Consider the following 57,671-nt stretch of genomic DNA (forward strand, 5'->3'; position numbering starts at 1 on the left):
CTGAAGTTTTCCAATCCATTGCTGAAGGAGGATCCCATGGGCCGGTAGGCCTCTTCGGGTTCCTGGTAATGTGAACGTTTTTTGGGGTCCATATAAAAAATCCAGTTGTCTGTTATGAACGGGTTGGGGCGACCGGAAGCCATCCTGAGAGGCGTTCCGGGTGGTTTACTAAAATATTTTCAATGTATTTTCCAAGCAGATCAAATTCAAGATTTACCCTTGAACCTGCCTGATACGATGGAAAAATCGTCATATCCATGGTATGCGGAATGATGGCTACCGTAAAGACATTGCCCTCAAGGTTGGCAACGGTCAGACTGGTCCCATCAACGGCAATCGATCCGATTTTGATGATATATGGCCTGAAGGACTCGGGAAACCGGATGTCAAACATCCAGCTGGTGCTCAGATCGGTCCGGCTGACCACTGTCCCGACGGTATCCACATGTCCCATGACGAAGTGACCGCCTATCCGTGTATCGGGCAGCAGCGGCCGTTCAAGATTCACCCGTGATCCGGTCACCAGGTCTCCCAGGGTGGTTTTGGAGAGGGTTTCTTCAATGGAAATACAGGAAAAAGTTTGTCCGGACCGCTCAATCACGGTCTGACAGCAACCATTTATTGCAATGGAATCATTCACATTCAGATCGGAAATCGTTTTAGAGGCTGATACGGTCAGTCTCCGTCCGTTGCCGATGAACTCCACTTTTTCGATGGTTCCGACTTCTTCAATCAAACCTGTAAACATCATGATCTCCTGAACCGGTAAGTTAATTTCAGATCGTGCCCTGCTGCGCTGCTCGAAACCGGTTCAAGTACCAACGCATCGGCAAGGCGATCCATTCCGGAATCCGCCCGGAAAAAAGCGGGACCGTTTCCGGTCAGTTTTGGCGCCATATAAATAATCAGTTCATCAGCAAAACCAGTCCTGATAAGCGAAGACACCAGCGTAGGTCCTGCTTCGGCCAACACCAGATGAATACCTCTGCCAAAGAGATCCTTCATCACCTGTGCCAGGTCGGCCTTTCCATTCTCCTCGTTAACCGGGATTCTTTCGCGCCCGTCATCGGGTGAAGCAGACGTGTACCACAAAGTCCTTGAAGACCAGCTATCCGAAAAAACCTGCGAGGTGAGAGGAAGCGCCGCCTTTGTATCGAGGATAATCCTCCAGGGTTGCTTCGAAATCCCTTTGAGCCGGACGGTCAGAGATGGGTTGTCTGTCCGAACCGTACCGGCACCTGTCAGGATTCCATCGTGAGCAAACCGGAGCCATTGCACATCTTCCCTGGCCAGTTCACCGGTGATCCATTTCGAGTCGCCGGTCCGGGTGGCCATGCGGCCATCGAGGGTGGTGGCCACTTTTATGGTTACCCACGGACGCCGATGCGTCTGAGCATGAAAGAATGCCCGGTTTAATTCCGCACCTTCCCGCTCCATCACCCCTGTCACCACCTCAATTCCAGCTTCTCTGAGCTGCCTGATCCCCTCTCCGTTAACCTGAGGAAACGGATCGGTATTGGCGATATACACTTTCCTAATGCCCGATTCTATGATCAACCGGGTGCAGGGTGGTGTCTTTCCCCAATGGGAGCAGGGTTCGAGATTGACGAAGAGTTCGGAGCCCCGCAGATCGGAGGGTGATTCCACCGATCCGATGGCATTCACTTCGGCGTGGGGTCCCCCAAACTGCTGATGGTACCCCTCACCGATCCTGATCCCGTCTTTAAACAGCACAGCCCCGACCAATGGGTTGGGGCTGACCATTCCGGTACCTCGTTTTGCCAGGCCAATCACCCGGCGCATAATCCGCTCTTCCCGGGTGAAAGACCCCATTACTCAGATCAGATAGGATGGATCAAACGGATAGGAAGTCTCAATCCGGTTTTTCTCTTTCTCATAACCGGGACGTCCCATCAGTGCAAAGGTTGCTTTCTTCCCTGCTTCGACGCCAGGCTGATCATACGGATCAATCTGATATAATTTACCAGACATGGCCGTTTGCAGTTCATACAGCATGATAAACTGACCAACCGTGTAGGCGTTTACTTCGGGAAGGATCAGTTTCACCACCGGACGTTCGGCATCGGCCAGCGCAATGGACGTACCGTGCAACTCAGCCCGGATCAGCTCATTCATGGTCCGGCCATCGAGGTAATCGGTTCCCGGATTGTTTTTAAACGGATTGTTGAAACGGATATCCCGCTTGTTTTTCTCAACTTCAATCAGGGTAAAGACCTTGTCATCGGGACCTTCGCAGTACAACTGCACCTGACTGTGCTGATCGGTCGGACCAACAGCTTTGATCGGAGTCTGACCAGCAAAAACCTCGTGTCCATCCAGACGGAATCGTTTTCCCAGGCTTTCTCCCCACAGCTGGGCATACCAGTCGGCCATGTAACGAAGTGTGGAAGAATAAGGCATCATGACGGAAATGGACTTGTTCATCACGTCATCATAAAGAAAATGAATCAGTGAATTCAGGTAGGCCGGATTTTGGAACAGGTCGGCCTGGGAACAGCGTTTTTCCATATCGCCCGCACCACGAAGCAATTCATCGATATCGATCCCGATCAGGGCGGAAGACAGCAATCCTACATCGGAAAGAACGGAGAAACGACCGCCGACTCCTTCTGGAACCACAAATTTTTTCAGATTCAGTTCATTGGCGATATCGAGCAGGTAGCCTGCCTTTGCATCGGTGGTAGCCACCATGTGATCGGCCGCTTTGTCACCCAACTTCTGCTTCAGCACTTCCCAGACATACAGAAATTGCGACATGGTCTCGGCGGTACCACCCGATTTTGAGATCACGTTAAACAACGTCTTGTTGATGTCGATTACATCAAACAGATCGAGAAACCAGTCCGGATCAACGTTATCGGTTACAAACAACCGCAATCCACCCGGATTTTTAATCTGCTGATAGGAATGGGTCAGCGCAGAAGCCAGCGCAATGTTACCCAGAGCCGAGCCTCCGATACCCAGGACAACCAGCGTATCGAATTTTCCCTGAACTGATGATTTGAATGATTTGATATGTTCGGTGGATTGATAAGGCAATTCCTGAAACCGGATTTTGCGGGCCTTCTTCTCGGCGGTGATTTCGTCGTGGTATTTTGAAATCAGGGGCTGAAATTCCTGCAGTTTTGAGATATGGAGCAGGTGTTTGACTTCAGGATCGTGAGAAACAGCCAGATTCACATCCAGCCGGATGGCATTTGAACTCATGTATTGGGATTCCTTTGAAAGAATAATCCCAAATTTAAAAAAAAGAGATCAGAATCGCTAAGTAATCAGATGGAATTCCGGCCGGATCAGGTCACCTGAATCAATTCAATCGGTGAACCGTCGGTTAAGGCCTTAATCCGGTCAATTTTGTAGGGTTTGCGGTAATAGACCCGCTGGATTCCGCAATTGATCAGGGTTTTAAGACAGTGATAACAGGGTGAAGCAGTGATGAAAATATCGGCACCGTCGATGGAGGTCCCGTTCTTGGCTGCCTGGGTAATGGCATTGATCTCGGCATGAATTGTCCGGAAACAATTCTCCTCAGCAGCCCCTCCCGGATCGGTTGTGGTGTAAATGAGACAGCCGACATCGGTACAATGGGGGTGACCTTTCGGACTTCCGTTGTAACCCGTAGCCAGAATGGACCGGTCCCGGACAATCACCGCCCCGATTTTGGCCCGGTTACAAGTCGATCGTTCCGATACCATTTCTGCAATACGAAGGAAGTATTCCTCCCACGATAAACGATTGTCTGACATTAAGATAGAACTCCCTGTTTCATGTACCAGTCCAGAGAATCTTTCACTGAAATCCGGATTGGTCTGTAGGTAAACTGAAAGGTACGGGCGGTCTCTGATCCATCGAACCAGAAATAATACCCGGAGAGCCGTCCCTTTTCAATGGTCAGCGGCAGGCGTAAGCCCGTTACCGAACTGATCAGTTCGGCTCCATATCCCAACGCAAGATTCAGCCAACGGGGTAAGATCACTCGTCCCCGCCTTCCGCCAATCAGGTCAAGGTAGCCCGCATAGGTCGTTGTTTCCGCAGACAGCACATATCTGGATCCGGGAACGCCTCCGGTCAGTGCCATGACCGATACATCGGCCACATCTCGCACATCCACCACCGATACACCACCGGCAGGTGAAACGGGCAAAGGGGCCCTTCCCGCTTTGAAATGCGACAGATTCGACCGGTGAATATCACCGGGACCAATGACATTGCCCGGACTCAGAATGATGGTTTCCAATCCTTCGTAGAAACCCCGCATCACTTCCTGGTCAGCCAGATACTTGGTGATGGAATAGTTTACCCGAAGAGATTTCAGGTTGTAAGGATAGGTGGGTTTGTAAAAACCGTGGACCGGACTTGCTCCCAGCGCCGCCACGGTTCCCACATGAATCAAACGTTTTACGCCGGACAGCTTACAGGCAAGAACAACCGACCGGGTTCCCATGGTATTTGTTTCGAACAGACGGGCCTTGTCACGCTTTCTGAAAGAAATCAGTCCGGCAGAATGAATCACGGCCTCATGACCAGCCATGAGGTGTGTCAATTCCTCCGGATCGGTCAGATGGCCTCTGACTTCCCTGAAAGTAAAACCGGGAATGGGTTCCACAGCCCGGGAATGCACCAGCACGGTAACCTCATGCCCGTCTGCCAGCAACCGGCGTAGAATCTGGTTTCCGATAAATCCGGATGCACCTGTAAGAAAGACTTTCATCAGTGAATCACCAGTAAAGTGGTTCCCCGTTCAACAGTCGCTCCTTCAGCAACGTGAACCGTTTGAATGGTTCCGCTTGCCGGCGACCGGATGTCATTTTCCATTTTCATGGCTTCAAGTACCAGCAACGGATCTCCCTTGGTCACCCGCACACCGGCCGATACATGAAGTTTAGTGACATGTCCCGGCATGGGGGCGGTTACCGTCACGGCCCCGTGTGTGTCTGAGCTGACTTTTTTCATCCGGTTGACCAGCTGATCCCGCTCGTTCGCAACGTTTAACCGGAACTGGTGATTTCTGTAAACCAGATACAACTGGTCCAACCGCTGATACAATTCAAAAACGTAGCTGCGGGTACCGATGATGGCCGAATACCGGTTGGCATCCAGCGGAACCAGATCGATGGATTGGAGGTCACCCGGTTCGCTCGTTTTAAGAAACCCGGTTACAGTGAAGGAATAGACTTTATCCCTGATGGTTACCAGATAGTTCATGGATACCTCCGGCGTGTTTTCCAGAGTGAAACCGATCCATCAGAAGAAAGGGGCTGACTGTTAGACAGCACCGGCGGTTCCTTTCGGGCAAACCAATGGCAGGCATTCAAGCCAGCAACTGCAAGAGCTTTCAGTATGCCTTCTTCATTGATTTCGATGGAATCCGGGTTAAAATAGGTTTGAATAAAATGGGTGGTGGCCTCACCGCGCTGATAGACTTCATGCTGCATTACGAACTGACAGAAGGGTATCGTGGTCTGGACTCCCGAAACTGAATATTCTTCCAAGGCACGGCTCATCCGCCGGATGGCTCCATCCCGGGTCTGATCCCAGACAGACAGTTTGGAAATCATCGGGTCATAAAAGACCGTAACCTCCATACCATCCACAATTCCTGAATCGACCCGTATCCCGGGCCCGGATGGAATCCGGTGAAGATGCACACGACCTGTATCGGGTAGAAACTGGTTCATGGGATCTTCGGCATAAATCCGGCACTCGATGGCATGTCCGCGAATGGTCAGGTCCTCCTGACGGAAGGCCAGCGGTTCTCGGTTGGCGATTCGAATCTGCTCACGAACCAGATCAAGCCCGGTGATCCACTCGGTAACCGGATGTTCGACCTGCAGACGGGTATTCATTTCAAGAAAGTAAAACTGCTGGTTTGAATCGAGCAGAAACTCGACTGTTCCTGCCCCGGTGTAATTGCAGCGACGGGCCACTTCCACAGCGGCTGCTCCCATCCGTTGTCTCAGGTCAGGCGTCAGAACAGGACTGGGTGCTTCCTCGACCACTTTCTGATGCCGCCGCTGAATAGAGCAGTCCCTTTCGAACAGGTGGACAATGTTTCCGTGTGAATCGGCCAGAATCTGAAATTCGATATGCCGGGGCGAGGTCAGGTATTTCTCGATGTAAACCCTGTCATCTCCGAAGGCATTTCGTGCCTCATTTTTAGAAGCAAGAAATCCCTTTTCCAATTCCGATTCTGATTGAATGATCCGCATTCCCTTTCCGCCACCCCCGGCCGAGGCTTTCACAAGAACCGGATAGCCGATTGAGGCAGCGATTTTTACCGCTTCTTCCAACGATGGGATGGCCTCCCGGGTACCCGGTGCCAACGGAACCGACGTTCCGGTCAGAGCTTGTCTGGCGGAAGTTTTATCTCCCATCATCCGGATGGATTCAGGTGAAGGCCCGATGAAGATCAGTCCTGCTTTGCCCACAGCCTCGGCAAAGGCAGCATTTTCGCTTAAAAACCCGTAGCCGGGGTGAATGGCATCTGCGCCGGTCCGCCGGGCAGCATCAAGCAGTTTTTCCACCACCAGATAGCTGTCAGCAGACTTCTCACCTCCCAACGGAATGGCCTCATCGGCCATTCGGACGTGAAGAGCGGTCCGGTCTGGTTCCGAAAAAACAGCGACGGTTTCCAGACCCATCTCGTGGCACGTCCTGATGATGCGGACCGCAATCTCCCCGCGGTTGGCAATCAGGACTTTTCTGATGGGAGGCATGTTAAAGCACCTTTCCAAGGAAAAAGACGATCAGGGCCAGCAAAAATCCCGATCCCAGACTCAGACCCATGAGAAAACCATCCAGGTCGGCCAGCCCGCGACCGAATCCGACAAATACATCCAGGATCAGAATCAGACCAAATATGATGAAATAGACTCTCATGGAACGCGAAAAGACGGTTGCGGCCGGTACCCGGTTGAACCGGATTTTCCACAACAGAAAAATGAAGATACCCGCCCCAAATGCAGCCATGGACATGTGAAAGCTGATCAGAACTGAAAAACGAATGGTTCTGGTAACGACATCATCAAAACTGAAAGCATCCATACTGTGCTTAACAACCAGCGTCAGAATGGTCAGCACGCCCATAAGAATCAGGGCGGAATAGAGTTTTTCCCACAAATCGACATCAAAAGCAGGTTTTTGTTTCGCTGGTTTCATTCGGTTAATCCTTTCGGGGGTTCAGGGTCTCCGGTTTCGAGCACCCAGGATTCGGTCAGGTTCGCTGGCAAGGAATCAATAAACCGGGATGGCCGGCTGAAATAATCATTGAATTGACGGTGGTACTGTACGGCTGGATAAACCAGATACAGTTCTTCCCTTGCCCGGGTCACAGCCACATAAAACAGCCTCAGTTCTTCATCGAGTGATTCCTGATCATCCAGACTGAAGGTGGATGGAAGGACCCCATCGAGCACATCCATCAGAATCACTGTATGCCATTCCAGTCCCTTTGAGGAATGAATGGTGGAAAGAATCAGCGGGGGTTCATCGGGGGTGGTGGCCAGCGTATCAGTCTGGGAAAAATCGACCGGTTCCAGCGCCAGATGCATCAGAAAATCCTGGGTATCTCTGAAAGTGGAGGCAATGGCCTGAAAAGCATCCAGATCCTTCTGGCGTTTCGGATAGTCTTCAGAATAACGTTTCTCGAACAATGGCTGATAAAAGCCCGTGAGTCGTTCAATTTTATCTGAAAGTGGCTCTTCTGCAGCAAGACCCGCCACCAACCCCAGCATGCTTTTGACCTGAATGGCATACCGAGGCGAGAGTTGCAACCGGGCCGGATCGGTTTCGTTTTCGAGCTGCTGCAGAATGGTTTCGGCATTCTTTGGACCGATTCCATCGACCATGGTGAGAATGCGGTTCCAGGACACAATGTCTTTCGGATTCACCGACAGGCGCAAAAAGGCAATCAGATCTCGGATGTGGGCCGATTCGGAAAACTTATTTCCTCCCCGCTTTTCATAGGGGATCTGATGGGCATTCAGTTCCAGTTCGAGCGAATAGGAGTTTCTGGCATTGCGGAAAAGGACCGCTATCTGATTAAGTCCCACGCCCGATTCACGCAGATCGAGGATTTTGGATACGATAAACTGATTCTGGAAACTGTCATCGGGTGCCTGAATAATGGCCGGCAGCGTTCCTGAAGGTTTACGTGTAAATAAAACCTTGTCGAACTTCTCGGTAGCCTGCGCCATGACCGCATTCGCCACATCGAGAATGGATTGGGTGGACCGGTAATTTTCTTCGAGTTTGTAAACCGCTGCCTGTGTGAATCTGACAGGAAACTCCAGAAAATTCTTAAAATCGGCTCCGCGGAATTTATAGATGGACTGGGCATCATCGCCCACTACCATGAGATTCCCGGTTTTTCCGGCGATGGCTTCGACCAGATCGGCCTGTACCGGATTGGTATCCTGGTATTCATCCACCAGAATATGGCGATACCGGTTGTGAAGGGTTTCACGAACCGATGGTACCGTTTCAATGAGATCACGGGTCAGAAAAAGCAGATCGTCATAATCGGCCAGTGCAAACCGCCGTTTCATGGTCTGATAGTCCTGAAACAGTTTCACAATCAGTTCCAGAGTGGGAACGAACTGCGGATAATCGCGCGACACCAGTTCATCCAGCGGTGTGTGGGTATTCCGGTGTGTGGAAAACAGATCGAAAAGCGTGGCCTTTTTGGGAAACCGCGTTTTTGGGAAATTTTTCAGCAAGCCACTGCGGATCACATCGATCCGGTCTTGCGCATCGGGCTGATCCAGAATGGTAAATCCGGGCGGATAGCCGATGGAACCGCCAAACTCCCTCAGAATCAGGTTACAGGTGGCGTGAAAGGTTCCTCCTGCGACCGGACGGGGGGTCGTCACCAGTTGAGCCACCCGGTTCAGCATCTGATCGGCGGCCTTACGGGTAAAGGTCAGTAGCAGGATCTGGTCGGGCCGGTTTTCACGTGCAATCAGCCAGGCCACCCGGTGAACGAGGGTATTGGTCTTACCGGTACCTGCACCGGCAATAATCATGGCAGGACCGGTTCCATGACAAACAGCAGCCGCCTGTTGCGGATTCAGTCCGGCGAGCAACGTCTCGGTTTGCGGGGTCTGGCGTACATCCGACCGGATCCGGTATGTTTTCATTTGCATCCGGCGAAATTAAGACGGGAACGGTGAGAAAACGAACAGTCGAAAGGGGTATAAATGCAAAAGTCCGGCAGAACCGGACTTTTGCGGGGAACAAAGCGAGGCAATCAGTTCAGATAGAAAATCAGACCAACACCTGAGTTTTTTGTACCCAGAGAACTGGAATCACCACTGTCTCCAGAGAGAGAAGTGTAGGAGAAGGCAACTTCTCCATATACACCCAATTTAGCATTCAGGGCATATTGGAAGCCAAGTAATCCTTTGAAATCCATTTCTGAATCTGATGTTTCAGGTTTGTCAGTCGACTTGGCAACATAACTGAATCCGCCACCAACATACATGCCCATTCCATCGGCATTGCTCAGATAGTAAAGTACATCAGAACCTACCGTAAATCTTGTGGAAACAGTTGTACCATTGTCATTTGAGGTATATCCAAGACCCGGGCGAAGAGCAAGCATATCACTCAGGTGGTAAGTAACCGCGATATTGCTTCCACCGCCGCCATAAGCAACGTTGAAACCATATTTACCGGCCGATTGGGCAGTTGCAACAGATGCTACAGCTACCAGTGCGAGGACAAAGAGAACTTTTTTCATTACAAGACTCCGTTTTGTTTTGGTTTTTGGGTTATCCGTTTTTTAATCGGACATACCAATTTAGTAACAATACGGTAATAGTGCAAGAGGGTCAGACAGGAGGGAAAAAGAGGTCCGGAAGGAGGCATCCCCTTCCGGAAAACAATTACGAAGTCAGATCAGAGTTTATACTGAACACCGACTTTGATCAGTGCCAGACCGAAGCCGAGTTCAACATTGGCAGCCAGGTTAGGCATGAAATAGTAGTTCGCACCTGCAGCGATATCATATCCGAAGCCACCAATGGTAGGCTCGGTAGGAGCAGTACCGCTTCCCTGATAGTCCCATGAACCGATGATCATGGCAACGCCAGCTTTACCATAGGTATCCAGATTGGCCATTTTGAGGAAATCTTTGTGGTAAATACCATAGACGCCGATTTGATAGAAGGTCAGGTCCCACAAACCAGCGGTGTATTCATAACTGGACATAGCAGCTGCAGCACCGATACCAATTTCTTCAGACCAGCCATATTCACCGCTGACCCAAAGAGGGTTTCCACCGAGAGTAGCAGCAAGACCAATACCACCAGCAACGGCGATCTGTCCTTTTTTGTAAGATTCGCTGGCCTGAGCCATGACCGAAGAAGCTCCGATGGCGAGAGCAAGAAGGAGAAGGGCAACTTTTTTCATATCAATCCTTTTGGTTAGTTTTAAGAGGCAATACAAAGGTACATACACGCACAGTGTGTCGTCATCACCCCAAAGGGTGATCCTACCGACCCGATAAAAATAAGCGAGCCATATTTAGAATCAAATAGCCATAAAAGCCACTTTTTATCTGAAGGTCACCACCGTGGCACCCGTGCTTCCTTCATACCATTGAGCCAGTTCAAAATGGGCAACGGAGGGGGCATTTTTAAGGTAGTCATGGACGGCTTTCCGCAGTGCACCGGTTCCCTTCCCGTGAATAATCCGCAAGCTTGGTAACTGTTTTGCAATGGAATCAGCAATAGCATAATCCAGCCGATCCAGCGCTTCATGTACTTTTAATCCGATCAGGTTGATTTCGAACTGCACATCACCCGCCAGAGGCGGAACCTGAACCTGGGACGAAACCGGTCTGGAAGCTTTCTTACCCACCGGAACCAATTCTTTCAGAGGTACTTTTAACCGGAAGGTTCCGGCAAGAACCGTCGCGATTCCGGAATTGATGCTCAGAATTTCTCCCGACTGACTGCCACCACGGATGGTAACCGCCTGTCCGACCACAAAGGCGGAGGCAGGCACTTCGGGTTGAGAAAGAACATCAGATTCGGCAGCTGATTCGATGATCTGTTCCAGTTCCCTTCTGCTTTTCCCAAGATCGGAAGGTTTTTGCTGTTTCAAGGTATCCAGTTGCTGCCAGATGGTTCTGCGCAGCTCGTCGGATAGCTGACGGAATTCAGAGGTCAGCCTTTTTCTGATTTCCTTCGCTTCCTGCTCAGTCTCCCGCTTTTTCCGTTCCAGATCGGATTCAATCTGTCGAATACGCGATTCCTGTTCCATCAGATGGCGGCGATCTTCTGCCAGTTTTTCCAGTTCGCTTTCCAACTGCCGGGCCAGTTGACTGGTATCTCCCGACTGAAGCGAAAGCCGGTTCCGGGCCCGAGAAACCAGACGGTCACTCAATCCCATCCGGCTGGCCAGTTCCAATGCATAGGAGCTTCCCGGAATTCCTTTTCTGAATTCGAATGTGGGCTGAAGGGCTGACAGGTTGAACAGCATACTGCCATTGACCACCCGGTGATCGGTCTGAGGCAGTAATTTCAGGTCCGGATAGTGGGACGTGATGATGCCGTAGAATCCGTCTGAGAGCATTTCTTCAACCAGTTCAATGGCAAGCGCCTGTCCTTCAATGGGGTCGGTTCCCGAGGTGATTTCATCAATCAGAACCAGCTGCCGTGTACCTGCAGGCACATCAAGTACCTTCCGGATGGCGCCGACATGCCCACTGAATGATGATAAATCGTCCTGAATCGACTGCGCATCTCCCAGGACGCAAACCACCGATTCACACAATGGAAAAACCGTTCCTTCCGCAGCCGGGACCGGTATTCCTGCATGAACCAGAAGCTGAAGCAGGCCCAGGCATTTCATGGCAACGGTTTTTCCGCCGGCATTCGGACCTGAAATGACAATAAACTGGTCTCCACTCTCACCAAGGGTCAGGTTCAGAGGAACCACCCCTTCCCGTTTCCCTCGTTTGTTCAGAAACAGGACCGGGTGAATGGCCTGTTGTAATACCCAACGTGGCTCATCAGCAATCTGAGGAATCACCAGGTTCAGCGGTTCCAGTGCAGATGCCCAGGCCTGGGTGACATCCAATTGGATCAGACCAGCATCAATGGCGGTTATTTCTTCCCTGAAATTCCTGACATGATGGCTCAGTTCACTCAGAATCCGGTGAATTTCCTTTTTCTCTTCACTTCGCAATTCCAGTATGTCGTTGTTCAATTCCACCAGTTCCTGGGGTTCGAGGAAAACCGTCTGTCCGCTGCCGCTGATGTCATGAATAAACCCGCGGATCCGGCGCTTGTGTTCGGCCAGAACCGGAAGAACCAACCGGCCATTCCGGATGGTGAGCTGCTGTCCGCTGAGGTAATGATTCTCGCTGAATTCCCTGAGAAGGGCTCCTGCACGTGAAGCAATGCGGTTCTCGATCACCCTTATTTCGGATCGGACGGATCCCAGAAGTCCGGATGCACGATCCGAAATGGATCCATCTGGTTCAAAGACTCGTTCGAAGCGTTTAAGCAGGTCTTTCAGCGGATCAGGCCAGGCCACCAGACCCGCCAGATCGGGATACTCGGTGCTGACGCTACGGAGTTTTCCTGCCAGATCTTCATGAACAAGAAGCAATTGCTGTATCAGGCGCAGGTCCTCTGCGGCAATCACCTTATCTCTGATCACCCAGGTTGGTTCAATGCCGGTGAGATCACACCAGTCGGCATGCCGGATCGGGTGAACAGACCTGATGAAGGCATGGGCCTGGAAAATCCGGTTCATACTTAGAAGCAGGTCCGCTTGAGAAGACGGAAAGTCGGGTGTTTCGAGTAATCGCCGGGCTGCAGGCGACTGAGAACAGGAATGGACGGTTGCCAGCAGATCGGTGAATTCGAGCTGCTGAATGGTGTGTTCAGAAACCTGAAAGGTCATGTGATGCGGATGAAAAAGGCACCTGGATTCAGGAAGGAAGTCACATAATGGTAAAAGGGACCAAACAGGACGGATTGATCAATCTGATCGCGGGAAGGCCAGTTGATGACCTGAGGCAACCAGCAGAGTATAACCAGAATGGCCCCAGATTTTAACATGCCAAGCAGACCTCCACCCACCTTGTTCATCACCCCGGAAGCCAGTGGACCATCTCCGTCGGCCAGGAATTTTCCTGCAAGGCTCACTGAAACAAAGATGACAATGAATGCAAGAACCGATCCAGCAGCGGGGTACATCCAGGCGGGTTCGGGAAGCAGTGGCCTGAGCAGATTATTAACCGAATCACCCAGATAGACCGCTGCTGCAATGGCCAGAATCCAGGAAAGAAGTCCGAAGAACTGCTTCATGAATCCGGAAAGGAAGCCGGTGATAAAACCAACTCCCATTACCACAATCAGCAGGTAATCCAGCCAGTTTAGCATCATCCGCCAAGCAGGGTTTTCAGGGTGTCCTGAACGAGTTTGCCATCGGCGCGGCCTTTAAATTCTTTCATGGCCAGAGGCATGACTTTACCAAGATCTTTCATGGAGGTAGCGCCTGTTTCTGCAATCAGTTCCTTCAGGCGTTTGGCCACCGACTCAGCCGATAATTGTTCTGGGAGAAAGGTAATCAGAATGGCCAGTTCTTTCGATTCTTTTTCTGCCAGATCGGTCCGGCCTGCTGCTGTAAACTGTTCGATGCTGTCGCGGCGCTTTTTTGCCAGGTTGGTCACCACCTGAAGTTCTTCAGCGTCACTCAGTTCGGCAGCTCCTCCCTGGCGAAGGGAAATTTCCTTTTCAAGCAACGCTGCTTTGATGGAGCGCAACGTATCCAGCCTGACCGAATCCTTCTGCCGCATGGCGTCTTTCATCTGATCGGCAATGCTCTGTCTGATGCTCATGTCTGTCCTAAAAAGTAAAGGTGTAAGTAATAGAAAATGGTTGAATGACCGACGAGTTCACCGGTCGGAATTTCCACTGCCTGACCCGGTTGAGAATACAAAGCTCTAAACTTTCATCATCTTCGGGTAACTGGGTCACACGCACATCCCGGACCGAACCATCGGGTTGAATGGAAAAGGCGATACCGACCGAAAGTGTTCCCGATTTGTTGATGCTGGTGGCCGATTCAAGACATTGCCCGATGATGGATTGATTGGAAAGAGAGATATCCCGGATCTCCTGCGCGGTACGGATACTGTCTGCCGAATCACCGCCCGAAATCCAGTCGGTGAATTCATAAGGAACTTCCACCCAGATGGGTTCGGAACCGGTTCCTTTTGGAATACGCCAGTTCTTCATCCGGCGTTTCATGCAGGTTTCCAGATCGGCACTGCCGGTTGAATTGGAAAGAAACACCAGACTGTCCAGATGACCGTCGGGAGAGAACCGCAGCCGGACTCTGATTTTTCCGCCGGTTTCGGGTACTCTGACCTTAATTGATTCGTAGCAGGTGGTCACATCCAGATTGCGTGCTCCGATCCATTCTGCCAGGAAATCGGTATCCCAGACTGCAGGAGTTGGTGCAGGAGCTGGTTCCGCAGCCGGCGGAGGCGCAGGAGCAGGAGTCTGTGTGGTTTCCCGGGGTGACGAACAGGCCAGGACGAGCAGTCCGGTCACCAGTATTTTTAAAGTTGGGGCCATTGAACGGTAATAATGGTAATGTCGTCGCTTTGTGACTCGCCGGCTGCAAAAGTCCGGATGTCGGCAAGTAACTGCTCGGTTAGTTGTAAACTGGATTCACTGCTCCATGAAGTCAGTCTTTTCAGAACTGCCGCTTCGCCGAACTCCGCTTTTTCGGGGTTCATGGCTTCGGTGACTCCATCGGTGAAAATCAGCAGGCGATCCCCCGGTCCAAACGAAACCGTCTCCTGCTCATAGGGGATGAAAGCCGGCATAACCCCTAAGATAACGCCACCAGCCGATAATTCCTTCACCGAATCCTGATGCAGCAGATAGGGTGGATTATGACCTGCATTCACGTAGGTAAATGTCTGGTTGGACAGGTCCAGAATTCCCCAGAAGAAGGTGATAAATTTATCGGAAGCCGTATTCTGATAGATAATATCATTGATACGCCGTGTCATGTCACTCAGATCGGGCGGGTACTGAAGGATGAGCCGTATCATTGACTGCAGATTGGCCATCAGAAGGCTGGCCGGAGTTCCCTTGCCTGTCACGTCGGCAATGGCCAGAACCACCCGGTCCTTATCCAGGCGGAAGACATCGAAATAATCTCCTCCCACTGCCTGGCTTGGTATATTCACGCCGTAAACATCGAGTGGCTCAAATCCCCGGAACGTCGACGGAAGCAGGTTATTCTGAATGTCACGGGCAATGGCCAGATCCTTTTCGAGTTCATTTTTCCTGAGGGCCTGACGGTAATTATCAATATTGGTACAGGTCAGCTCTAGCAGGTGTGCCAGAGACTGATAGAATTCCATGTGGGCACGTTCCTGATCCTTAAGAGCCGGATTCTGTTTCAGCACCAGAATCATTGGGTCGGGGTTTTTCAACGGAATGGTAATCAGGGTTTCTTTTCCTTCGCCGGCCAGTTGCGAGTGAACCGCGCTTCCCGGATGCCAGACACTGATATGCTTTTTCACACATTCTTCCGGATGGAACGAGGGGGCCATCTTTCCTCCCCTTCGGTAAACCTGAATCCAGTGTGGTTCATTGGCATGTTCCTGCCGGTACAGAAAAACGCCCGAGTAATGCCCTTGCCCGAGAATGGTTAATGCAAAAAGATTATACACCGATCCGGGATCCTGCAGTCCGTTCAAAGCCTGGCTGAGTTCATACAGGGTCCGGAGCTCATGTACCTTCCGGCCAAGAGCCTGACGCGCTTTTTTGACTTCATCAAACCGCACCGAACTTTCAAGCGCTGAGGCAGAAAATTCGAGAAGAGATAAAACAAATTGTTCCTGATCGGCCGACACCGGCCGGTCACCCATGGGTTTACCCAGTACCACATAGCCGGTTAACTGTCCATCAGACCGGAGGTCATACCCCTTCAATCCTTCACGGTCCACCCATTCACAGAGATCATGAAAGGTTATTGCAGAAGGCAGGTCGCTTCGGAAGTTTCCCTTCCGTGCCTGAAGAGTCATCAACTGGTCGGGAGTATCTGCATGGCTGGTAAAGACAGCTCCGCGGGTGACGAGCAGTTTACCCATGAGCGTTCTGAGTAAATGCTCACAGATGAAGGAAGGATCGGTGGTTGAATTAAACAGCCGCGAGGTTTCAAACAGCGACTTCAGGTCAATGGTTGAAACGGCTTCGGGCGTCATGACCGGATGGTTTTAACCAGTGTTACCCGATTCTGGTTGTTCTGTCGCTCATACCTCACCTCGTCCATCAGCGATCGGATCAGCTGAATTCCGAGTCCACCCCTTTTACGTTGTTTGATAAAATTGGCAAGATCCGGAGTGTGGTAATGGCTTGCATCAAATGGAACCCCCTGATCCGATATGCAGATTTCAAGGGTATTTCCTTCGAAATCCAGTCGGATGGTAATCGGGTGATTCGGGTCGTTTTTATAGGCGTGTTTGATCACATTGGTACATGCTTCATCCACGGCCAGCTGGATTTTGTAGATCTCGGGTTCCGGGCAACCAACAGCTCCGCATTCCGATTGAATAAAATCCCGGATCTGCTGAAGATTGGTGGTGGAACTGGTGATCCGAAGCTCTTTATCAGTCATTGGAAAAGAGATCCTTATCCTTTGAATTTTACGATCGCCTCGGATTCAGTCCGGGTGATATCGTATAAAACCGGAAAACCCAATAAATCGAATACATTGTAGACTTTATCACTCATCTCACAGAGTTTGATATCTCCGTGCTGATCACGCACATCCTCGATATAGGCCATGAATACGCCCAATCCGGCCGAAGCGATGTACTGCAGATCTTTAAAATTGACGACAATCCGGTTACTTCCCCCCTCAATCAGCGTCTTCAGGTGGTTTTCCAGATCGGCTGCCGTATGGGCATCCAGTACCCCATTGAGGGAAATCACTTTGATTTCCTCATGATCTTTAATATTTACACTGAACATGCTCATGTCTTACCTTTTACTCCGTACCTTTCCATTTAGTTACAACCAGCGTCAGGTCATCGTTTGCACGGCCGTTCCAGATGAAGGCATTTACCCCACTGATTATCTGGTCAAGAATTTCTCTGGCACTCCGCTCACGGTTGTCACGGCAAATCTGCTCAAGTCGTTCATACCCGAATTCTTCCTGCTTCTCATTCATGGCTTCCACCACGCCATCCGAGTACATCACCAGGACATCACCCTGAATCAAAGGTACCCTGATCTCCTCGGTGGTTTCTGTAAAAACGGCAGAGGGACCCATTCCCAATCCGATTCCCTTTGACCTGATAAATTCGGTGGTCCCATCCGCGCGGATCCTTAACAGCGGACAGTGACCGGCCCTCGAGGTCACCACTTCGGATCGGACCGGATCATAAACTGCATATAAAACACTGACAAAGGATTTCCGTTCCAGACTGTTGTACAGAACATGATTGGCTTCGGCCAGCAATGCCTTCGGCTCGGGGAAATTCCTGGCCAGAGACTGAAAAATACCTTTAACCTCAGCCATGTAAAAGGCAGCACTGGTTCCCTTGCCCGAAACGTCAGCAACCACAATCCCTGTTTTTCCATCGGGAAGTGTCAGAAAATCATAGTAATCACCCCCAACCTCATAGGCCGGGTAGCTGACACTTTCAACCTCGGCATAAGGCAGATCCGGATTGGATTGCGGGAGAAGTTTCATCTGAATGTTCTGGGCAATGAACAATTCCTGCTGAAGGCGTTCTTTCTCCAGTGACATTTCAAACAGCCGGGTATTGTCAATGGCTATGGCCGCCTGTTCGGCAAAGGTGAGCACCGTATCGATGTCTTCCCTGTCAAACCCGAACTCAATGCCTTTCGCAACAAAAAGCCCCCCCACCAGGTTGTCTCTTGCAATCAGTGGAACAGCTATCAGACTTCCGATTTTCTTCTTTTTAACCAGGACCTGATCCATGAGCGGATGTGTATTGGCCTTTTGAATATTTAACAGGGTCCGGGTATTTACCAACGCTTCGCGGATGCTGTTACCACTCATGCCTGTCAGAATCTGAATATCGGTCGATGTAATGTTCTTGGGTGACAGCAATTTCACATCGCGCTGCCCGCCGGATTGGATGGTGTAGGTTTCGAGCCAGGCTGAATCTGCATTCGTGGTCTGAGCCGAAAAATTCACAACCGCTTCACTGAGTTCTCTGATATCGAACACGCTGCTGATCAGTCTCGACAGACTATGAAGAGAGGTCAGTTCGGTCGATTTCTTTTCGAATGCTTCCGAAGTTGGTAAATGGAAAAGAATTGAGAAGAAGGCAATGGTGGCATAGCCCAGGATAAAGGTGATGGTAAAACGGACCACTGTCAGAATAAACGGAGACAAGTATTCCATGGCAGTCATGGCACCGAGCATATCCGTGGTCAGGAAAATGATGTTCAGGGTGATCACGAGAGAAAGCAGAAAGATGGAAATGATCTTTTCCCGGCGAGTCACATACAAAACCCATGAAAGGCGGAATCCGTTCAAAAGAGCATACACACCAAAAGACAAAAGGAGCAGTACCTGAAGCACTTCACCTGAAAGAAAACTCCCGGAAGGAATCATCGACCGGAGGCCCATCACGCCCAGCAGAACCAGCAGAATGTAGAAATTCGTTTCGAATCGTCTGGTGCGTTTATGAAAAACATAATGCCGGACGTGAACCCAGGCAAAGGCGGAAAACAGTAAAAAACCGCCAGTCATCAAAAAACTGTAGACAATTGAGAAAAAAGTGGTGGGGCGCAGATCGACCGACCCGGATGGGACCGGAACCGGGTCGTCCGCCTGAAAGTCGGTATCACTTCCCGTTGTTTCATCCGGAATGACCAGATCGGAAGTGGCGGCCATTTCTCCCGTCCGGTGGAAACCAACATCTGCAAACTGGTAATTGAACAGAAACGCCAGCAGCAGCAGCACTCCCATACCCAGCAGACATTTCCAGAGGGATTGGATGAGTTCAGGTTTTCTGACCGGACTGTTTTGCAGAATGAAAAACATAAACCCGGCAGCCGTAACCACCACCAGTGTATCACGGAGTCCACCTATCCAGCCTGTGTAAAGTTGAATGTGACTGTAATTCCCGATCAGGAAATTAAACGAGTCACCAACCATCAGAAGGCTGATGGCTGTCCAGAGAAAAGATTTCCAGTAGATGGGTTTTCCGATGTTCATAAAACAGAAAAAGCACAGAGTGGTCTGTGCTTTCGCCTGGCTTTCAGTTTCTGATCTGGTAACTTATGATTTCAGTTTGAACCGGACCGGGATGGTCAGCCATACTTTTACAGGCTTACCGCGTTGACTTCCCGGCTTGAATTTGGCCTTCATCACCGCCTCGGTGGCTGCTTCATCGCAACCAGCACCAATTCCTTTGGCAACGACCGCTTTGATCACATCGCCCTTTTCATTGATGGCCGCACGGATCACCACCGTACCTTCAATTCCGGCACGTTTGGCAATTTCAGGATATACAATGGCCTTCTGAATAGCAGCAAGTCCACCCACGATTTCCGGTAATTCCTCAACCACTTCAAAAATGGCTGCTTCTTCTTCTTCAGCCACAGTTGGAGGAGGAGGAGGGGGCGGTGGCGCACTGACATCCAGTTCTGATTCAAATACAATTTCATCATCAATCACGGCATCATTGGGAACGAGAACCGGAACCTGAGGACGGGGAGGAGGAGGCGGCTTTACTTCCTGTTTGGTGATGGCGATTTCTTCAATTTTAATGGCTTCCTGTTCCTTAACCGTAATCACTGTTTGGTTTTTCAGATCAGGAAAGAAATAGAAGCCCAATACAAGCAGACCAAGTACAATGGAAACCGATGTCTCCATGTACAATTTCCAGTGCCGCCTGATATCAGCTTCGGGGGTTTTGATAATTGGCATTGCTTCCTCGCAGATATGCTGTCAAACGAATATAACCGCTGATTATTTTATTGTCAAACCACTCTAGAAACCGCTTTTTACCGAAAATCGGACAGGAATCGCCATCCTGACTTTTACAGGTTTCCCTTGCTGCAAGGCTGGCTGAAATTTCATAAGCTTCAACGCCCTGATTACCTCTTCATCCAGACCATACCCTAATGATTTTATAATCTCAACAGATTCCACTCCACCCGACTTGTTTACCACAATTCTGGCCAGAACTGTTCCGCCGATTCCCAGTTGCCGTGCCTGGTCGGGATACCTGATTTCCTTCATCAGAGCTGAAGTGCCACCAATCAGAACCGGCGCTTCCTCCCAGAAATCGATGGGACCAGGTTCTGTCTCTTCGGGTTTCCAAAGGGAAGGCGGCGTAATGGGAACTTCGCTTACTTCGCTTGAATGGTAAATCATTTCATTTGGAATCATGGTTTCATTGGGAACTGCCACCGGAACTGCAGGCCGGATGGGCTCGGGCGGATGAACCGCCTGAACAGTCAAGGGTATCATCTCTATGCGGTCGGGTTCTGAAACCGGTACTTTAAACGTCACCACGGGCCTGATATCGGGAAAGTACAGGAATAAAAGGATCAATCCACCAAGAATTCCTGCCATCGATACCTGGGTACTTCGTTTCCAGGTCAGTTCAAGGTTTGCTGCTTCAGTCTTATACAGTCCCATCTCATCCTCCGGTTGGTTTCCCTTCTGGAGAATGATACCTGCCACCATTTCGAAAGTTCCCGCATGCCTCACCAACGCCACGAAAACCGGGTCATCCAATGCCGGCCGGCCTGTGGGTAGTAAAAATTCTCGGTTACCCGCTCCCCTCCTGAGATATATCCCCAGGTATATCCATTTGATTCGTAAAGTTGATTGAACAGATTGTATACTCCTGCTTCGATCAGCCAGGTCTCCCCGGATTCGCTTAACCGGACCATCCAGTTGATGGTTGTATACGCGTCAAGCATCCGATCGGAACTGCCAGTATTATCGAGATATTGCCCACCAACATATTTTACCTGTATTTCCGATTGCAGATCGGTTTTTTCCCTGAACGGATTCAGGAGAAACAGGTCCGTATTCAGACCAAAAGAGCCGGTTACGGTTGGGGTGAAAGCAATCGGTTTATTGTGATACTTTTTTCTGTCCTCGGTATTGGTATCATAGTTAAAGAGATACTCATTATACGTCTCAATCCCCGATTTCATCAGGGTCAGATTGGCATGAATCTGATTACTGGTGGTTAACTGTCCACCAAATTCAAGTTCCACTCCCGAACGGTAACTGGCCGGCACATTGGTCCGGGTGTAGTTTCCCACATCGTTGACTGCCCCGGTCAGAACCAACTGGTCTTTGTAATTCATATAAAACAGGTTAACTGTTGAGTACCAGTTTTCATTCATCGTCCAGGTAAAACCGGATTCCAGGTTTCTGAGATATTCGGCTTTGGGACGTGATTGCGGCGAGGAATTCACATATTCTTCACGGGTTGGCTCCTTGGCTGACTGGCCAACAAACAGCCATCCGCTCAATGAAGCGGATTGTCTCCAGAAGATCCCAGCCTTTGGATTGAAGAATGTTAACTCATCGCTCACATAACCCCGACTCAGGTCAGTCTGATAGCCCAAAAACCGGTATCGGATCTGACGAACCTGTCCGTCCAGGAAAAATTCGAAGTGATCGGTGGTGTACTTCCACTTTCCAAACACATTCCAGTCGGTTTTTCTGGCTTCATTTTCGTAGTACCGATCCCCTGTCTCGCTGGCCGATGCATACCGGGCCCAGGTCACCTCACCAAAATGGTCCCCATCATATTGTGATAATCCGCCACCTGCCACAAAGGACTGGTCATTGTCCGGATCGTACCGGAAAGATCCGAGTAAACCACCGAAGGTGTTATCCAGCCACCGGCGACGGATCAGGTCGGTGGTCCGGATCGTATCGGCACTCAGGATGATATCGGGAATGCCGTACTCTGACAGAGATTGGCTGTTTTTATACTCCTCATAAAATCCACTGCCCAGAACCACGAACCCAGCCAGATCCACAGTGAGCTCATTTGTCAGTTGCCTTGAATACAACACTTGATAGTGATCCTGGCCGTACCGGTCATCCTGTCCATCATAAGTGTAATAATTATACGTTCTGCCGGATCGGAGAAGGTTATCGGTTTCGGCTGGAGACAGTCCATTGCGGGATGCGTAATCCAGCATTTTTTGTTTATCATTTCTTATTCTGGACTCGGGAACGCCATACCACGCCTGACCGGTGACTTCCCTCCCGTAAATCACATTGGCTGAGAAAACGGACACTTCATCCCGGTGACTCAGGGTCAGGTAGGCTGATTTCAGATCAGATTCAGACCGATCTACATACCCATCGGATTGAATGGCCGATGCACTGACCGAAAAACTCCATCCATCTCCCAGATCACCGGTTCCGCTTTTCAGATTGATCCGACGGGTGTTGAAAGATCCGTAACCAGTTGTGATTTCTGTGAAAGGCTGATGTGAAAACCGTGTGGTGGCCAGGTCGAGTGTGGCTCCAAAATTGGCTGGTCCGGCCGTGCTGGTACCGACACCGCGTTGAAGTTGAATCGATTCGGTGGAAGATAGAAGATCAGGCAGATTCACCCAGTACACCTGATGCGATTCAGGATCGTTCCAGGGAATACCGTTCAGTGTCACATTAATCCGTGCCTGATCGATACCTCGAAACCGAAGACCGGTATAACCAATTCCCGCCCCCGCATCAGAGGTCGAAACCACCGACGGAAGACTCTGAAGCACCTGAGGTACATCTTTTCCCGAATTGAGGGTTGAAATAGATTCTGCCCCCAGTTCATCCACCACCTGTGACCGGGACTGGGATCGGTGACTCTCGACCTGAATCAGTCCTTTCAGATTCAGATCAATGGACTGCATTTCAATTCTGACCGATGAAAGATTGTCCTGCATTGTCAGATCAACTTGCACCTGATTATAGCCCAGATAGTTGATCTGAAGAGTGATGGGAAGACTGCCGGTCGTGGTCAGCGTAAAACGGCCATCCCGATCCGTGGTAGTTCCTGCTTTAAACTCAGGAATGGAAACGGATGCGCTGAACAAAGGTTCTCCGGTTTTGGCATCCACCACCTTCCCGGAAATAGTAAGTTGTGCAAATCCTGTTGTATACAGAATGAGAGAAAAGAAAAGAAGAGCAGTTTTCATGAATCCACCATTTTATTAGGGTTAATAAAACAGTTGGAGAGTAATGAGAAGTGTGAAGTCGATGTGCCCATCGGTTTCCCTACGCCGGTACAAACCGGATCAGGTTCACAGGGTATGATCTCAGTCCCGAGGCAAACGGGACACCCCCAACCAGTAACAGACAAACAGCAATAAAACGCGGTGTGTTCCGCTATCCTTCCAACCAGGCCAGCGAGTCGTTTTCGGGCTCGTCCTTTTTGGCGTAGGCCTGTTCCTTCGGAATATCCTTTTTTACCGTGTCACTGTTGCAATCGGGACAACGATACCCTTTGATCAGAAATCCGGGGCGTTTTCCACAGGTATTGCACCAGAGAACGGTGATCAGGCCAGTGTTTTTTGCTTTTTGTTCTGCCACGGTGCGAAAATACAACATGAAGGGGAAAGAATACAGGAGACATTATACAACAACAGGTAAAGGTTTAACCATTAAACGTCCATTAAATTGGGAAAAATGGCGTTTAAACATCAACGTTTTCTGAAAAAATAAGAAAGGCGGTGCCGACATTTGAAAAAACGGAAAGGAACCGGTTATGAAACCATTCATCTACGCAATTATTACTGCCATGGCCTGGGGAATCGGCGGGTACTTCGAGAAAAAAGGACTTCATATGGGCAATCTGTCACCGCAGATGGGAATCACTATCCGGACGGCCATTGCCCTGCTGATTCTGGGTGCAGTGAGCTTTCCTGAGTGGAAAGGTATTATGAACGCCGGCCCCAAAGCCCTGATGTACATGATCATTGGAGGAGGAATAGTGGCCGGCAGCATCGGAATGCTCTGTTTTTACATGGCCATCAAGGGAGCACCTCTCAGTCAGGTCATGCCGATTGCCTTCACTTCTCCCTTGTTTGGTGCGCTGATGGGAATCATTTACGGCGGAGAACCCATTGAGGTGAAAACCATCGTAGGGATGGTTCTTACCATCAGCGGAATTGTGGTATTGACCGTAAAATGGTAAAGGTAAAAAGCTGTCAGAAACCGCAGGCGGCCAGCACATCCTCGAAATAATCAGCAAATACCGGCTGAATGCCCTGCCGGATGGCCTCTGGCAACGATTCAAAGTCTTTTCTGTTATCAACCGGAAAGATCAGCCGAAAAACACCGACCCGACGGGCTGCAATGGTTTTCTCTTTCAGACCACCAATGGGGAGAACTTTCCCAGTCAGTGTAATCTCTCCCGTCATGGCCACGGACCGGGTGACGGGTTTTCCTTTCACCAGACTGACCATGGCAAGGGTCATGGTAATTCCGGCTGAGGGTCCATCCTTGGGAGTGGCCCCGGCCGGGACGTGCAGGTGAATCATGTTTTTCTCAAAAAAGGACGGATCTAAACCCCACTGCTCTGCCTTGGACCGCACCAGTGAATAGGCAATAGAGGCCGATTCCTGCATCACCTCACCCAGATGGCCGGTCAGTTTCAGTCCTGATGAACCAGGGACACCGGTTGCTTCAATGTAAAGCGTCGATCCTCCCATCGAGGTCCATGCCAGCCCCAGAACCACACCGGCAATATCACGCTGGTAAAGTTCTTCGGTCATAAAGACCGGTTTACCCAGGTATTTTTCAAGGTTGGCTGGTGAAATTCGTTTACTTTTCCGATTTCCCTCCACCTGCTCCATGGTCACTTTACGCATGATTTTCCTGAGTTGTGCTTCGAGACTTCGAACGCCTGCCTCGCGGGCATAACGGTCAATCACCAATTTCAGCACTTCATCGGAAAGATGCAGATCCGATTTTTTAAGTCCGTGTTCCCTGAGTTGTTTCGGAATGAGATGCCTGCGGGCAATTTCCAGTTTTTCTTCGAGTATATAGCCGGACAGGTGGATGATTTCCATCCGGTCCAGCAAGGGCGCTGGAATGGTATCGAGCGTGTTGGCCGTCGTTACAAACAAAACATTCGAAAGGTCGAAACGAACATCCAGATAATGGTCCAGAAAATCTCGGTTCTGTTCCGGGTCGAGCACTTCGAGCAAGGCGCTGGCCGGATCGCCCTGGTAACTGGCACCGATTTTATCGATTTCATCCAGCATGATTACCGGATTGGCTGTGCCGGCCCGTTTCAGACTTTGGATCAGTTTTCCTGGCAGAGCACCGATGTATGTACGCCTGTGCCCTTTTATTTCAGCCTCGTCACGCATTCCGCCAATGGAGAAACGGTAGAATTGCCTGTTCAGCGCATCGGCAATGGACCGACCAATCGAGGTTTTGCCCACTCCCGGAGGTCCGACCAGACAAATAATTGATCCGGAGATTTTCCCTTTCCTGATAATGGTGGAAATGAATTCCAGAATCCGTTCCTTCACATCCTGAAGTCCGTAATGCTGTACATCCAGGATTGCTCTTGCCCGTTTGATATTCAGCCGGTCCTTCGAAAATTTACCCCAGGGCAGATCGGTCAGCCAATCCAGATAATTCCGTACCACGTGGTACTCGGCCGAGGCCGGTTCGAGCAGCCGCAGCTTTTCGAGTTCCTCAGAAACCACCCGGGCCGCTTCTTCAGTGAGCTTCAGTCGGGCAATCTTGGCCTGAATACGGTCGGTTTCAGCCGATTTTTCATCTTTTTCCAACCCCAGTTCCTGTTTGATGGCCTTTAATTGCTCGTAAAGAAAATATTCCCGCTGCTGCCGTGTGATTTTCTCTTCGATCTGCTGTTTGATTTTTTCCTGAAGACGGGCCACTTCAATTTCTTCTTTCAGAACAAGCAACAGTTTCTGAGCACGTTCAAGAAGATCGAGGGTTTCGAGAATGTCCTGAAGTTTATACGCTTCCACCGTGGTCATCGAAGCAATCAGGTCCATGACAAGGCCTGGTTTTTCGAGCGAGAACTGACTGACAAGCAGTTTGAGCTGCTCCTGAAACATGGGGTTCAGCTTCAGAAGGTCTTTCACACTGGAAATGATCGCCAGTGTAAAAGCCTTGATCTCACTGTCATGATCCGAATCTGGCGTGATCAGATAATCCACCGACCAGCGGATGACCGGTTCCTTCGACTGTTCCTTAGCCTTTCTGAAACGCTGAACACCGTGGACCAGCACCTGAAAACTATCTGCGGAGACCTGATTGATTTTCAGGATTTTAACCGCCGTGCCCACTTCATACAATTCCACCCGGTCTTCACCGATTTCCCGGGCCATGACCACACCAGCCACCGGCTGGTCACTTTCTGCAAGGATGCTGATGGCTTTTATAATTCTTTCGCCTGAAAGGAGCAACGGAATGGTCATTCCGGGAAAAAGCGGGCGTTGAAACAAAGGAATGATGACCAGCTGGACGGGCAGCAATTCGGAAACCAGTACAAGCTTGTTTCCGTCATTTCCGGTTTGAGAAGAGGATTGTTCGTTTTCTGACATGGAAGTACCCGTTTATTAGGCAGATAAATGTATCAGACTTTTTAACAAAGGACAACAGGGTCCCGATTCCACAAACTACGGACGGGAAAGATTCACTCCGGTTTCATTTGGCGGGGCATCGAGAAGTTCCAGATCGGGATGCCGTTCCCGAACGTAGTTCACTTCCCAGTCACTGTCGAAGAAAATGACCCGTCGCCCGGCCGAATCCCGGTAAAGGTTAAACGTTCTGCTGTCGGGCAGGGTCTGGTGGTCATGAATCCACTTGACCCTTGTGAAGCTGAGCGTTTCGAAACGGATTTTTTCACGGTATTCCTCTTCCATCCGGGTCGCAAAGACTTCCAGTTGAAGCTGACCGACTGCGCCCAGAACAGGGGTGGGGTTGTCATTGATATCGGTGAACAACTGCACCACGCCTTCTTCACCCAATTCCTGAACACCTTTTTTAAACCCTTTGGAAAAACTGTAAGTGGCGGGGAATACACGCATGAACAGTTCGGGAGAGAATCGCGGAAACCTGGCCATGTCTATTCTCGGACCGGAGGAAACCACATCTCCCACACGAAAGACCCCAGGATTGATCAGCCCAATCACATCGCCGGGAAAAGCCGTTTCCACCATGGACCGGTCCTGACCAAAAATCCGGTAGGAATAAGTCAGTTTGACCTCTCTGTCCATCCGGTAATGCCATGCACCCATGCCCCGCTCAAACGAACCGCTCATCACACGCATGAAAGCAACTCGGTCGCGGTGTTTCTGGTTCATGTTTGCCTGAACTTTATAAATAAAGCCCGAGAAAAAGTCAGAATCAGGTTCAACCTCTCCTGAGGAGGTCAGGAAGACACCGGGAGAAGGGGCCAGATCGATGATCATGTTCAGGAAGTGTTCTATACCAAAGTTGTTAATGGCACTTCCCCAGAAAACCGGGGTGATTTCCTGTTCTAGAAAAAATTCACGGTCAAAAGCAGGCAGCGCTTCCCTGATGAGCGCAACGTCTTCAAGCAACTGCATCTGGCTTCTGTCACCAATCAGATCGGTCAGCGATTCCGACTCCAGATCCGCTACCCGAACTGGTGCTTTATACTGCCCTTTCACGACTTCCTGGAACAGGTGAACCTGCTGATCGGAAAGATCAATGATTCCCTGAAAGGTGTCACCAGAACCAATCGGCCAGGTGAGCGGAACGCAGGTAATACCAAGAACGCGCTCGACCTCAGACATCAGGTCAAAGGGATTCTGACCAGGCCGGTCCAGTTTGTTCATAAAGGTGATGATCGGAATTCCCCGTTCACGGCAGACTTTGAACAGCTTGATGGTCTGAGGCTCAACGCCCTTGGCAGAATCAATAAGCATGATGGCTGCATCAACCGCCATCAGGGTACGGTAGGTGTCTTCGCTGAAATCCTGGTGACCCGGTGTGTCGAGGATGTTCAGCAGAATTCCGTTGTATTCCACCTGCATGGCCGAGGAGGAAATGGAGATTCCACGGTCCTGTTCAATAGACATCCAATCGGAAGTGGTCGATTTGGTGCCGGCCTTACCGGTCACACTCCCCGCCCGCTGAATGGCCCCTGAGTAAAGCAGGAGTTTTTCGGTCAGGGTGGTTTTTCCGGCATCCGGATGCGAAATAATAGCCAACGTCCGTCGCCGGGCGATTTCTTCCTGAAGGGTCATATGGATTGTTTCCGAAAGTTAACCGGCCGCCCGTTTCAGGGAAGCCGGTATCATTGTGGTTCTGAAGATCAGGCCTCGTCCTCTTCGTCGAGGGAGTTGGTAATCTGATCCCTTATATCAAAGGAAGACCGGTTTTGCTTTCCGGGGGTTGCTGCCGTTTGAATGGGCTCATGGGTGGATTCATCGACCCGGAGGATTTTCCAGGCCTGAAGGGTGTTGTAATAAGTCTTGATACCTTGCTGGTTGGTAACCGCTCTTCCCTTCAGATTGATGTTAACCTCGACGTAGTCTCCTACTTTGTAGTGGTCGAGGATCTGACATTTATCATGGTTAAACTCGAGTTTCAGATATTCCGGGAACTGAGAATTTTCGATATGTTCGATAACAAATTCGCGTTTTCTGAATTTTTCGTTGACCTGATGTGTGGTATAAATCTCTACAATCTTTCCCTGAAGTGTAATTGTCATTTTAAAAGTAGTCCGTTTCTGTCTGAATGATAAAGTTTTATGTATGAATGAATGATTGAAAGGCAAAAATTAAATATTTTTCCCCTAATCACAAAATCAGGTCTGTTTTTATCCAGGTTGGCACCATGATGATTTCCCGTTTAACCCTTCTCTTTTCCTTTCTGATCCTGACCGGTTGGTTGTTTGCAGCCTGTTCTCATTCAACCGAAGACCGGTTACCGGTTCAAAGAGAAAAACTGACCGATATTTTGTTTGACCTTCAATTGGCCGAGGGCCGTTCGCTGGCCAGACTGGAACGGGATACCGTACAAACCGACCTGAAGGCATTGGTTTTAACCCACCACGGGGTCAGCAAGGAGTTGATGGATTCAGCCCTCTTTCTGCTTTCAACAGACCCGGCACTTTTCAGAGAAATCCAGCAGGAAATACAGGAAAGACTTTCACGGGTGGACCGGTCCCTCAATCAGTCCGCCAACTGATCTCATGATCCATGCCTCGTCTGTCAATACTCAGTAATCCCTGCCGGTAAGACCAGTCAATTATTTTTCTGAGGTGGTATCCTGAAACAGGTTCTGAAACATCTGAACGGATCCACATGGCACCTACTGTTGCTTCCAGATCTGAAAACAGAATCGACTCTTGTTTTTTCAGGCATTTCGCTACCTGATCAAACTCGTTCAGGGTGAAGGATCGTGATGGTCCCGATCTGCAGGCGTCACACAATCCGCAGCGGAAGGCTTTTCCCGTGCCCGTCAGATGGGAGACCAGTGCAGCCATCCGGCACCCTTTACCGGTCAGATATAGATTCCAGAATAAAAGTCGCTGCAATTCCGCCCGGAAAAAGGCTGTTGCCCATTCACCAAAGTTCTGACGTTCACCGGGTCCTTCCGGAATGGTTAACAACGCCTCATGGCTATCATCACACACCATCACACCCATCGGCTTTAGCCTTCCGAGACACTGCAAGGCCTGCTGAAGAGTCATCTGGCAATCCTTCGACAGACGTTCCAGATCCACGCCGGTGGGTTGCCTGGTCAGCTGCCCTCCCACCATGTGCAACATTCTGTCAATCAGGAGATTGTCCTTTTCATCCGGAAAAGTCAGGTAAAAAATTTCCTCGGGAATCTGAACCAGCACCCGGTTCTGAATCTTTCCGGCTACCGGTACGGACCAGGGATTTCTTCTGATCATGTCGGCAACGATGCGCCTGGCGGTTATCGATCGCGGGTGTGGAGGCCAGCGCCCGCCCTCATGAATCATTTTCCTCAGATCATGAATTCCAGCCTCTGCGTCTGCCACATCAGCCGGTTCAAGAAACATGGCAGCCCAACAGGTTTTTCCATCCCGGCCGCCCCGACCCGATTCCTGGAGGTAATCCTCGGTCAGAACCGGCACATCCAGATGAATTATCAACCGGATATCTGGCTTATCCACCCCCATTCCAAAAGCGCTGGTGGCAACCATTACCGGGGTTTCATTGGATAAAAACCGGTTTCCGGACTGTCTGCGCAGATCTGCGGGCATGCCGGCATGGTAACAGGCCGTGGCCACGCCCGCCTGATTCAGCACTTGCCCCAATTGTTCAGTCTGACGCCGGCTGCGGGTGTAAATAATGGATGAACCTGGCCTTGCTTGCAGGGTCTGAACAAGAAACTGAACCTTTGATGGGACTTCCCGCAACTGGTAAGACAGATTCGTCCGGTACAGATCACCGGTCAAAACCTCCAGCTTTTCCAATCCGAACTGAGCAGCAATCAGATCTACCAGATCGGGGGCCGGTGTTGCAGATAGCGCCAGAAAACGGCTTTCCGGAAACCGTTGGAACGGATACACCAGTTTCAGGTAGGAAGAACGGAATGATTTTCCCCATGTACTCATGCAGTGAACTTCGTCCAGAACCAGCAACAAGGAAGGTATCTGGCTGGCAACGGCCTCTCCGACACCCGATATCCACCGTTCAGGGGAAAGAAACAGGACTCCCCAGTCAGATGTGAGAAAGCAGTTAAGCGCACTTTTATTTTCGTCCGCAGATTGCAGCCCATGCATGGACCACGAAGGAATATTCAATTCTGAGCAACGTCGAAGCTGATCAGAGATCAGAGCAATCAGTGGAGAAATAACCACGGTTTTTAATCGGTAAAAGGTGGTTGGGACCTGGTACAGCAGGGTTTTTCCCATACCAGTCGGCAGAAAGGCCGCCACATAACGGTCCGAATACAAGCGGTCAATCACCTGCCGTTGCAGAGACCGGAAAGAGGGCAAACGGTAAACCTCACGGAGGTGTTCCGTTAACGGATCATTCATAAGGATGTAGGTCAGAAACTCAGGATACGAACCGGTCAACCAGCACAAAAGCCATCAGAACCAGCGCAATTGCTGAATTGATCTGAAAAAAGGCCATGTGAATTTTTGAAAAATCACCGGGATTGACCAACCGGTGTTCAATGACTAACAAAAGTCCCACCACTACCACTCCAAGGTAATAAATGGGTCCGGCTGGCGATAACAACCCTGCTACAAGAAGCAGCAACACCATGAGAACATGAAGGAATTTTGCCAATATCAGAGCCTGATCAGGACCAAACCTGGCCGGAATGCTGAACAATCCAGCCGACCGGTCGAAATGCATATCCTGGCAGGAATAAATGATATCAAATCCGGCAATCCATACCATCACAGCCAGACCAAGCACAATCGACACCAGACCGAAAGATCCGGTAATGGCCAGCCAGGCACCCACAGGAGCCAAACCGATTCCCATTCCGAGGATCAGATGGGCCAACCAGGTGAATCGCTTGGTGAAGGAGTACAGGAAGATGATCAGCAAGGCAACCGGGGACAGGTAAAAACAGAGCGGATTTAATTGCCAGGCAGAAAAGATAAAAAGGAGAGAACTGATCAGAATCAGTACAGCCACTGCCTGTCGCGAGATCAGACCGGCCGGGATTTCCCTTCCTGCCGTTCGCGGGTTTTCTTTATCGATCGGAGCATCAACCAGCCGGTTGAACCCCATGGCGGCACTTCTGGCCGACACCATGGCCACCACAATCCAAAGAATACGCGACAGAAGGGTTTCTGAACCGGTCCATTCCCATGATGCAAAAACCACGCTGATCAGGGCAAATGGGAGTGCAAATACCGAATGGGAAAATTTTATCAGGCTTCCGTAGGTTTTAACCTGTTGGGCCCACTGCATCGGTCAGCTCAGTACCTGTTCTTTCGGGATGGTAATGGTAACCGTGGTTCCGATCCCCAGCTCAGATTCCATTGCCAGATTTCCCCCATGCAGATCGGCAATTACTTTTGCAAGTTTAACCCCATAACCCATTGATCCGCGCGAAGCAATCGGTTTACCGGCTTTGCCAAAGTCTGCGGTAATGATTGGAATGTTTTCTGCAGGGATACCTATACCAGTATCAGAAATCCGGACGATAAAATCTGTATCGGTAATCTGTGAAGTCAGGTTAACGGTTCCACCCACCTTATTGTACTTTACAGCATTGGAAAACAGATTGAGGAGCAATTGTTTAAACCGGTTCGGATCCACTTTGATCAGATCGATTCTGTTGTCAAAAGTGGCATTAACCTTCACCTGCCGCTGTTCGATATTGAATTCGAGAATGGCGAGGACGGTTTCGACAAGATCCGAAAAAGAAACCAGTTCCCGGTGCAAACCACCCTGATCGGATCCCGGACGAGACAATTCAATCATTTCCATCAGCATGGACATGATGTGCCGGGCTGATTTATCAATGATTTCAAGGTATTTCCGGTTTTTATCCTCATCGGTCCGGTTCTGGTTAATCATATCGGCATAACCGATAATGACCGAAAGCGGTCCTTTGAGTTCATGATTCAGGTTGGTCAGAAACCGTACATTTTCCTGCGGAAGTGTTTGGCCCTGAGTGGCGTCCTTGAGCAGTTTTTCATTCAGGCTGACCAGCTGATCGATGATTTCGCGGGTGGTCCTGTGATCGGTGATGGTTATTTCGTTGCCCGAAATGCTGTTCGTACGGCATTCCTTCAGGATTTTGACGGGATTGTAGCCAGTCAGATTTACCGATAACTCCTGTGAATCTTCCTGTTTTTCATTCACGCGCATGGGACAATCACGGCCATGGCATTTGAAAATATCAAGACACTTTTTGTCCTGAAGAATCTTGGTGTTGCTGAACAGAATGGTATGAACCGAGGAATCCCAGGAGATAAGTTTCAGTTCATGATCAGAAAGCAGTTTTGCTTTTTGTGCATACCGGTTTTCATGGGCTTCCTTGATAGAGGCATACAGCCTTATCTGGGACCGGATACGGGCATTTAACTCCCTGAAATCGAATGGCTTGGTGATATAGTCTTCAATACCGGAATCGAATCCGGCCAGTTTGTCATCCAGTTCAGACTTGGCAGTCAGCAGAATGACCGGGATCATCCGGGTGGTTTCGTCAGCCTTTAATTCTCTGGCCACTTCAATTCCGGTTTTTCCGGGCATCATCACATCAAGAACCACGCAATCGGGTTGTTCTGCCTTTACCGTTTCATACGCCTTCAGGCCGTTTTCCAGAGTGATGACATCATAATCCTCACAATTGAGCTGTATGTTCAGCGCATCCAGCAAATAAAAATCGTCGTCAACCACAACGACTTTTGGCCGTTTACTCATAAAAATCCTCTTTCATACGGTAAGACAAGGGTGAAGGTTGATCCCACTCCGACTTCACTTTCGAGTTCAAGCTTCCCACCCAATAAGGTTGCCAGTTTCTGGCTGATGGACAATCCCAATCCGGTTCCACCGGCTTTTCGGGATGCAGATCCGTCTACCTGACGGAAACTTTCAAAAATGATGTCTTTGGCTTCTTCCGGGATGCCGGTACCGGTATCTTTTACAGAAATATAGATGAAATCTCCACGGCTTTCAAATGAGATAAAGATTCCACCTTCCTCGGTAAACTTAAGGGCATTGGAAATCAGATTAATCAGAATCTGTTTCACCCTTATTTCATCCGTCATGAGGATGACCCGGTCCTTGGGAGGCAGTACCTGCAGCTGAATTCCCTTCTGCTGGCTCTGAAGCTCAAAAGTCGAGGAAGCTGCCTGAATGATACTCTGAAGATCCACTTCAGTTTTATGAATGGTCATCATGCCTGCCTCGATCTTGGACAAATCGAGAATGTCATTGATCAGGTTCAGCAGGTGCTTGCTCGACATTTTAATACGGTCCACCGACTTTTTCTGCCGATCATTGAATGTTTCATAATCACGCAGCAGAATATCTGTATAGGCAATAATCGAAGTAAGCGGGGTGCGCAGCTCGTGACTCATGTTGCTGAGGAATTCCGATTTCAGAGCCTGAGCCTGTTGCGCCTTCCGGGTTGTTTCCTGTTCGAGTGTGTAGAGACGGGCATTTTTCAGAGCAATGGAAATGAATGGGGTCAGCATTTCCAGATAGGCCCGATCCCGTTCATTATACCCTTCCTTGCTGATTTTGTTAATCAGCTGAACCACCCCGATTCCGGCGGCATCGGGTGAAACCAGAGGGGCACAGAGAATGGATTCGGTCACGTGCTTAAGCATGTCGTCAACCGACTTGTCGTGCCGTTCATCCTTTTTGGTGTTGTTTACGATCTGGCTTTTCTTGTTTGAAAAAACCCAGCCGGCAATCCCTTTCGTGCTGGGCATTCTGAAACCTTCGATCGATTTGTGTTCTTCACTGGCCACCATTTTGATTACCAGTTCATCGGTCTCATCATCGTAGAGAAATAAAGAGGCATCTTCGCATTTGGTCGCTTCCACCAGACTGCGAAGGATGGTTTTCAGCAGCGATTCCTGCTCGAGAACCGATGTGATGGCCTGTCCCAGCAGGTTGATGGTCTGCAATTCCTGATTGGTGCGTTCCAGATCCTGACTGTGCATGAAAATCTGCTCTTCCATCTGGCGCTTCTCTATCTCAAATGAGATTTTATGCGCCAGGAAGTACAGCATATCTTCTTCAAAAGTTGAAATGGTCATGACCTGCTTGCTGGCTGCAAATAACACACCGTAAGGTTCATGACGGATAATAATCGGTGTACTGAAAAAGGTGGAAAAACCCAGATGCTGATAAACCGGGTGATTGACATATTTCCGCATGGTGAAGGGGTTCTTCATATCCATGTTTTGTTTCTGATCGCTACCCTTCACCGTCACTTTCAGCTGGTCCAATGAAGGGAACTGATCACCCGGAACCAGAATATTTTCACGGTCATAAATGTATTCCAGGACGAGGAAATCCCCTGAGCTCCGTCCCATCCCGATGGTTTCGATATTCAGCAGGTCGGAAACCACTTTAAAAATATTGAGCATCATGGTCTGCTGATCGGTGTACCGGCTCAGCATGACCTCGACCACACGCCTCAGCTTGGTATCAATGTTTCCAAGCTGTTCACCCTTTTTCTGGATATCGGTCGATTTCTGACTGATGATTTTGCGGTCAACATTGACCTGCTTCTCAAGAATATCGACCCGTTCCTTCAGTTGAAGACGACTGATCTGTACACTCAGTTGGGTTTTCAGGTAGTCGGCTGCTGCCGGATTCCTGAACATGGCGGGAAGATTGCTGTCATAAAAACACGCCAGAAGAAACTGCGGATCCGTGCCCGATCCCAAAGGGAAAATGATGGCCTGATGCAATTGTTTGGTGGCAATTTCCTCCATAAACTCAAGACAGATCGGGGCTTCCTCCACATTCTGGGAAACCAGAATATCACGTGAAATCAGACAGGAATTCAGCACACCCCCTTCATTCCGGTGGGTATAAAACATGGACACCGATTTGAGAAGCCGGGGCGTGAGGTTGAAATGACTGACAAGAGTGAGGTTTTCGGCCGCTTTGTTATACTCATACAACAAAACGAGTGTGCAACCCAGGTCATTTCCGAAAAACTGACAAATGGCAGACTGACCTTCTGCGAGACTGACCTCTGAGACCAGGAGTTGGTTGATCCCTCCCAATATCTCCTGAGTCAGTCCGGTCCGGTTGCTTTCCTGTGGTGCTAATGCCATATCTGCTTAAGGTAACAATGAAAATCCCAATTTTCAAAGGATTCCTGGAATGGTCCCGACATCGATTTTGAATTTCTTAATGTTTATCTTTCCGTGGAAGCAATAAAAAAAGCAGGTTTACGTGGATGAATTCAAACAAGTCCGGTTAAGGAATCAGGTTCCGCCCTTGCTGGGACTGATCGATCTGGCCGTTCGTTTCCAGAGTCTGAACAAGGAAATCACCGGATACGCGCAGGATTCCATCTGGTATATTAACAAATACCTGCCTGAGATAACCGATCTGGCAGTCTATTTTCCAGATAGCCGTACCGGACGGCTGGAACTGACCATTGATGCCATCAAAAACCGCAGGCTGGCCGGAACCCGGCTGTTCAGGGTTCAGGAAGGAATGCCCTGGGATGTGTATCTGAGCGGATTCAGCCAGATGATTCCCGACCTGTCTGCTGAACCCGATTTTCAGGCGGGCGACTCACCCGGATCGGCCACCGGCAGCTATTTCTGTATCCCCGTCGAACAAAGTAACCTGAAACGGGTTGGGGTGATCGCCCTCTACAGCAAGGAAGTCCAGTTTTTTGATGAACATACCTGCATCATTCTTGGAAAACTTTCCACCCTGCTCGGAATCGGTCTCGAAACCTACTACTCTCTGAAAGAAGCCATTGAAAAATCCTTCCGTGATGAACTGACCGGTGCCTATAACCGCCGGTTTTTCAATGAGCAATATGATCATGAAGTTTACCGCCACAAACGGTATAAAAGCCCATTTTCGGTTCTGATGCTCGATATTGATCATTTCAAGAAACTGAATGACACGTATGGACATGCCATCGGAGACGTGGTGTTAAGGCATGTTTCCCGCACCATTAATGAGAACATCAGGAAAAGTGATCTGATGTCGAGATACGGTGGCGAAGAATTCATTGTATTTTTGCCAGACACCTCACGGTCAAACGCACGGCTGGTAGCCGAAAAAATCAGGGCCGGTATTGAAAAACTGACAGATTCCGGTATACAGGAACTTGTCATCCTTGAAAATAAAGTGACCGTATCCATCGGAATCGGTTCCTATCCGGAACACGCCGAGGACAAACAGGAGTTAATAGAGGCAGCAGATCGGAACCTGTACCGGGCTAAGCACAACGGCCGGAATCAGGTTATTGACCAGTAAGATTTAAAAGCGGAACCTATGGACAGAGCATTCGGAACAGAAACAACCATTGACGACTCAATCATTCTCAGTCATGCCTGGGACAAAATTCAGAAGGGCGAACGGTTTTCCTTTGAAGAAGGACTGGATCTGTTTTCAGTCCGTGACCTGACTCCCCTGGGAATTCTGGCTGATAAGGTTCGGAGACTGAAGAACCCCACGGGTTCGGTCACTTACATTATCGACCGCAACATCAATTATACCAATGTCTGTACCGCAGACTGTAAATTCTGTGCCTTCTACCGCCGTCCGGGTGATCAGGAAGGGTATACACTCGACAAGGCCACCATCGGGGCAAAAATTCAGGAAACCATTGATCTTGGCGGAACCCGGATTCTGTTGCAGGGTGGTCATAACCCCGAATTGAAAATTGAATGGTACGAAGACTTGTTCGCCTGGATAAAACGGGAATACCCGATCATACTCCATGCCCTCAGCCCCAGTGAAATTATCACCATTTCAAAAGTATCACGGATTACGGTGGCAGAGGTCATCGGCAGACTGAAGGCAGCAGGACTTGATTCAATTCCGGGCGGGGGAGCAGAAATTCTCAACGATCGTGTCCGTGCCATCATAGCACCCGGAAAAACCGCCACCAAAGAATGGCTGGATGTGATGGAAGAAGCGCACCGTCAGGGATTGAAATCAACCGCCACCATGATGTTCGGGCATGTGGAAACCGAAGCCGAGCGGTTAGAACACATGATTCACATCAGGGACCTTCAGGACCGGACCGGCGGTTTCTATAACTTCATTCCGTGGACGTTTCACCGCGGAAATACCGAGCTTGACTTCGTTCTGCATCCTGAAAAGGAAAAAACATCGGCTTACGATTACCTGAAAACACTCGCTATCAGCCGGATCATGGTGGATAACATTCCCATGGTACAATCCTCCTGGGTCACACAGGGAATGAAAATTGCTCAGATTTCCCTGCGTTTCGGTGCCGATGATTTCGGAAGTCTGATGATTGAAGAAAATGTGGTCAGTGCCACCGGTCTTAAGAATCAGATGACTCTTAAAAAGATGACCAAGGCAATCCGGGATGCCGGATTTACCCCTGTCCAACGAAACTGGTAACCAAACTGTTTAAATGCCGCCCCCTCTGTGGGGCGGTTTCGTTTCTGTGAAAAACCGGCCTGATTCCCGATGATCCGGATTCTCTCTTCCCGACCGCCTTTCGTCAGATTCTGTCTGATCTGGTTAATTTTTCCCGCAGGGGGACTGTTCACGCTTTTTCTGGTATTCAATGCCGTGTTTCCCCTTCCTCCCCTCTCTCCCTACTCTCCGGTCGTTATCGATCGTACAGGGGCGATACAGCATGTCGCCTTATCGGCAGATGAAAAATGGAGAATCCGCACCGACTGGTCGAAAACCAATCCGGATCTGATCAGAACCATTATTGATAAAGAAGACCGCTGGTTCTGGATCCACCCGGGGATCAATCCCTTTTCGATCATTCGGGCCTTGGCTGGCAATCTTCGGGACGGATATGTTTCTTCGGGCGCTTCGACCATCACCATGCAACTGGCACGGCTGACTGAACCACGCTCACGGACGCTTTCATCAAAGCTGATTGAATGCTTCAGAGCCCTGCAGCTGGAATGGACGTATTCAAAAACCGGAATCCTTCATGCCTACCTGGATCGGCTGCCATACGGAGGAAACATTGAAGGTGCGGGGACCGCTTCATGGTACTATTTCCAGAAACCGGTCGAAACCCTCAGCCCGGCCCAATTCATTACCCTGACCATTATTCCAAACCGTCCCCGTTTGTACCGTCCCCACGAATCGAACAAAGTCCTTCTGGCCCGACGGAATGAATGGCTTCAGAAACTGACCGAAAACGGAAACTGGGGAGAGTTAAGCACGGATGATGCTTCTGCTGAACCTTTGACCTTTACACCAAAATCGTTTCCCCGCGGCATTCCTCATCTTTCCCGGTTCCTGGTTGCCAAAGCGTCCGGCAATGCCAACATACAATCCACCATTGACCCGTCGGTTCAGCAGAAAACGGAACAGCTGATCTATTCACATGCCAGCCGCAACCGATTTACTGGTATTAACAGCATGGCTGCCATTGTCATTGATAATCAACGCTCTGAGGTCCTTGCCTGGGTGGGATCCCCCGACTTTTCAGAAGAACAATTCAGCGGTCAGGTCGATGGTATTTTAGCCATCCGGTCACCCGGCAGCTCACTGAAACCGTTTGTCTATGCCCGTGCGATCGATGCAGGTCTTGTGACGCCTTTGATGATGATTAATGACCTTCCTGCAAACTTTAATGGATATCAGCCTGTGAACTACAGTGGAGAATTCGCCGGAAGGATTACCGTGACCGAAGCCCTCACACGTTCACTGAATATTCCGGCGGTTTCTCTGGCCAGTCAACTGACCGTCCGGCAATGTATCGAATGGCTCACTTCCATGGATATGGGGTCGCTGCAGAATCAACAGGACGGACTGGGGCTCTCCTTTGTGCTCGGTGGATGCGGGGTGACTCTGTTCGAACTGACCCAGGCATACACGGTTTTCGCGAACCGGGGACTGTTCAGGAAAGTCCGGATGGAGCAGGGCCAGTCGGATACTTCTTCTGTGCGGGTCATGAGTGAATCCGCTGCCTGGATGATCAGCAGTATTCTGTCATCACACACGGATGAATCGGTACGTGCAGCCGGTTCAGACCCATCGAAACGACTTACCTTCTCCTGGAAAACCGGGACCTCTTACGGCCGGCGCGATGGGTGGGCGATCGGCTACAATGATTCCTACACGATCGGTGTGTGGGCGGGTAACTTTGATGGAACCGGGGTCTATCATCTGTCCGGTACCGATATCTGTGTTCCGGTACTGGCAGATCTGATGGCAGCTATTCAACCTGAACCAGGCTTGTGGCCGCCTGCCAGACCCTCCGAAACCGGCATCAGGATGGTATGTCAGGTCACTGGAAAACCGGCAGGTCCAGAGTGTAAGGACCAGGTCATGGATGTCTACATTCCTGGTATGACCCTGACCGGACCCTGCGATCATCAGAAAAAGGTGATGATCAATCCATCCGGAACCACCAGCTACTGTCCGAATTGCCAGCCAGAGGCAGGTTACCGCATCGACTGGTATGACAATGTCTCTGCTGATCTGGCTGCATTTTACCGTTCCGTGCACCATCCGTTCAGGGAAAGTCCCCCGCACAATCCTTCATGCACCCGCTGGATCAGCGACGAACCGCTGACGATTCTGTCACCGCTTCACCAGTTTACTTACTATGTGGACCGGGACGATCCGATCAGTCTGGAACTGTCTGCCAATGTGCCGGTCGATTCCGATTACCTGATCTGGGTGATCAATCAATCCGAGACCATCCGTGTCCGTCGAGGTGAATCCGCCTGGTTTAAACCCACCGACACCTATTATTCAGTCACCGCAACCGATTCGAAAGGCCGTACAGGATCGGTCCGGTTCGAAGTCAGGTATCCTTAACCTGTGTTTCAACGCACGTTTTCAGGAATTTCTGATTCCTGCCGGCGTGTTCAATCTTCCATACGCCCACTGCCGGCGTATTTTCAAAATCCAGAAAGGAAAACGGATGAAAATTCAAACACTGACCGCCTTGGTTACCTGCCTCTTTTTCTTTGGATGCACCAGCAATGATTTCGGACCTGACAGCGAACAGGAAGCCAAACCTGATCCGCAACCCGTTCAGGTCACCTATCAATCAACCATAAAGCCCATCATCTCGGCAAAATGCCAGTCCTGTCATTTTAACTTCGGAACACTCAATGGTGTGAAATCGGAAATATCCGAAATCCTTCGACGGACTCAGTTATCACCAGGTGACAGTCAACTCATGCCAAAGGGCGGACCGAAATTGGCAGCAGACCAGATACAAGCCTTTAAAACCTGGCAACAAAACGGATTTCCGGAATAACCCTAATGAAAATCACCCTTTTTTCTATCCTGCTATTCAGCAGTCTCTCCTTTCCCGTCCTGGCTCAGGAAGTCACGATAAAGCAAGCCCTGGCCCGGTTTGAAACCAATACTGAATCGGTTGGACCCGATCTGAAATTCAGCGGAGAAGGCAATGGCTTGTCGGGAACCATCAGTTTCAGGGACAGCACTTTTTCATTGTCATTTTCCCTGAATCAGTTAAAAACCGGTATAAAGCTAAGAGATATTCACATGTATGAAGATTATCTTGAAACCGACCGGTACCCCACTGCCACTTTCGTTGGCACCTTCCGTGCCGGAAAAAAGCCCGGAGAGATCATTGCCAAAGGTAAATTTACCCTTCATGGTGTAACCCGTGATCAGGTTATTGCAGGAACCATTTCTGGCGGTGTTCTGACTGCATACTGGGACCTTCGGCTTTCTGATTTCAAAATTGAAACCCCCGAAAAATTTCTGATCGGAAAAGTCAGTGATATTTTAAAAATGTCGGCCATTATTAAACTGGATTGATTATGATAAACCTCGTGCTCACTGCCCTGTTTCTTTTTCCCGGTGGAGATGGAGAACCGGTAACCGATGAACCGGTTACCCGTACTTTCAGAAGCACCAACCTGATCAATACCCGGTCCGTTGATCAATTATTTGCCGGGACATGGGAGTTCAGGGTTGGTCACCGGTTTGGTGATGCTTACACCGGTCTTTACGACATGTTTGGTCTGGATCTCGGGGCGTCGGTCAGTTTCGGAATTGATGCTGCGCTGAGTGATGATTGGATGGTGGGAGTGTCACGCTCGAACACGTTAAAAACATGGGATTTTCACACTCAATACCGACTGATGAGCCAGACAACCAGCGGTAGCAAACCGGTTTCCGTTTCGCTCTATGGCCAATGGGATCAGTCCTTGCTGAAAAGTGCCGAAACCACCCACCTGATGGCTTCCGTGCTGATCGCCCGGAAATGGACCCGTGATTTTTCCACACAGATCGCACCGGTGATCATTCAGCGGTTACGGACGGCCAAAAGTGAAACCGACGCACAACCCATGTGGGGAGTCACCGCCACGGCTCATTACCTGCTGACCAAAACAGTTGGTGTGATGGTTGAATGGACTCCCATGTTCAACCGTGATGCCTACAACACCAATTCTGCCCAGCGCCTTGCGTGGGATGCGGTTTCAGTCGGAGTAAACTTTGAGGTCGCAGGTCACTCTTTTCAGATTCTGGCTTCAAACTCCAATCAGATATCCACCATCAGAAGTGTGTTGGGTTCCGATCGGGATTGGACCGACAAACACTTCTTTCTCGGATTTAATCTAACCCGGTTATACACCTGGGAGAGTCCGCTATAATGAGATTTTATTCTTCCAGCGTAGAGGTATCTCCCACTTCCTGACCAAGTGCCCGGGCTTTCAGAACCCGTCGCATGATTTTCCCGCTTCGGGTCTTGGGCAGCACGTCTACAAACTCAATATGCTCTGGTTTGGCAATGGGTCCCAATTCCTTTCCAACGTGGTCTTTGAGCTCTTCGCTTAACTGTTTAGAACCCATAATTCCGGATCTCAGGATCACATAACAGTAGATGCTGTTCCCTTTCACCTCGTGCGGAACTCCGATTGCTGCCGATTCTGCAACCGCCGGATGGGTAATCAGTGCACTTTCAATTTCTGCAGTTCCTAAACGGTAACCACTGACTTTTATCACATCATCAATGCGGCCGATGATCCAGTAATATCCGTCCTGATCCCGGCGGGCAGCATCGCCGGCTTTGTACCAACCCTGGGCCTCGAAGTCCTTCCAGTAGGTTTCCCTGAATCGTTCCGGATCTCCCCAGATGGACCTGGCCATGCCTGGCCAGGGAGCCTGCAGGACCAGTTTTCCTTCATCTCCATCCGGCACCGGATGACCATGATCATCCACAATGGCCACCTCGTGTCCGAAAAACGGACGCGTGGCCGACCCGGGTTTCAGCGGGGTGATGGGCAGGGGCGTAATGACAAATCCGCCAGTTTCTGTCTGCCACCAGGTATCCATGATGGGACATTCCCCTCGTCCGATCACCCGGTGATACCATTTCCATGCTTCAGGATTGATAGGTTCTCCCACCGAACCCAGCAAACGCAATGAAGTGAGATCATGCCGGTTCGGCCAGGATTCTCCATAACGCATCAGTCCACGGATGGCTGTCGGAGACGTGTATAAAATGGTAATGCCATACTTTTCAATCATGGCCCACCAACGGTTCGGGTAGGGATGATTGGGCGCCCCTTCATACATCATAATCGTTGCGCCATTGATCAGCGGCGCATAGACCAGATAACTGTGACCGGTTATCCAACCCGGATCGGCCGCACACCACCAGCGATCTTCATCTTTGATATCAAATACATACCGGTGTGTGGTGGAAGTGTAAACAGCATAACCACCATGCGTGTGCAACAATCCCTTGGGTTTACCGGTCGTCCCTGATGTGTATAAGATGAACAGCGGATCTTCTGCATCAAGTATTTCGGTGGAACATTTCGGATTGGCAATCGGAAGGGCCATCAGATCGTGATACCAGAAATCCCGGTCCGCCTGCATGTGGACATCATGTCCGGTACGTTTCACCACAATGCAAACTTCCACCGTCGGTGACCGGCGCATGGCCTCGTTGGCGATTCCTTTCAGATCGGTCACATTCCCTCTCCGGAAACCACCATCAGCGGTGATAAGTACCCTGCTTTTGGCATCTTCAATTCTGCCTGCCAGGGCTTCTGCACTGAATCCGCCGTAAACAACCGAGTGGATGGCGCCGATTTTTGCGCAGGCAAGCATTGCAATAGGCAGTTCAGGGATCTGAGGCATATAAACCGTAACCACCTCTCCCTTTCTGACTCCCATGCTTTTAAGAACATTGGCAAATCTGGAGACTTCCCTGTTCAGGGCATGATAGGACATCGTCTTAACATCACCAGGTTCTCCTTCCCAGATGATGGCCAGTTTATTACGGCGCCAGTTGGACAGGTGCCGGTCAATGGCATTCGAAACAATGTTGAACCGCCCGCCGGTAAACCATTTGAAAAACGGTTTATTTGTGTCATCGAGAACCTTATCCCATTTACGGAACCACTGAAGCTTTTTTGCTTCCTCCGCCCAGAATCCCTGCGGATCACGGATGGAACGAGAATAAAGTTCCTCGTAGTTTTTAATATTCGCCTGCTTAACCACAGCCTTTGATGGGTGAAACAGGTCTGAATTGTAATCGATCGGGTGTTTGTCCTTCATGTTCGCTTCCCCTCTAATTCGTAAACAACCAGATAATGGCAATCAGCAAAGCCGTTGCAATCAGTATAATCAGCCATTGAACCAGTTTGATCAGCAACTGAACCTGTTGGTTCAATGTTTTTACGTCATCTGTCAGCCGTGAAATGGCCTCCTGATGGGTCCGTGTGGTTTTTACCAGATCAACCAGTGCAGGATCGGCACCAGGTCCGGTGGTGGATCCGTTCCCATTCGAAAAATCGGACCGGATCCATTCCTTTCCAGCCGATTTCAGTAATCGGAAAACCAATGACCATGGAAATCCCATAACTATCTCAGCGGCTGTGCCAGACCTGAGGCGCCCCCGGGACTGGTCATGTTAAGGTGACGGGTAACCGTGGGCGCAATGTCAATGATGTAAACCGGCTGGTCAATGGTCCCTGGACTGACTTTCCATCCATAAAAGAGCATTGGAACGTGGGTGTCGTATGAATACCCCGATCCGTGACTGGTTCCCACCGATAAATCGGAATTGTGAAAATAGGGTTTGGACATGAACGCAATCTCTCCCGATCTGGATGGATTCCAGCCATTTGATATCATCGCTTCCATGGAACGGACCACCGGACGGTTGCGTAAATAATCCATGTCAAAGACACTGACCAACTGGGGCAGATTCAGCGAAAGATACCGGGCAGCAGCTTCCATCACCGATGACTGATCAATTCCCTCTGATGTTATCAGATCTTCATTCAGGTAGACCTGATCATTGCTCACACTAAGAACGAGTGAATCCTTTCCGAAATAGCCGGAAAGAAAGTGATTCAGCGAATCCTTTACAGGAGATTCGACATAGTGCCCGCAATCCACACCCACACTCCGCAGATAACCATGCGATTCACTGACACCATGATCAGCGGACAAAAACAGAAGGTAACGGTCTTTTCCAACCTCAGAATCCAGAGCGGATAACAATCTGGCAATCTGCTCATCCAGCCTTAGGTAACAATCGGCCACTTCGAGCGAGTTGGGTCCGTAAGAATGACCAATATAGTCGGGTGAGGAAAAGGAAATGGCCAGCAGATCCGTTCCGGATGATTTGCCGAGGCCTTCCTTTGCAAGAACGGTCAGAGCCAATTCCAGTACGATTTCATTACCGCCTGGTGTGAAAGCAAGCAGGTCGGCCCGTTTTTTTTCAGAAAGATGGGAAAATGTGTGCGGGAATGAACGATCCCCCTCTTTAAAAATATCATGCTCCCATTCCACCTCATCTGCTGTCATTCCCGTGAAAGACATGGCCGGATTTTTAAGAACCCAGTCCTTTGACATCAGCGAAACAGGCAGATTCCGGTTGTTGAATTCGGTTAACCAGACAGGTGCTTCTCTATAGTAATAGGAAGAAGTGGTAAACAATCCCGATTTGGAGTCATACCAGAAGGCACCATTGGCTGCTTTGCCGCCGGGAAGAATAGCGCCCCGATCCTTAATCGAAACCGAAAAAACCCGGGTACCCTTACCAAGTTGAGCCTTGAGATGGTCTCCGATGGTTGGAGCCATCAGATTGACGGGCGAAGCAAGACCGGCCTTTTCATCCGAACCGATTGGCGTGACAGTGGAATCGTACACATTGGAAAAGGCTTTCCCCGATCTGCGGTCGTACCAGCTGTTACCTACTATTCCGTGAACTCTGGGAGTGGTTCCTGTATAAATACTGGCATGTCCCGGAGCTGTGTAGGTGGGAATGTAGTTATAATTGCAGGAAGTAAAATTCCGGCCTCCCTCAAGAAGTCTGTTAAATCCGCCTGCTCCGAATCCCGATTTGAATCGGACCAGATAATCATAACGCATCTGGTCAACGACGATCCCAACAATGAGCTTTGGTTTATCCGATGCCTGTAAGGCAAAACCGGCAAACAGGAGTGACAGGAAAACCAGAAATCTGAATCGCATAGGAACTCCAAAGAATGGTGCAAATATAGTGGGTTCCTTTATGCACGGAAACGCAGAAACAAAAAAACCCGGCGAACCGGGTTTTAATTGCGGGAAGGATGATTCAAAGGGGTTTGATAAAAAACGGCGCGGTGGCTGTTTCCTGTATTCCGGCCTGTCGGCTCAAAGAAGCTTCCAAATAGATTCGGTGATTAACTCTGAATACTGTGGTTCCATTTTCAGGAATGGAACTGAACGGAATCCGGAAACGGTAATCAAGTGAGGCATCGGATGGGAGTTCAACGGCTTTCCCCGGAAGGATGGTGCCGGCAGGAGAAACCGTTTTCCATCCGGTTACCGATTTTTGCTGCAAATCATAGGCAATCAGATTGGTAAGACTGTCAGAAATGGCCAGAAAAACCGAAGCATCTCCCTTATTGGTGATTCTGACAGTAATGGTGTCTCCGGCAAGGTACTCTGCCGATAAGGCGGTCACTTTGATTTTATAATCGGGGGTATCGGGTGTATCACATCCGGTAAAGATGAATGCTGTGACCAGCAAAAACAGGGACCATTTCATTGATTAAGTTCCTTATAAGTCCCATCATTGTACGGATCAGACCCGATCAGGTTTCACTATTCTTCTGAGGTCCGCCTTATGCGACTGGTATTTCTTCTTTTTTTATTGCCGGTAACCCAGCTTCCATTGGTTCTTCCTGCTCAGCCTCTCACCTATCAATCCGTACATCTGAAGGAACCAGACAAGCTGATCAGCTATGTGGATAGTTGCATCCGGTTCTGGAAAAAAAGTTTTGAACCTGTTTCCGGGGCGTTTTATACAAATGTGGACCGGCAGGGAAAATGGATTTCCTCTCAGGGCGGATATAAACACCTGCTCACTCAATCACGAAATGCCTATGCGTTTTCCAGACATTTCCAGATGACCGGCGATACCTCCTCTTTGCGTTATGCACGCAGGGCTCTGGCATTTATGACCAAATATGCCTGGGATCCTGCCTATCATGGCTGGATTCATGAGTTAAAGGAAACCGGCGCGCCCGTCAACCGTTTTTCCGATAAAACCGCCTTTTTCCAGCACTATGCCCTTCTGGGTTTGATGGCTTTTTATGAAGCAACCGGTGACACCTCGGTGCTTCGGTGGATCCGGACTGGTTTTGCATCCAACGAAACCAATTTCTGGGATAAGACCCCGGGACGTGAAGGTTATTACGATGTTGCGAAATACAATCTTACATCACCAGCCAATAAAACATTCAATTCCCATTTGGATGCCATCACCACCCACCTCATTGGTCTGACCACCCAATTCCCCGATTCCATCATTTATAAGGAACGACTTCATGATATGGCCGATCTGGCCGTAAATCGGTTCATCGCCAGTATGCCCGATCAGGCAATCGGATTTTGTGAACATTTTACTTCCGATTGGAAACAGAATGCATCCCAAAACCTTTCTATCATGGGTCATGTGCTTAAAACTGCCTGGTGTCTGGCCAGGGTTGATCAGTTGGACGGAACCAAAAACTATTTATCTCAGGCCAAAATGGTGGCCGATCATGTCCTCGACAACGGATATGACCATCAGTATGGAGGTCCATATAAGGATTATGACCGGTTTACAGGAACCATGCAAATGTGGGGAAACCCCGATACCGCAAAAGCGTGGTGGCAGATGCAGCAGGCGGTTATGGCCGGCCTGATTTTATATGATCTGACCGGAGACATGAAGTACTTTGAAATGGCCGACGAATCACTGGCGTTTTTTATGCGGTACTTTGTTGATCATACCTATGGAGAGGTGTATTCAGACCGGGAACGGTCCGGGAAACCGACCTGGGGTGATCAGAAGGGGAATGGATACAAAGCAGGTTACCATAGCGTTGAATTGGGATATTATTCCTGGCTTTATGCCAGCTTTTATGTGCACAAAAGACCCATTCAGATGCATGTCCGGGTTCATTCAATGTTCAATCCGGATGGGATTCGCCTCTACCCTGCCGAATTACCAGATGATGAACTGGTCATTGATTCAGTCGTTTTTTCGGGAACCGGGTCGGTTACCCTGCTCAGAGAAAGTAAAAAGTTAATCGCTGAAGCAGGAACCGATGGTGTTGCCAAGGTCTTTTTATCACGGTCAACTGCAGGAACCGGAATTGCGGAAAGAATGAAATCCTTCCGTGTTCATCCCGCCTATCCAAACCCATTTAACCCGGAAACCACCCTTCCTGTTAATTTGGCTGTACCTGGTATGATATCCATCGACATCTATGATATTCTGGGCAGAAAAATTCAGGAAATCGGACCGTTTAATGGAAATCAGGGGTTGAACCCCGTCCGAATTCAGGCAGGAAGTCACTGGGCATCCGGACTGTATATAGCCCGGATTACCAGTGGAAGACAGTCAGAATCTGTCAGGATGATCCTGCAGAGATGATCAGTTAAGGGGTTTACGGGGGAAAAGACCTTCCATCATCGCGGCCTGATACACAAAGACGGCCATTACCATGGAATTGTGTTTCAGATCGTCCTCGATGAGTTTGTCGTAAACGTCCATGTTGGAATGCCAGGTTTTGGCAAAGTATTCTATAGGATCCTGAATGAACTGAAAACCGGGCAATCCTATGGCGTTAAAAGCCATGTGATCGGTTCCTCCGGTACTGAGCGGAGACAGAGTGGCTGCTCCTTTGGTCGCGAATGGTTTCAGCCAATCCCTGAAAAGCGGTCTGGCTGTCTCATTCCCTTCCATATAGATTCCCCTGAATTTTCCGGTTCCGTTATCCATGTTGAAATAAACTGAAAACTTCTCTCCTGCCGGCTGGTACCGGATGGAGTCCCACGGAGCGGCCTTGTCCAATCGCTCCCCAAGGTTTTTTTTCACGTAGCCACGGCTTCCGAGCAAGCCCTGTTCTTCCCCACCCCATAAAGCAATACGGATTGTCCGTTTCGGCCGAACACCCGCTTCCTTCAGCAACCTCATTGCTTCCATGGCCACTGCAACACCCGATGCGTTATCGGTAGCACCGGTACCGCCATGCCAGGAATCAAAATGTCCGCCCAGCATCACCACTTCCTCCGGATAATCGGTCCCAGGAATCTCGGCTAAAAGATTGTAGCCATCCTTCTCTTCTGTAAAGGAGACTTCAAGTACCATTTCTGCCCGGATGGTCTGCCCTTTTCCAATCATTCTGACCCAACGGTTATAGTTTTCTGCAGCAATCACAACCTGGGGAATAACCGTTTTATTCCCCGGGGAATATGCCTGGATCCGCTGATCCCAACTCACATTTTCAGGCTGAACCACATAGGCACCCATCGAAAAAACCGTTCCATCATCACCACGGCTGGGTTCAATTGTTGCCAACGCCTTCTCTGCGATTACAAATTCGAATTTGTCTCTGACCGAAATGGCCGGGTTCACTTGTCCCATGGTTGACCGGTTCCTGGTACCCTTCGGATCGGCATTTGAAAGAACAAGTAAAGTGGAATCACTGTGTCGGCTGGCATCGGGTTTGAATCCGGGTTTCAGTTCAACCGGATCCGATATCATCACCAGTTTTCCCGCGAGTTTACCCCGGTAAGTTTCCAGTTCTTCCCTTGATTTCACATTTAGCCAGACCACCTCGGCTTTCTGTACACCTTTGACCGCAGGTGACCATGCCTTCGGAACTCCGATCACCGGGAAAGAAACTGGTTCCATGGCATGGAGATAAAACCGTTTCAGACTCCAACCTTTTCCAAATGGTCCAAAGGTTTCCTTTTTTACGTTCTCAAGCCCGTATCGCTTCAATTCATTCAGAGTCCACTCAGCTGCCCGGTCATAGTCAGGGGATCCGGTCAGACGGGGACCATACACATCGGTCAGATAACTGGCCGTTTGCATCACTCCGGATCGATCGGTCCCTTCCCGGATAATTCTGGAGATAACGGCTGTATCCGCACCAGTGTTCTGAGCCAGTAATGGAAATGTAAAAAGCAGTACAGGAATAAAAGTCAGTATCTTCATTGTGTTTCCTTGAAAACGGTAAAAATAGTTAACTGAATAGGCCCTTTAACCTGTTTAAGTAATTATTAATTCCCCACAGGGCGGTGCGCAAGTTACAATTATGATTAAATCGGGATGATTTTTTACGTCTTGTGATTTTTATCACTGAAAATATGGTGATTTTGATACCATATTGCATGTGAAAGTTAGCGGAAGGGCTTCCAATGTCTGTCGAAGAATCACTTGCTCTGCGAATGGAATCGAGTTTTGGCTTCGTTGCGGTTTATGAATTTTTCTACAGCAACAAATCTGAACAGCATTTTTTTGATGACTTTTCGTCTTTCCAGAGTTGGCTCAACGTCAATCCGTTCATCAGGAAGTACAGCATTTTTAAAATCACCAATAACCAACCCCTTTGGATGGCCTCCGAAGAACGCCCTGCTCCCCAGATTGCACAGGAGAAATCGACCATCCTCAGCTGAACGGCCCCACTACTTTTTACCGAAAAAAAGGACTTCAAACCGAAGTCCTTTTTTTTTAAACGGATGGTCTGTCTGCTGGCTTAGCTCCCCGGCTAAATGAATCGGATAATGGTTAACTGAAAAACCTGGTTGAACAGCAGGAAAACCTATGGGAAATTGTTAAACAAAAAAGCCCACCAATGTGGGCTTTTTCAGCGGTCCGGACGAGGCTTCCCGATCTCATCGGGACGACCTCCTGGGATTAACGTTTCTATAAATCTTCTGCTTTTCATCCGCTTTATCTGCTTTTCACGAAGGATGGCATCCCTTTTTGTTTCAAATGATTCGCTGTAGAGTAAAATCCACGGACAACCAGATTTTGTTACAGCCTTAACGCCAGATTGGAAGAGAACCCAATGTAATACTTATCAAGTATCTGGGAATATAGGATGTAGGTATGATACATGATCCCAACTCGAGGAAACAAAAAAGCCCACCAATGTGGGCTTTTTCAGCGGTCCGGACGAGGCTCGAACTCGCGACCTCCTGCGTGACAGGCAGGCATTCTAACCAACTGAACTACCGGACCTAAATACTTATTTTTACTTAACTTAGAAGGAATCAGACTTCCTTTTAAAATTAAGTGGGACAAAGTTAGCAGAATAAAACAATAAAAGCAATAGTTTACGTACTTTTCTTCTTGCCGTTTTTGTTATACATGATGGCAAAAACCAATTCGGCATAGCCGAATACCAACATATAGGGAGCCAGATACAAACTGATCCAGCCATCCACCTGGTTATCAACAGCCATCAGGATGTAAGCAACCAGAATGATTAATATACCAATGCTCAGGAGAATGTAATTTTCCTTCGTAAAAGGCATCATCGAGTCATCAGCTCTGGTTGCCTTTGTTTTTAATCTGTTTTCGTTAACGGCCATTATTTACTGAATATCCTTTCAAATTTTCTTACCATTTCCTGTATATGTTCATCCTGAATAATCAGGGGAGGTAATAACCTGATTACGGTGTCATCTGTTGAGTTGATGATCAGTCCTTCACCAAGAGCCTTTTGTGGATAATCGGTGGAAGACTGATACAATTCAATTGCAGCCATCAGACCAAAAGCCCTTGTTGACCGGATCACAGCCGGAAACCGGCCCTGAAGATACCTTAAAGCATCCCCGAATTTTTTTCCTGCCTGCGCCACATGTGCCATTCCGCCATCGGAAAGCCAATCAATCACAGCCAGTCCAGCCGAACAGGCTACCGGATTTCCCCCAAATGTGGTTCCATGATCTCCGGGGCCCCACAGTCCTTCCACCCGTTGGTTACCCAAAATGAGTCCCAATGGCAATCCGCCTCCGATGGGTTTTGCAGTTACCACGATATCCGGCTTGAGTGTGTACCACTGAAAAGCAAAAAACTGACCAGTACGCCCAACTCCGCTCTGAGTTTCATCGGCAATCAGCAGGAACTGATGAAGGCGGTGCAACCGATCCAGCTCATCGGCAAATTCACACGAAATGGGCCTGATTCCTCCCTCGCCCAATACAAATTCGATACAGACGGCTGCGGTTTTTTCATTGATCTTTTCAAGATCTTTCAGCGAATCAAACTGAAGGTGGGCCACTTCTGGCATGAAGGGGCCGTAACCTTTCCTGTATTTATCCTTATGTGTTAACGACAACGCACCAAGGGACCGGCCATGAAATCCTTTGCTGAAAGCAAAAATGGTATCGCGGTTGTTTTTGGCAGCCCATCGTCTGACCAGTTTCAGTGCACCTTCGACCGATTCGGTTCCACTGTTGGTAAAAAAAACTTTGCGGTGATCCGGACTCAGCTCCAGTACCCGTTCAGCAAGACGAACCTGCGGAATATTAATAAAAGCATTGCTAAGGTGACTGAACCGCTGAATCTGGTCATTCACAGCAGCAACAATGGCCGGGTGTGCATGTCCCAGCGCGTTAACGCCTAAACCGGTGACCAGATCAAGATATTCCCGTCCATCCTCATCATACAGATACACACCTTCCCCGCGAACCGGGATGAAGGACTGTCGGGCATACGTATTAAAGAACAACTGACGGCCCCGGTCGGTCCAGTCAATGGTGACTTCTGATTGCTCGGAGTGTGGTTTCAAGTTTTGCTTCCAGTTCTTCAGGGGTACCGGTATTGAACAAAAGAAAGTCAGCCTTTTTTTCAAAGACTGTCAGATCCCCTTGTGCCATGATTCTTTGTCTGACTGCTTCAGGGCTATCCATTCCTCTGCTGAGGGCCCGATTGATTCGAAGTTCCTCTGATGCCGAAATAAAAATAACGAAATCCAGATGCTTATCAAATCCGGACTGATAGATCAGGGCCGCCTCATGAATGATCATTTCAGCGGTATCATGCTCATTGCAGAATGTCTTGAATGCCTGCAGAACAAGCGGATGAATCAATTGGTTCATCCATAAACGGTTTTCTTCAGACCCGAAAATGGCCGATGCGAGGAAAGGTCTGTTTAACCGGTTATCCGGAAGAAAGGCCTGCTCGCCAAAATATCCGATCAGCGCGCTTCGAACCTCTGCATTGGTTTCAGGAATCGATTTGGCAACCAGATCGGCATAAAAAACAGGAAAACCCGATCGTTCAAACCAGGCAGCTGCCAGTGACTTTCCGGAAGCAATTCCTCCGGTGATCCCGACCCGGACCGGTTCATTGAATGACCGCAAACTTCCCTTCCTTTACCTGTCCATCCGGACCCGTGGCCCGGAAAATATAAATCCCCGACCCCACCCTTTTTCCATCGTTTCCTTCCCCGCTCCAGTTCACCGATGCTGCCCCATGTTCAACAGTCAGTTCCTTCAGAAACCGGAGTGTGATGTCATAAATGGCAATGGTTGTTCCGGATGGCAATCCGGCAAAGGTGAGATCCTGTTGCGTTCCCGGACGCCACGGATTCGGATACACCAGCAACTCCTTCACCGAGCTCCCCATCGTTTCCAGAGAAACATACCGGGTCCGGGCATCCAGCGAATCGCCGTTAACACTCAATAATCCGTCAAAATCGACCAGAAGGGGCTTACCGGCATTGCCAATCGGCTGTTTCAGCGATTCAAGTTCAAGCAGGAGTGGATTTATCACCGTCAGCCCGATTCCCGGATTCTTTAAAAGAACGGAAGAAAGTGAAGCCACCTCTACCGGTGACGAAAAAAAGATCCTTGCCTTCTGACGGCTGAAGACTTCAAACCGGGTGAGATAAAAGGCTGACCTTTTAACGGGCTCCGGCACAATAAAAAGGGTGTCTGGTACGGGAATCAGAACCCGGTTGTTTTCATCTTTCATCGCCGGAACCGGAAACGGACCGCCAAGCCCCCCGGGAAACCGAAGCCAAAGGGTTTTTCCACCTTGTTCCTGTATCCACCAATCGGGTGTTTTTCCGTGGAACCGGATGGAATCCGGAATCGGTCCGGGTGGCAGAATAGGATTGGTGCCATCGAGTCTGATAAAACCCTGACTGAATGAGGCATTCAGATATCCACGTGGATAAAAGGTCAATTGTCGCTGATTTCGTCCATTTATCAACCGTCGATGATTGCCCGAAGTAACCACCCGCACCGTTCCCGCTCCTGCACCCTTCAGAAGAAAGGAGGAAGACTGGAGTACAGAATCGGTTACTTCCAGGCCATTCTGCGACCGGAAAGTGTAAACCAGCTTTTCAAACACACGATCCACTTCGACCCGCATACTGGTATCAGATAGTTGGGTGATCCAGGTAATACGCGGAATGGACGTAGTATCAGGCATCCACCAGGTGAGATATCCGTTAGAAGTTGTCCACCAGGAGGAACCATCCCAGTTGCCAGCCGAAGCCGCTGGTTCACCCGATGTCCAGGATCCGGTGGACACATTGACCGGATAACCCGGCGTGATTTTTAGTTGATATAAATGGGGATCCAGACTGAGGCAAATCACGCGGTCTGCTCCGGAATTCGTGACAAACAGGCCGGTCCGGTCCTTGATTCCAGGAGAGTATCCGGTAAACCAGCGGTCATAGATACGCTCACTCTGACCGGAATGAAAGGAAAATATCTGGAGATTCCACCTTCCGGGCCAGGATTCATCATAAACAGGGTCGGTGATTCCAACATCTCTTGACAGTGCAATTATTTCATCCAGACCATCACCAGTCAGGTCCGAGGCTTCGATAAAATCACTCGACAGATAAAGAGGGAGCGGCTCGGCCCATATCAATGGAAACACGTTCTCACCCGTGTCTCTGAAAAGCAGCAGATTTCCGTACTGATCTGCTACCAGATAGTCCGGTTGATCGGAACCCGAAAAACGCACCAATCTGACCTTCGGAGGACCCGACAGCTGATAATTATCGGGAAAACCATATCGTTTTTCTTCCCCGGCCGATCCATTCCATGCATTAACAACGGTCCGGTGCCAGGTTTCACTGTTCCGCCAGTGAAGAAGGAGGGATCCATTCCGGACCTCTAGTGCGCCTCCCCACTCTTCTTTACCTTTCTGACTCTGGTAAAACAATTCTACCGGAGGTGTGGAAGGAGAAGTTGACCGGTAAATAAAGGAACGACCCAACGAAATAAAAAGAGCATACCAGCGGTTATCAAAAAAGACAACATCTTTGGGGACAAGGATATTTCCAGTGATAGAATCCATAACCGACAGAGTGGCGCCATCAATATAGGAAATGGAGCCATATCTGGATGTGGCCGATTCCATCGAGTGTATCAGGTCAGGAAATCCATCCTGATTAAAATCAGCGGTTTCAGGAAGAATGAATCCAGCAGAAAGTGAGGTTTCCCGGATGGGCGAAGGAGTCCATGCATTCCAATCGGTCATGAGGTATCCCGGAATGCGCCGGGAAAAGGTTTTTTCATCTCCGGCCAGATTCCGAATGGTAAAGACCGGTGTCAGGGGTCCGTTTTCCGAGGTGAGGACTTCAGAAACGGTCAGATGCCTCCATGTTTCACCCGGACTGATGACACCAGGAAGTGAAACGTCCACTTTCACTGGCTGACTCGTTCTGATTTCTGCACCAATGCCAGCCTGATTTCCACGGTAAGTCCGGTAAAAAAGACTGTCTTCAATTATCAATGGTTTTTGATTCAGAAAAACAAACCGCCGGTCTTCCACTGCTGAACCGGTATGATTTTCCATGCGGAGTCTGAGACTTAAAACGGTATCTTTTCCGGCCCACTTGTCGGCAGGAATTCTGATGACGACCGAGTCAAGCACCTGAGTGGTCCCCGAGATCAGAGTGGTCCAGTTTTCCGGATATCCTTTTCCAGGTTGAATGTATAAACTCCACGAACTGAAGTTTGGTCCGGAAACGGATATGGAAACGGGTAACTCATTTTCTGCCCACCATCCATCCGACTCTGGTTTATGAATACGGACCATGCCAGAGACACTCCCCTGACTGATTGCCCGGTAAAAATTTACAACGCCTGCCCCATCAGGTGCAGAAAAACCTCTCGAATCGGTTTTGATGGAGGTGGTTTGCAGCAAGGAGCGGAATGATTCAACCGACATGCCCGGATCCATGGCCTTCAACCAGGCAGCCAGTGCAGAGACATGAGGTGCAGAGGCCGATGTGCCCGAAAAATCACCGTATCCGCCGCCAGGCGATGTGGAAGGAACAGAGACCCCGGGAGCAAGCACATCGAGCCGGTTTCCGAATTGAGAGAAGATGGCCCTGAAATTATCGATGGTTGAGGCTCCCACACTGATGACCCCTTCATAGGCGGATGGATAGTGCCGGTCTGTGCCACCCCGGTTTCCTGAACTGGCAACCAGAATAATTCCATCCTGTGCCATGGCCCTTAAAATGCTCTCAATCAGAAGGGATTTTTCATTGTTGATACCGAAACTCATGTTCACCACATCTGCTTTGCGGTACCAGGCATACAGCAAGGCACGGGCAATGGTGGTTTCGATTCCGTTTCCGGTTTCATCAAAGGCTTTCAGAGATAACAATTCTGCGTGCGGAGCCAGACCTGCAATGCCCCGTCCATTCCCAGCTTCTGCACCAATAATTCCGGCGACCGCTGTTCCATGCCCCTGATCATCGTTTGGCTGTCCGTCCGGTTGCTTGCCGGTGAAATCCACCCCTGACCAGTCGTCACGGATTCCATTACCATCAGAATCGGTTCCATCGGTTATTGGTGCCTCTCCGGAATTGAACCACAAGCGGCTTTTCAGTTCCGGGTGTTCCCGGTCCAGACCGGTGTCGATGATGGCAACGGTAACCGGTTTTACAGGAACATCCGATTCCTTCAGCAAATCAAACCGGACTGCCGGAATGTTCCACTGGGTACGGTATAGCGAATCATTCTGGCCGATACCATCAATCCGGTAAACGAGTTCCTGGTACATCTGCCCCGCCCTCTGCTCCGGAAGATCCTGGCTGAGCGTTTGGGGAAAAGTGAGAACCTGGAAGGAATCTGTAACCGTCTGAAACCGCATCCAGGGTTCATCAAACCGGTAGACATCGGAGGCCATTCTGGAAAGGCGGGAGGTTGTCTCTGGTCCGGATTTTAAAACATATCGGGTTACGGCCGGTTGGGACAAACACCAGACAGGAATCAGGATACCAGCAAGCAGAAGGCCGGTTTTTTTCAAGGATTAATCCAGACGAAGGAGTTGATTCAATTCACGTGAGAGCTGGAAGGCCAGATTTTTCCGGTCGTAGGGTTTTCGGAATTCCATAGGTAATTGTGGCAGCGAATTGGTTGTCCACAATTGATGCCAGTTCACAATGGTGTCTCTGATCTGACTGGTCATTCCGGGATCAATGACCGTGGAATTTTTCATTCCCTTTAATAACCGGCTGACCTCGTTATCCGGTGTCAGTGCCATCACTGGTTTTCCTGAACCGATATATTCATACACTTTACCCGTTGAAATGGATTCATACCCTTTTCCGATACCAAGTGATAACCAAAGGGCATCAGCCAGACATAACCATTGAATGGCCATTGGATGTTCCTGATAGTCATGATAGATAAAGGCATCGGTGATATCGAGCGCTTTTGTCCGGTTGATAAACTCCTTCTGAACATAGCCGATCATGTGAAATTCAATTTGCTGAA

51 protein-coding genes, 1 tRNA gene and 1 riboswitch (2 of these 53 running past the window's edge) are annotated in these 57,671 nt (G+C 49.6%); of the genes, 10 read left to right on the forward strand and 42 right to left on the reverse strand.

Annotated features, from left to right (window positions below; all coding sequences use genetic code 11):
• The 24 genes from HUU10_00525 to HUU10_00640 form a co-directional block, all read right to left on the reverse strand.
• Positions 1–92, reverse strand: the 5' portion of a protein-coding gene (locus tag HUU10_00525) for a hypothetical protein (GenBank protein NUQ80068.1). It extends 112 nt beyond the left edge of the window; the window shows 92 of its 204 coding nt (coding positions 1–92); the start codon lies at positions 90–92; the stop codon falls past the left edge of the window.
• A gap of 20 nt (positions 93–112) precedes the next feature.
• Positions 113–748, reverse strand: coding sequence for a riboflavin synthase (locus HUU10_00530; GenBank protein ID NUQ80069.1), 636 nt, complete (start codon positions 746–748; stop codon positions 113–115).
• Positions 748–1,833, reverse strand: a complete 1,086-nt coding sequence (gene ribD, locus HUU10_00535; protein NUQ80070.1) for a bifunctional diaminohydroxyphosphoribosylaminopyrimidine deaminase/5-amino-6-(5-phosphoribosylamino)uracil reductase RibD — start codon at positions 1,831–1,833, stop codon at positions 748–750. The genes HUU10_00530 and ribD overlap by 1 nt, the downstream gene beginning before the upstream one ends.
• Positions 1,834–1,836: 3 nt before the next feature.
• The gene (locus HUU10_00540) at positions 1,837–3,228 is read right to left on the reverse strand and encodes a glucose-6-phosphate isomerase (protein ID NUQ80071.1); all 1,392 of its coding nucleotides are present in this window, start codon (positions 3,226–3,228) and stop codon (positions 1,837–1,839) included.
• Between the two features lie 86 nt (positions 3,229–3,314).
• Positions 3,315–3,767, reverse strand: coding sequence for a dCMP deaminase family protein (locus HUU10_00545; GenBank protein NUQ80072.1), 453 nt, complete (start codon positions 3,765–3,767; stop codon positions 3,315–3,317).
• Positions 3,767–4,732 (reverse strand): NAD-dependent epimerase/dehydratase family protein, encoded by a 966-nt coding sequence (locus HUU10_00550; GenBank protein NUQ80073.1) that lies wholly within the window; start codon positions 4,730–4,732, stop codon positions 3,767–3,769. Before HUU10_00550 ends, HUU10_00545 begins: the two co-directional genes overlap by 1 nt.
• Entirely contained in the window at positions 4,732–5,226 is a 495-nt protein-coding gene (locus tag HUU10_00555; GenBank protein ID NUQ80074.1) for an acetyl-CoA carboxylase biotin carboxyl carrier protein subunit, read from the reverse strand. The genes HUU10_00550 and HUU10_00555 overlap by 1 nt, the downstream gene beginning before the upstream one ends.
• Positions 5,223–6,737, reverse strand: coding sequence for an acetyl-CoA carboxylase biotin carboxylase subunit (gene accC / locus HUU10_00560; GenBank protein ID NUQ80075.1), 1,515 nt, complete (start codon positions 6,735–6,737; stop codon positions 5,223–5,225). The genes HUU10_00555 and accC overlap by 4 nt, the downstream gene beginning before the upstream one ends.
• Position 6,738: 1 nt before the next feature.
• Positions 6,739–7,179, reverse strand: coding sequence for a hypothetical protein (locus tag HUU10_00565; protein NUQ80076.1), 441 nt, complete (start codon positions 7,177–7,179; stop codon positions 6,739–6,741).
• Positions 7,176–9,158, reverse strand: a complete 1,983-nt coding sequence (locus tag HUU10_00570; GenBank protein ID NUQ80077.1) for an ATP-dependent helicase — start codon at positions 9,156–9,158, stop codon at positions 7,176–7,178. Before HUU10_00570 ends, HUU10_00565 begins: the two co-directional genes overlap by 4 nt.
• Before the next feature lie 110 nt (positions 9,159–9,268).
• On the reverse strand, positions 9,269–9,760 hold the full coding sequence (locus tag HUU10_00575; GenBank protein NUQ80078.1) for an outer membrane beta-barrel protein: 492 nt from the start codon (positions 9,758–9,760) through the stop codon (positions 9,269–9,271).
• 158 nt (positions 9,761–9,918) lie between these two features.
• Positions 9,919–10,431: a hypothetical protein gene (locus tag HUU10_00580; protein NUQ80079.1), complete on the reverse strand. Its 513-nt coding sequence runs from the start codon at positions 10,429–10,431 to the stop codon at positions 9,919–9,921.
• A 144-nt stretch (positions 10,432–10,575) separates the two neighbouring features.
• On the reverse strand, positions 10,576–12,936 hold the full coding sequence (locus HUU10_00585) for a Smr/MutS family protein (GenBank protein ID NUQ80080.1): 2,361 nt from the start codon (positions 12,934–12,936) through the stop codon (positions 10,576–10,578).
• On the reverse strand, positions 12,933–13,421 hold the full coding sequence (locus HUU10_00590; protein NUQ80081.1) for a CvpA family protein: 489 nt from the start codon (positions 13,419–13,421) through the stop codon (positions 12,933–12,935). The genes HUU10_00585 and HUU10_00590 overlap by 4 nt, the downstream gene beginning before the upstream one ends.
• On the reverse strand, positions 13,418–13,876 hold the full coding sequence (locus tag HUU10_00595) for a GatB/YqeY domain-containing protein (protein NUQ80082.1): 459 nt from the start codon (positions 13,874–13,876) through the stop codon (positions 13,418–13,420). The genes HUU10_00590 and HUU10_00595 overlap by 4 nt, the downstream gene beginning before the upstream one ends.
• A 7-nt stretch (positions 13,877–13,883) precedes the next feature.
• Positions 13,884–14,618, reverse strand: a complete 735-nt coding sequence (locus HUU10_00600; GenBank protein NUQ80083.1) for an AgmX/PglI C-terminal domain-containing protein — start codon at positions 14,616–14,618, stop codon at positions 13,884–13,886.
• The gene (locus tag HUU10_00605) at positions 14,603–16,264 is read right to left on the reverse strand and encodes a PP2C family protein-serine/threonine phosphatase (GenBank protein NUQ80084.1); all 1,662 of its coding nucleotides are present in this window, start codon (positions 16,262–16,264) and stop codon (positions 14,603–14,605) included. Before HUU10_00605 ends, HUU10_00600 begins: the two co-directional genes overlap by 16 nt.
• On the reverse strand, positions 16,261–16,677 hold the full coding sequence (locus HUU10_00610; GenBank protein ID NUQ80085.1) for an ATP-binding protein: 417 nt from the start codon (positions 16,675–16,677) through the stop codon (positions 16,261–16,263). The genes HUU10_00605 and HUU10_00610 overlap by 4 nt, the downstream gene beginning before the upstream one ends.
• A gap of 14 nt (positions 16,678–16,691) precedes the next feature.
• A complete protein-coding gene (locus HUU10_00615) occupies positions 16,692–17,039 on the reverse strand; it encodes an STAS domain-containing protein (GenBank protein ID NUQ80086.1) in 348 nt (115 codons plus the stop codon).
• A 10-nt stretch (positions 17,040–17,049) separates the two neighbouring features.
• Positions 17,050–19,257 carry a SpoIIE family protein phosphatase gene (locus HUU10_00620; protein NUQ80087.1) on the reverse strand — a complete coding sequence of 736 codons (2,208 nt, stop codon included), beginning with the start codon at positions 19,255–19,257 and terminating at the stop codon, positions 17,050–17,052.
• Positions 19,258–19,320: 63 nt separating this feature from the next.
• Entirely contained in the window at positions 19,321–19,971 is a 651-nt protein-coding gene (locus HUU10_00625) for an energy transducer TonB (protein NUQ80088.1), read from the reverse strand.
• A 63-nt stretch (positions 19,972–20,034) separates the two neighbouring features.
• A complete protein-coding gene (locus HUU10_00630) occupies positions 20,035–20,688 on the reverse strand; it encodes an energy transducer TonB (GenBank protein NUQ80089.1) in 654 nt (217 codons plus the stop codon).
• A gap of 68 nt (positions 20,689–20,756) precedes the next feature.
• On the reverse strand, positions 20,757–23,216 hold the full coding sequence (locus HUU10_00635) for a TonB-dependent receptor (GenBank protein NUQ80090.1): 2,460 nt from the start codon (positions 23,214–23,216) through the stop codon (positions 20,757–20,759).
• A 59-nt stretch (positions 23,217–23,275) separates the two neighbouring features.
• Positions 23,276–23,374, reverse strand: a riboswitch (TPP riboswitch).
• Between the two features lie 32 nt (positions 23,375–23,406).
• Entirely contained in the window at positions 23,407–23,628 is a 222-nt protein-coding gene (locus HUU10_00640) for a hypothetical protein (protein NUQ80091.1), read from the reverse strand.
• Between the two features lie 157 nt (positions 23,629–23,785).
• Between HUU10_00640 and HUU10_00645 the strand changes: the two genes are divergently transcribed.
• Positions 23,786–24,214 carry an EamA family transporter gene (locus tag HUU10_00645; protein NUQ80092.1) on the forward strand — a complete coding sequence of 143 codons (429 nt, stop codon included), beginning with the start codon at positions 23,786–23,788 and terminating at the stop codon, positions 24,212–24,214.
• Positions 24,215–24,227: 13 nt separating this feature from the next.
• Here HUU10_00645 and lon read toward each other — a convergent pair whose 3' ends face one another.
• From lon to HUU10_00660, 3 genes are all read right to left on the reverse strand, one after another.
• Positions 24,228–26,606 (reverse strand): endopeptidase La, encoded by a 2,379-nt coding sequence (gene lon, locus HUU10_00650; protein NUQ80093.1) that lies wholly within the window; start codon positions 26,604–26,606, stop codon positions 24,228–24,230.
• 75 nt (positions 26,607–26,681) lie between these two features.
• Positions 26,682–28,277 carry a peptide chain release factor 3 gene (locus HUU10_00655; protein ID NUQ80094.1) on the reverse strand — a complete coding sequence of 532 codons (1,596 nt, stop codon included), beginning with the start codon at positions 28,275–28,277 and terminating at the stop codon, positions 26,682–26,684.
• Positions 28,278–28,345: 68 nt separating this feature from the next.
• Entirely contained in the window at positions 28,346–28,744 is a 399-nt protein-coding gene (locus HUU10_00660; protein NUQ80095.1) for a DUF3127 domain-containing protein, read from the reverse strand.
• A 125-nt stretch (positions 28,745–28,869) separates the two neighbouring features.
• Here HUU10_00660 and HUU10_00665 point away from each other — a divergent pair, with 125 nt between their 5' ends.
• Entirely contained in the window at positions 28,870–29,223 is a 354-nt protein-coding gene (locus HUU10_00665) for a DUF4296 domain-containing protein (GenBank protein ID NUQ80096.1), read from the forward strand.
• Here HUU10_00665 and HUU10_00670 read toward each other — a convergent pair.
• From HUU10_00670 to HUU10_00685, 4 genes are read right to left on the reverse strand one after another with little or no spacing between them, the layout of a single operon-like run.
• The gene (locus HUU10_00670; protein ID NUQ80097.1) at positions 29,204–31,048 is read right to left on the reverse strand and encodes an ATP-dependent DNA helicase RecQ; all 1,845 of its coding nucleotides are present in this window, start codon (positions 31,046–31,048) and stop codon (positions 29,204–29,206) included. The genes HUU10_00665 and HUU10_00670 overlap by 20 nt on opposite strands.
• 19 nt (positions 31,049–31,067) lie before the next feature.
• The gene (locus HUU10_00675; protein ID NUQ80098.1) at positions 31,068–31,940 is read right to left on the reverse strand and encodes a UbiA family prenyltransferase; all 873 of its coding nucleotides are present in this window, start codon (positions 31,938–31,940) and stop codon (positions 31,068–31,070) included.
• 3 nt (positions 31,941–31,943) lie between these two features.
• Entirely contained in the window at positions 31,944–33,401 is a 1,458-nt protein-coding gene (locus tag HUU10_00680; protein ID NUQ80099.1) for a response regulator, read from the reverse strand.
• Positions 33,398–35,779 carry a GAF domain-containing sensor histidine kinase gene (locus HUU10_00685; GenBank protein NUQ80100.1) on the reverse strand — a complete coding sequence of 794 codons (2,382 nt, stop codon included), beginning with the start codon at positions 35,777–35,779 and terminating at the stop codon, positions 33,398–33,400. The genes HUU10_00680 and HUU10_00685 overlap by 4 nt, the downstream gene beginning before the upstream one ends.
• Positions 35,780–35,900: 121 nt before the next feature.
• Between HUU10_00685 and HUU10_00690 the strand changes: the two genes are divergently transcribed.
• The 6 genes from HUU10_00690 to HUU10_00715 all read left to right on the forward strand — a co-directional run bounded on the left by HUU10_00690 (position 35,901) and on the right by HUU10_00715 (position 42,280).
• Positions 35,901–36,947 (forward strand): GGDEF domain-containing protein, encoded by a 1,047-nt coding sequence (locus HUU10_00690; GenBank protein ID NUQ80101.1) that lies wholly within the window; start codon positions 35,901–35,903, stop codon positions 36,945–36,947.
• Between the two features lie 18 nt (positions 36,948–36,965).
• Complete coding sequence (gene mqnC, locus HUU10_00695; GenBank protein NUQ80102.1) at positions 36,966–38,066, forward strand: dehypoxanthine futalosine cyclase; 1,101 nt, start codon at positions 36,966–36,968, stop codon at positions 38,064–38,066.
• A gap of 69 nt (positions 38,067–38,135) precedes the next feature.
• The gene (gene pbpC / locus HUU10_00700; GenBank protein ID NUQ80103.1) at positions 38,136–40,463 is read left to right on the forward strand and encodes a penicillin-binding protein 1C; all 2,328 of its coding nucleotides are present in this window, start codon (positions 38,136–38,138) and stop codon (positions 40,461–40,463) included.
• Positions 40,464–40,569: 106 nt separating this feature from the next.
• A complete protein-coding gene (locus HUU10_00705; protein NUQ80104.1) occupies positions 40,570–40,911 on the forward strand; it encodes a hypothetical protein in 342 nt (113 codons plus the stop codon).
• A gap of 5 nt (positions 40,912–40,916) precedes the next feature.
• A complete protein-coding gene (locus HUU10_00710) occupies positions 40,917–41,441 on the forward strand; it encodes a YceI family protein (GenBank protein ID NUQ80105.1) in 525 nt (174 codons plus the stop codon).
• 2 nt (positions 41,442–41,443) lie between these two features.
• Positions 41,444–42,280, forward strand: a complete 837-nt coding sequence (locus tag HUU10_00715; protein NUQ80106.1) for a hypothetical protein — start codon at positions 41,444–41,446, stop codon at positions 42,278–42,280.
• Between the two features lie 7 nt (positions 42,281–42,287).
• Here the strand turns inward: HUU10_00715 and acs are convergent, their stop codons facing one another.
• From acs to HUU10_00735, 4 genes are all read right to left on the reverse strand, one after another.
• Complete coding sequence (acs, locus tag HUU10_00720) at positions 42,288–44,195, reverse strand: acetate--CoA ligase (GenBank protein ID NUQ80107.1); 1,908 nt, start codon at positions 44,193–44,195, stop codon at positions 42,288–42,290.
• Between the two features lie 13 nt (positions 44,196–44,208).
• Positions 44,209–44,499, reverse strand: coding sequence for a hypothetical protein (locus HUU10_00725; protein ID NUQ80108.1), 291 nt, complete (start codon positions 44,497–44,499; stop codon positions 44,209–44,211).
• 2 nt (positions 44,500–44,501) lie between these two features.
• Positions 44,502–46,121, reverse strand: coding sequence for an alkaline phosphatase family protein (locus HUU10_00730; GenBank protein NUQ80109.1), 1,620 nt, complete (start codon positions 46,119–46,121; stop codon positions 44,502–44,504).
• A 103-nt stretch (positions 46,122–46,224) separates the two neighbouring features.
• Positions 46,225–46,680: a hypothetical protein gene (locus HUU10_00735; protein NUQ80110.1), complete on the reverse strand. Its 456-nt coding sequence runs from the start codon at positions 46,678–46,680 to the stop codon at positions 46,225–46,227.
• Between the two features lie 78 nt (positions 46,681–46,758).
• On the opposite strand from HUU10_00735, the gene HUU10_00740 reads away from it, so the two are divergent.
• On the forward strand, positions 46,759–48,555 hold the full coding sequence (locus HUU10_00740; protein ID NUQ80111.1) for an AGE family epimerase/isomerase: 1,797 nt from the start codon (positions 46,759–46,761) through the stop codon (positions 48,553–48,555).
• On the opposite strand, the gene HUU10_00745 is transcribed toward HUU10_00740, so the two are convergent.
• Entirely contained in the window at positions 48,556–50,124 is a 1,569-nt protein-coding gene (locus HUU10_00745; protein ID NUQ80112.1) for a M20/M25/M40 family metallo-hydrolase, read from the reverse strand.
• A 203-nt stretch (positions 50,125–50,327) separates the two neighbouring features.
• On the opposite strand from HUU10_00745, the gene HUU10_00750 reads away from it, so the two are divergent.
• Positions 50,328–50,585, forward strand: coding sequence for a hypothetical protein (locus tag HUU10_00750; GenBank protein ID NUQ80113.1), 258 nt, complete (start codon positions 50,328–50,330; stop codon positions 50,583–50,585).
• 494 nt (positions 50,586–51,079) lie between these two features.
• On the opposite strand, the gene HUU10_00755 is transcribed toward HUU10_00750, so the two are convergent.
• The 6 genes from HUU10_00755 to HUU10_00780 form a co-directional block, all read right to left on the reverse strand.
• Positions 51,080–51,153: transfer RNA gene (locus HUU10_00755), tRNA-Asp, on the reverse strand.
• 95 nt (positions 51,154–51,248) lie between these two features.
• Positions 51,249–51,452: a DUF3098 domain-containing protein gene (locus HUU10_00760; protein NUQ80114.1), complete on the reverse strand. Its 204-nt coding sequence runs from the start codon at positions 51,450–51,452 to the stop codon at positions 51,249–51,251.
• 53 nt (positions 51,453–51,505) lie between these two features.
• The gene (locus HUU10_00765) at positions 51,506–52,708 is read right to left on the reverse strand and encodes an aminotransferase class III-fold pyridoxal phosphate-dependent enzyme (GenBank protein ID NUQ80115.1); all 1,203 of its coding nucleotides are present in this window, start codon (positions 52,706–52,708) and stop codon (positions 51,506–51,508) included.
• Positions 52,671–53,282 (reverse strand): dephospho-CoA kinase, encoded by a 612-nt coding sequence (locus tag HUU10_00770; protein NUQ80116.1) that lies wholly within the window; start codon positions 53,280–53,282, stop codon positions 52,671–52,673. The genes HUU10_00765 and HUU10_00770 overlap by 38 nt, the downstream gene beginning before the upstream one ends.
• Positions 53,266–57,201: a S8 family serine peptidase gene (locus tag HUU10_00775; protein NUQ80117.1), complete on the reverse strand. Its 3,936-nt coding sequence runs from the start codon at positions 57,199–57,201 to the stop codon at positions 53,266–53,268. Before HUU10_00775 ends, HUU10_00770 begins: the two co-directional genes overlap by 17 nt.
• A 3-nt stretch (positions 57,202–57,204) precedes the next feature.
• Positions 57,205–57,671, reverse strand: partial view of a hypothetical protein gene (locus HUU10_00780; protein ID NUQ80118.1) — the end only. 835 nt of this gene lie beyond the right edge of the window; the window shows 467 of its 1,302 coding nt (coding positions 836–1,302); the start codon falls outside the window, past its right edge; it ends in the stop codon at positions 57,205–57,207.

This window comes from Bacteroidota bacterium, assembly GCA_013360915.1.
Classification (GTDB): domain Bacteria; phylum Bacteroidota; class JABWAT01; order JABWAT01; family JABWAT01; genus JABWAT01.

Coding starts and splice junctions, on each gene's coding strand:
- HUU10_00585 (NUQ80080.1), bottom strand. CDS start 12,936: ATGACCTTTCAGGTTTCTGAACACACCATTCAGCAGCTCGAATTCACC.
- pbpC (NUQ80103.1), top strand. CDS start 38,136: ATGATCCGGATTCTCTCTTCCCGACCGCCTTTCGTCAGATTCTGTCTG.
- HUU10_00710 (NUQ80105.1), top strand. CDS start 40,917: ATGAAAATCACCCTTTTTTCTATCCTGCTATTCAGCAGTCTCTCCTTT.
- HUU10_00660 (NUQ80095.1), bottom strand. CDS start 28,744: ATGACAATTACACTTCAGGGAAAGATTGTAGAGATTTATACCACACAT.
- HUU10_00540 (NUQ80071.1), bottom strand. CDS start 3,228: ATGAGTTCAAATGCCATCCGGCTGGATGTGAATCTGGCTGTTTCTCAC.
- HUU10_00730 (NUQ80109.1), bottom strand. CDS start 46,121: ATGCGATTCAGATTTCTGGTTTTCCTGTCACTCCTGTTTGCCGGTTTT.
- HUU10_00575 (NUQ80078.1), bottom strand. CDS start 9,760: ATGAAAAAAGTTCTCTTTGTCCTCGCACTGGTAGCTGTAGCATCTGTT.
- HUU10_00635 (NUQ80090.1), bottom strand. CDS start 23,216: ATGAAAACTGCTCTTCTTTTCTTTTCTCTCATTCTGTATACAACAGGA.
- HUU10_00640 (NUQ80091.1), bottom strand. CDS start 23,628: ATGTTGTATTTTCGCACCGTGGCAGAACAAAAAGCAAAAAACACTGGC.
- HUU10_00580 (NUQ80079.1), bottom strand. CDS start 10,431: ATGAAAAAAGTTGCCCTTCTCCTTCTTGCTCTCGCCATCGGAGCTTCT.
- HUU10_00680 (NUQ80099.1), bottom strand. CDS start 33,401: ATGAGTAAACGGCCAAAAGTCGTTGTGGTTGACGACGATTTTTATTTG.
- HUU10_00715 (NUQ80106.1), top strand. CDS start 41,444: ATGATAAACCTCGTGCTCACTGCCCTGTTTCTTTTTCCCGGTGGAGAT.
- HUU10_00665 (NUQ80096.1), top strand. CDS start 28,870: ATGATGATTTCCCGTTTAACCCTTCTCTTTTCCTTTCTGATCCTGACC.
- mqnC (NUQ80102.1), top strand. CDS start 36,966: ATGGACAGAGCATTCGGAACAGAAACAACCATTGACGACTCAATCATT.
- HUU10_00675 (NUQ80098.1), bottom strand. CDS start 31,940: ATGCAGTGGGCCCAACAGGTTAAAACCTACGGAAGCCTGATAAAATTT.
- HUU10_00750 (NUQ80113.1), top strand. CDS start 50,328: ATGTCTGTCGAAGAATCACTTGCTCTGCGAATGGAATCGAGTTTTGGC.
- ribD (NUQ80070.1), bottom strand. CDS start 1,833: ATGGGGTCTTTCACCCGGGAAGAGCGGATTATGCGCCGGGTGATTGGC.
- HUU10_00760 (NUQ80114.1), bottom strand. CDS start 51,452: ATGATGCCTTTTACGAAGGAAAATTACATTCTCCTGAGCATTGGTATA.
- HUU10_00685 (NUQ80100.1), bottom strand. CDS start 35,779: ATGGCATTAGCACCACAGGAAAGCAACCGGACCGGACTGACTCAGGAG.
- HUU10_00625 (NUQ80088.1), bottom strand. CDS start 19,971: ATGCCAATTATCAAAACCCCCGAAGCTGATATCAGGCGGCACTGGAAA.
- HUU10_00605 (NUQ80084.1), bottom strand. CDS start 16,264: ATGACGCCCGAAGCCGTTTCAACCATTGACCTGAAGTCGCTGTTTGAA.
- HUU10_00655 (NUQ80094.1), bottom strand. CDS start 28,277: ATGACCCTTCAGGAAGAAATCGCCCGGCGACGGACGTTGGCTATTATT.
- accC (NUQ80075.1), bottom strand. CDS start 6,737: ATGCCTCCCATCAGAAAAGTCCTGATTGCCAACCGCGGGGAGATTGCG.
- acs (NUQ80107.1), bottom strand. CDS start 44,195: ATGAAGGACAAACACCCGATCGATTACAATTCAGACCTGTTTCACCCA.
- HUU10_00745 (NUQ80112.1), bottom strand. CDS start 50,124: ATGAAGATACTGACTTTTATTCCTGTACTGCTTTTTACATTTCCATTA.
- HUU10_00595 (NUQ80082.1), bottom strand. CDS start 13,876: ATGAGCATCAGACAGAGCATTGCCGATCAGATGAAAGACGCCATGCGG.
- HUU10_00705 (NUQ80104.1), top strand. CDS start 40,570: ATGAAAATTCAAACACTGACCGCCTTGGTTACCTGCCTCTTTTTCTTT.
- HUU10_00590 (NUQ80081.1), bottom strand. CDS start 13,421: ATGATGCTAAACTGGCTGGATTACCTGCTGATTGTGGTAATGGGAGTT.
- HUU10_00670 (NUQ80097.1), bottom strand. CDS start 31,048: ATGAATGATCCGTTAACGGAACACCTCCGTGAGGTTTACCGTTTGCCC.
- HUU10_00630 (NUQ80089.1), bottom strand. CDS start 20,688: ATGGGACTGTATAAGACTGAAGCAGCAAACCTTGAACTGACCTGGAAA.
- HUU10_00545 (NUQ80072.1), bottom strand. CDS start 3,767: ATGTCAGACAATCGTTTATCGTGGGAGGAATACTTCCTTCGTATTGCA.
- HUU10_00565 (NUQ80076.1), bottom strand. CDS start 7,179: ATGAAACCAGCGAAACAAAAACCTGCTTTTGATGTCGATTTGTGGGAA.
- HUU10_00600 (NUQ80083.1), bottom strand. CDS start 14,618: ATGGCCCCAACTTTAAAAATACTGGTGACCGGACTGCTCGTCCTGGCC.
- HUU10_00645 (NUQ80092.1), top strand. CDS start 23,786: ATGAAACCATTCATCTACGCAATTATTACTGCCATGGCCTGGGGAATC.
- HUU10_00725 (NUQ80108.1), bottom strand. CDS start 44,499: ATGGGATTTCCATGGTCATTGGTTTTCCGATTACTGAAATCGGCTGGA.
- HUU10_00570 (NUQ80077.1), bottom strand. CDS start 9,158: ATGAAAACATACCGGATCCGGTCGGATGTACGCCAGACCCCGCAAACC.
- HUU10_00530 (NUQ80069.1), bottom strand. CDS start 748: ATGTTTACAGGTTTGATTGAAGAAGTCGGAACCATCGAAAAAGTGGAG.
- HUU10_00555 (NUQ80074.1), bottom strand. CDS start 5,226: ATGAACTATCTGGTAACCATCAGGGATAAAGTCTATTCCTTCACTGTA.
- HUU10_00610 (NUQ80085.1), bottom strand. CDS start 16,677: ATGACTGATAAAGAGCTTCGGATCACCAGTTCCACCACCAATCTTCAG.
- HUU10_00620 (NUQ80087.1), bottom strand. CDS start 19,257: ATGAACATCGGAAAACCCATCTACTGGAAATCTTTTCTCTGGACAGCC.
- HUU10_00550 (NUQ80073.1), bottom strand. CDS start 4,732: ATGAAAGTCTTTCTTACAGGTGCATCCGGATTTATCGGAAACCAGATT.
- lon (NUQ80093.1), bottom strand. CDS start 26,606: ATGTCAGAAAACGAACAATCCTCTTCTCAAACCGGAAATGACGGAAAC.
- HUU10_00615 (NUQ80086.1), bottom strand. CDS start 17,039: ATGAGCATGTTCAGTGTAAATATTAAAGATCATGAGGAAATCAAAGTG.
- HUU10_00740 (NUQ80111.1), top strand. CDS start 46,759: ATGCGACTGGTATTTCTTCTTTTTTTATTGCCGGTAACCCAGCTTCCA.
- HUU10_00735 (NUQ80110.1), bottom strand. CDS start 46,680: ATGAAATGGTCCCTGTTTTTGCTGGTCACAGCATTCATCTTTACCGGA.